General features: G+C 33.8%; 53 protein-coding genes and 1 pseudogene (1 of these 54 running past the window's edge). 51 read left to right on the top strand and 3 right to left on the bottom strand.

The window, feature by feature from the left end; genetic code table 11:
• Positions 1-509: the 5' portion of an NUDIX hydrolase gene (locus tag ACFCYN_RS10515; protein ID WP_172445272.1), read on the bottom strand. Its footprint begins 121 nt before the window's first position; the window shows 509 of its 630 coding nt (coding positions 1-509); it begins with the start codon at positions 507-509; its stop codon lies off the left edge, out of view.
• 317 nt (positions 510-826) lie between these two features.
• On the opposite strand from ACFCYN_RS10515, the gene murI reads away from it, so the two are divergent.
• The 3 genes and pseudogenes from murI to ACFCYN_RS10500 all read left to right on the top strand — a co-directional run bounded on the left by murI (position 827) and on the right by ACFCYN_RS10500 (position 2677).
• On the top strand, positions 827-1600 hold the full coding sequence (murI, locus tag ACFCYN_RS10510) for a glutamate racemase (protein WP_375949175.1): 774 nt from the start codon (positions 827-829) through the stop codon (positions 1598-1600).
• 122 nt (positions 1601-1722) lie between these two features.
• Positions 1723-1917 (top strand): hypothetical protein, encoded by a 195-nt coding sequence (locus ACFCYN_RS10505; protein WP_098117554.1) that lies wholly within the window; start codon positions 1723-1725, stop codon positions 1915-1917.
• 391 nt (positions 1918-2308) lie between these two features.
• A pseudogene (locus tag ACFCYN_RS10500) lies at positions 2309-2677 on the top strand (hypothetical protein).
• Between the two features lie 828 nt (positions 2678-3505).
• On the opposite strand, the gene ACFCYN_RS10495 reads toward ACFCYN_RS10500, so the two are convergent.
• Positions 3506-5206 carry an Rqc2 family fibronectin-binding protein gene (locus tag ACFCYN_RS10495; protein ID WP_375949172.1) on the bottom strand — a complete coding sequence of 567 codons (1701 nt, stop codon included), beginning with the start codon at positions 5204-5206 and terminating at the stop codon, positions 3506-3508.
• 438 nt (positions 5207-5644) lie between these two features.
• Between ACFCYN_RS10495 and ACFCYN_RS10490 the strand changes: the two genes are divergently transcribed.
• The 16 genes from ACFCYN_RS10490 (at position 5645) to spoVM (ending at position 23473) form a co-directional block, all read left to right on the top strand.
• Positions 5645-8314 carry a calcium-translocating P-type ATPase, SERCA-type gene (locus ACFCYN_RS10490; RefSeq protein ID WP_172445269.1) on the top strand — a complete coding sequence of 890 codons (2670 nt, stop codon included), beginning with the start codon at positions 5645-5647 and terminating at the stop codon, positions 8312-8314.
• A gap of 147 nt (positions 8315-8461) precedes the next feature.
• A complete protein-coding gene (locus tag ACFCYN_RS10485) occupies positions 8462-9331 on the top strand; it encodes a YicC/YloC family endoribonuclease (protein WP_375949171.1) in 870 nt (289 codons plus the stop codon).
• A 151-nt stretch (positions 9332-9482) separates the two neighbouring features.
• Positions 9483-10100 (top strand): guanylate kinase, encoded by a 618-nt coding sequence (gmk, locus tag ACFCYN_RS10480; protein ID WP_098117545.1) that lies wholly within the window; start codon positions 9483-9485, stop codon positions 10098-10100.
• A 3-nt stretch (positions 10101-10103) separates the two neighbouring features.
• A complete protein-coding gene (gene rpoZ / locus ACFCYN_RS10475) occupies positions 10104-10316 on the top strand; it encodes a DNA-directed RNA polymerase subunit omega (RefSeq protein WP_172445267.1) in 213 nt (70 codons plus the stop codon).
• 374 nt (positions 10317-10690) lie between these two features.
• On the top strand, positions 10691-11896 hold the full coding sequence (gene coaBC, locus ACFCYN_RS10470; protein WP_375949168.1) for a bifunctional phosphopantothenoylcysteine decarboxylase/phosphopantothenate--cysteine ligase CoaBC: 1206 nt from the start codon (positions 10691-10693) through the stop codon (positions 11894-11896).
• On the top strand, positions 11893-14292 hold the full coding sequence (gene priA, locus ACFCYN_RS10465) for a primosomal protein N' (RefSeq protein WP_375949167.1): 2400 nt from the start codon (positions 11893-11895) through the stop codon (positions 14290-14292). The genes coaBC and priA overlap by 4 nt, the downstream gene beginning before the upstream one ends.
• A 127-nt stretch (positions 14293-14419) precedes the next feature.
• On the top strand, positions 14420-14893 hold the full coding sequence (def, locus tag ACFCYN_RS10460) for a peptide deformylase (RefSeq protein ID WP_098117537.1): 474 nt from the start codon (positions 14420-14422) through the stop codon (positions 14891-14893).
• Positions 14894-14901: 8 nt separating this feature from the next.
• A complete protein-coding gene (fmt, locus tag ACFCYN_RS10455) occupies positions 14902-15846 on the top strand; it encodes a methionyl-tRNA formyltransferase (protein ID WP_375949165.1) in 945 nt (314 codons plus the stop codon).
• A gap of 1 nt (position 15847) precedes the next feature.
• Positions 15848-17194 carry a 16S rRNA (cytosine(967)-C(5))-methyltransferase RsmB gene (rsmB, locus tag ACFCYN_RS10450; RefSeq protein WP_172445263.1) on the top strand — a complete coding sequence of 449 codons (1347 nt, stop codon included), beginning with the start codon at positions 15848-15850 and terminating at the stop codon, positions 17192-17194.
• A 2-nt stretch (positions 17195-17196) separates the two neighbouring features.
• Positions 17197-18288, top strand: coding sequence for a dual-specificity RNA methyltransferase RlmN (gene rlmN / locus ACFCYN_RS10445; protein WP_172445262.1), 1092 nt, complete (start codon positions 17197-17199; stop codon positions 18286-18288).
• A gap of 4 nt (positions 18289-18292) precedes the next feature.
• Positions 18293-19045: a Stp1/IreP family PP2C-type Ser/Thr phosphatase gene (locus ACFCYN_RS10440; protein ID WP_172445261.1), complete on the top strand. Its 753-nt coding sequence runs from the start codon at positions 18293-18295 to the stop codon at positions 19043-19045.
• A gap of 8 nt (positions 19046-19053) precedes the next feature.
• On the top strand, positions 19054-21030 hold the full coding sequence (gene pknB / locus ACFCYN_RS10435) for a Stk1 family PASTA domain-containing Ser/Thr kinase (RefSeq protein WP_375949232.1): 1977 nt from the start codon (positions 19054-19056) through the stop codon (positions 21028-21030).
• 20 nt (positions 21031-21050) lie between these two features.
• Positions 21051-21932 (top strand): ribosome small subunit-dependent GTPase A, encoded by an 882-nt coding sequence (rsgA, locus tag ACFCYN_RS10430; protein WP_172445260.1) that lies wholly within the window; start codon positions 21051-21053, stop codon positions 21930-21932.
• Between the two features lie 2 nt (positions 21933-21934).
• Complete coding sequence (rpe, locus tag ACFCYN_RS10425; protein WP_375949162.1) at positions 21935-22579, top strand: ribulose-phosphate 3-epimerase; 645 nt, start codon at positions 21935-21937, stop codon at positions 22577-22579.
• Positions 22580-22652: 73 nt separating this feature from the next.
• Entirely contained in the window at positions 22653-23294 is a 642-nt protein-coding gene (locus ACFCYN_RS10420; protein WP_375949160.1) for a thiamine diphosphokinase, read from the top strand.
• 95 nt (positions 23295-23389) lie between these two features.
• Positions 23390-23473, top strand: a complete 84-nt coding sequence (gene spoVM / locus ACFCYN_RS10415) for a stage V sporulation protein SpoVM (protein WP_098117521.1) — start codon at positions 23390-23392, stop codon at positions 23471-23473.
• 91 nt (positions 23474-23564) lie between these two features.
• Here the strand turns inward: spoVM and rpmB are convergent, their stop codons facing one another.
• A complete protein-coding gene (gene rpmB, locus ACFCYN_RS10410; RefSeq protein ID WP_025568947.1) occupies positions 23565-23753 on the bottom strand; it encodes a 50S ribosomal protein L28 in 189 nt (62 codons plus the stop codon).
• A gap of 338 nt (positions 23754-24091) precedes the next feature.
• On the opposite strand from rpmB, the gene ACFCYN_RS10405 reads away from it, so the two are divergent.
• The 32 genes from ACFCYN_RS10405 (at position 24092) to codY (ending at position 57343) form a co-directional block, all read left to right on the top strand.
• The gene (locus ACFCYN_RS10405; RefSeq protein ID WP_088069388.1) at positions 24092-24454 is read left to right on the top strand and encodes an Asp23/Gls24 family envelope stress response protein; all 363 of its coding nucleotides are present in this window, start codon (positions 24092-24094) and stop codon (positions 24452-24454) included.
• Positions 24455-24476: 22 nt separating this feature from the next.
• Positions 24477-26165: a DAK2 domain-containing protein gene (locus ACFCYN_RS10400; RefSeq protein ID WP_375949157.1), complete on the top strand. Its 1689-nt coding sequence runs from the start codon at positions 24477-24479 to the stop codon at positions 26163-26165.
• A 298-nt stretch (positions 26166-26463) separates the two neighbouring features.
• Positions 26464-27126 carry an L-serine ammonia-lyase, iron-sulfur-dependent subunit beta gene (gene sdaAB / locus ACFCYN_RS10395; protein WP_375949155.1) on the top strand — a complete coding sequence of 221 codons (663 nt, stop codon included), beginning with the start codon at positions 26464-26466 and terminating at the stop codon, positions 27124-27126.
• A 16-nt stretch (positions 27127-27142) separates the two neighbouring features.
• On the top strand, positions 27143-28024 hold the full coding sequence (gene sdaAA, locus ACFCYN_RS10390) for an L-serine ammonia-lyase, iron-sulfur-dependent, subunit alpha (protein WP_172445255.1): 882 nt from the start codon (positions 27143-27145) through the stop codon (positions 28022-28024).
• Positions 28024-30072 (top strand): ATP-dependent DNA helicase RecG, encoded by a 2049-nt coding sequence (gene recG / locus ACFCYN_RS10385; RefSeq protein WP_172445254.1) that lies wholly within the window; start codon positions 28024-28026, stop codon positions 30070-30072. Before sdaAA ends, recG begins: the two co-directional genes overlap by 1 nt.
• 103 nt (positions 30073-30175) lie before the next feature.
• Entirely contained in the window at positions 30176-30742 is a 567-nt protein-coding gene (gene fapR / locus ACFCYN_RS10380) for a transcription factor FapR (RefSeq protein ID WP_172445253.1), read from the top strand.
• Between the two features lie 13 nt (positions 30743-30755).
• Positions 30756-31751, top strand: a complete 996-nt coding sequence (gene plsX, locus ACFCYN_RS10375; protein ID WP_375949152.1) for a phosphate acyltransferase PlsX — start codon at positions 30756-30758, stop codon at positions 31749-31751.
• Positions 31752-31764: 13 nt separating this feature from the next.
• A complete protein-coding gene (gene fabD, locus ACFCYN_RS10370) occupies positions 31765-32715 on the top strand; it encodes an ACP S-malonyltransferase (protein WP_172445251.1) in 951 nt (316 codons plus the stop codon).
• Positions 32709-33452 (top strand): 3-oxoacyl-[acyl-carrier-protein] reductase, encoded by a 744-nt coding sequence (fabG, locus tag ACFCYN_RS10365; protein ID WP_098117506.1) that lies wholly within the window; start codon positions 32709-32711, stop codon positions 33450-33452. The genes fabD and fabG overlap by 7 nt, the downstream gene beginning before the upstream one ends.
• Positions 33453-33519: 67 nt before the next feature.
• Positions 33520-33753, top strand: a complete 234-nt coding sequence (gene acpP, locus ACFCYN_RS10360) for an acyl carrier protein (RefSeq protein WP_025568936.1) — start codon at positions 33520-33522, stop codon at positions 33751-33753.
• Between the two features lie 95 nt (positions 33754-33848).
• Positions 33849-34592 (top strand): ribonuclease III, encoded by a 744-nt coding sequence (gene rnc, locus ACFCYN_RS10355; RefSeq protein WP_098171312.1) that lies wholly within the window; start codon positions 33849-33851, stop codon positions 34590-34592.
• Positions 34593-34829: 237 nt separating this feature from the next.
• Complete coding sequence (gene smc / locus ACFCYN_RS10350; RefSeq protein ID WP_375949148.1) at positions 34830-38402, top strand: chromosome segregation protein SMC; 3573 nt, start codon at positions 34830-34832, stop codon at positions 38400-38402.
• A gap of 14 nt (positions 38403-38416) precedes the next feature.
• Positions 38417-39412, top strand: a complete 996-nt coding sequence (gene ftsY / locus ACFCYN_RS10345) for a signal recognition particle-docking protein FtsY (protein ID WP_172445248.1) — start codon at positions 38417-38419, stop codon at positions 39410-39412.
• 183 nt (positions 39413-39595) lie between these two features.
• Complete coding sequence (locus tag ACFCYN_RS10340) at positions 39596-39928, top strand: putative DNA-binding protein (RefSeq protein WP_098117769.1); 333 nt, start codon at positions 39596-39598, stop codon at positions 39926-39928.
• 16 nt (positions 39929-39944) lie between these two features.
• Positions 39945-41288 (top strand): signal recognition particle protein, encoded by a 1344-nt coding sequence (ffh, locus tag ACFCYN_RS10335; RefSeq protein ID WP_098117500.1) that lies wholly within the window; start codon positions 39945-39947, stop codon positions 41286-41288.
• Between the two features lie 135 nt (positions 41289-41423).
• Complete coding sequence (gene rpsP, locus ACFCYN_RS10330; protein WP_025569022.1) at positions 41424-41696, top strand: 30S ribosomal protein S16; 273 nt, start codon at positions 41424-41426, stop codon at positions 41694-41696.
• 14 nt (positions 41697-41710) lie between these two features.
• The gene (locus ACFCYN_RS10325; protein WP_025569023.1) at positions 41711-41938 is read left to right on the top strand and encodes a KH domain-containing protein; all 228 of its coding nucleotides are present in this window, start codon (positions 41711-41713) and stop codon (positions 41936-41938) included.
• Between the two features lie 117 nt (positions 41939-42055).
• A complete protein-coding gene (gene rimM / locus ACFCYN_RS10320) occupies positions 42056-42571 on the top strand; it encodes a ribosome maturation factor RimM (protein ID WP_098117499.1) in 516 nt (171 codons plus the stop codon).
• Entirely contained in the window at positions 42571-43317 is a 747-nt protein-coding gene (gene trmD / locus ACFCYN_RS10315) for a tRNA (guanosine(37)-N1)-methyltransferase TrmD (protein ID WP_172447650.1), read from the top strand. Before rimM ends, trmD begins: the two co-directional genes overlap by 1 nt.
• A gap of 129 nt (positions 43318-43446) precedes the next feature.
• Positions 43447-43791, top strand: coding sequence for a 50S ribosomal protein L19 (rplS, locus tag ACFCYN_RS10310; RefSeq protein ID WP_025569026.1), 345 nt, complete (start codon positions 43447-43449; stop codon positions 43789-43791).
• 156 nt (positions 43792-43947) lie between these two features.
• Entirely contained in the window at positions 43948-44502 is a 555-nt protein-coding gene (gene lepB / locus ACFCYN_RS10305) for a signal peptidase I (RefSeq protein ID WP_098117498.1), read from the top strand.
• A 46-nt stretch (positions 44503-44548) separates the two neighbouring features.
• Complete coding sequence (gene ylqF, locus ACFCYN_RS10300) at positions 44549-45448, top strand: ribosome biogenesis GTPase YlqF (protein ID WP_098171315.1); 900 nt, start codon at positions 44549-44551, stop codon at positions 45446-45448.
• Between the two features lie 57 nt (positions 45449-45505).
• Positions 45506-46282: a ribonuclease HII gene (locus ACFCYN_RS10295; protein WP_375949143.1), complete on the top strand. Its 777-nt coding sequence runs from the start codon at positions 45506-45508 to the stop codon at positions 46280-46282.
• A gap of 509 nt (positions 46283-46791) precedes the next feature.
• Positions 46792-47952: an ADP-forming succinate--CoA ligase subunit beta gene (sucC, locus tag ACFCYN_RS10290; RefSeq protein WP_098117495.1), complete on the top strand. Its 1161-nt coding sequence runs from the start codon at positions 46792-46794 to the stop codon at positions 47950-47952.
• Between the two features lie 16 nt (positions 47953-47968).
• Positions 47969-48883, top strand: coding sequence for a succinate--CoA ligase subunit alpha (gene sucD / locus ACFCYN_RS10285; RefSeq protein ID WP_098117494.1), 915 nt, complete (start codon positions 47969-47971; stop codon positions 48881-48883).
• Positions 48884-48941: 58 nt separating this feature from the next.
• Complete coding sequence (gene dprA, locus ACFCYN_RS10280; RefSeq protein WP_375949140.1) at positions 48942-49826, top strand: DNA-processing protein DprA; 885 nt, start codon at positions 48942-48944, stop codon at positions 49824-49826.
• Positions 49827-50065: 239 nt separating this feature from the next.
• The gene (gene topA / locus ACFCYN_RS10275) at positions 50066-52141 is read left to right on the top strand and encodes a type I DNA topoisomerase (RefSeq protein WP_375949138.1); all 2076 of its coding nucleotides are present in this window, start codon (positions 50066-50068) and stop codon (positions 52139-52141) included.
• A gap of 123 nt (positions 52142-52264) precedes the next feature.
• A complete protein-coding gene (gene trmFO / locus ACFCYN_RS10270; RefSeq protein WP_172445244.1) occupies positions 52265-53569 on the top strand; it encodes an FADH(2)-oxidizing methylenetetrahydrofolate--tRNA-(uracil(54)-C(5))-methyltransferase TrmFO in 1305 nt (434 codons plus the stop codon).
• 64 nt (positions 53570-53633) lie between these two features.
• Positions 53634-54533, top strand: a complete 900-nt coding sequence (xerC, locus tag ACFCYN_RS10265) for a tyrosine recombinase XerC (RefSeq protein WP_098117490.1) — start codon at positions 53634-53636, stop codon at positions 54531-54533.
• Between the two features lie 47 nt (positions 54534-54580).
• Entirely contained in the window at positions 54581-55126 is a 546-nt protein-coding gene (gene hslV / locus ACFCYN_RS10260) for an ATP-dependent protease subunit HslV (protein ID WP_098117489.1), read from the top strand.
• 11 nt (positions 55127-55137) lie between these two features.
• A complete protein-coding gene (hslU, locus tag ACFCYN_RS10255; RefSeq protein ID WP_172445243.1) occupies positions 55138-56529 on the top strand; it encodes an ATP-dependent protease ATPase subunit HslU in 1392 nt (463 codons plus the stop codon).
• Between the two features lie 34 nt (positions 56530-56563).
• Positions 56564-57343: a GTP-sensing pleiotropic transcriptional regulator CodY gene (codY, locus tag ACFCYN_RS10250; RefSeq protein ID WP_098117487.1), complete on the top strand. Its 780-nt coding sequence runs from the start codon at positions 56564-56566 to the stop codon at positions 57341-57343.
• Positions 57344-57671: the final 328 nt, after the last annotated feature.

Raw genomic sequence — 57671 nt, 5'->3', positions numbered from 1 at the left:
GTTATTTGAAATCCTTCAACTAGAATTGTATCTCTTAAACCATGAGCGAACTGATAAAAATGATTAAAATCAGCTTTCACGATCCCAGAGACCTCTTCTTTTTGAAGATTGAAATTAGTAAAAGGTTTATCGCTTTTTAGTAAAAATACATGACTTAATTCATGATCAATAATTGTTTCTAAAATGATTGAATTTTTTATAATGCCAAGAGAGATCACATCATCCATTTTTACTTCTATTCCAAGTTCCTCTTTAACTTCTCTTAAACCATCTTCAACAGTTTCAGTAAATAATAAGTGACCAGCTGCCGTAATATCAAATAAGTTCGGATAATCTTTTTTGTGGTGACTACGAATTTGAAAATAGATTGAAGCTTGTTTATTTTCTACACTAAGTAACCAACAATGAAAAGTTTCGTGCCATAATCCCTTTTTATGTACTTCACTTCGAGGTGCTACTCCTATATGTTTACCAGATTCATCAAAAATTTTAAGTAATTCATCTTGCATTTAATTTACCACCTTGTATTTGATCTATGAACCATGTACTTTATTATAAAGATAATTTTAATAGGATTGAAATAGTTTTATTAAAAATAGATTGAAGGGAGAAATTTATTTGCTTACGATTAGAACAGAAAATCAACCAGTACGAATAAACGTGCTATTGAGTCGAGTTAATTATTTTCTGAAAAGTTTACATTCTACCATAATTAGGTTAATTTAGTATTATATATTTGTGAATTTTGTCCTTATAAGGGAATGTTATAATTTGTAGACATATTCACAAAAGACTTCATTAAATTAAAATTATTAGGTGAATTAAAATGAGAATAGCTTTTTTTGACTCAGGAATTGGTGGGTTAACTGTCTTAAATGAGGCATTAAAAAAATTACCAAATGAAGAATTTTTATATTTTGCAGATACGCTTCACGTTCCATATGGGACTAAGTCTAAGGAAGAGGTAAGTGCATTTGTAAAAAAATCAGTTGAAATGATTATTAAAGAAGATGTGAAAGCACTAGTGATTGCTTGTAATACGGCGACAAGTATTGCAGTAAATGAATTAAGAGAATTGTATGACTTTCCAATTATCGGTATGGAGCCGGCTGTAAAACCAGCCGTTGAAATGAACAGAACAACTGGAAAGCGAGTATTAGTTTTTGCTACGCCATTAACGTTAAAGCAAACAAAATATAATGAGCTTATTTCAAGAGTGGACGACCTTAGTATTGTAGACTCACTTCCATTACCAGAGCTTGTTCATTATTGTGAGGAGTTAAACTTTGATGAAGATTTAATGATTGATTATTTTAAAAGTAAACTTTCATTATTTAAGATTGAGCAGTATGGAACAATCGTTCTGGGCTGTACCCATTATCCATTTTATAAAAACATATTAAAAAAGATTTTACCTGAAGATATTCAAATCGTTGATGGAAGTAATGGTACAGTAAAAAGATTAATTCAATTACTTGGTGAGAAAGACCAGTTATCTGAATATGGTCAAAAAAATATAAAATTTATGTGTTCAAACAATGATCAAGACTATATTGAAAAGACGCAAAAGGCGTTAAACTATTTACAAAATGAAAGATAAGCTTTAGTTAGCTTATCTTTTTTTTTGAATGACTATTTTTTAATATAGGACTACTGTTGATACTTAACGAATAATTGTTATTGTCTATCTTTTTACTAATTGGAAAGGAGTGACTGTAAAAAATGGTTAAAGTAAAGGATGTATTAATGTATTTCGGTGTCATTACGATGTTGTTTTTTGCTGTATATTTAATCATTAAATATATAAGAGAAGATGAAATTTTTACAAATTTAATTGTTGGTTTTTGTGTTGGACTTGTCCTATTTTTAGGATCATTACTCTTTAGAAAAAATGATAAAATGCAAATAAATAAGTAAATATTGTTTAAATTTCGTTAGATTATGAAAGCAATATATGAATTAAAAAGAGAAACATAATAAAAATAATATATTTATAAATTGATTGAACAGAATTTTTTTCTATGAAAATTAATGCTACTAATGTATAAATGCAAATCAAAGCGAAGAACATATTTTCCGAGAGTTGCAAGAAATATTGTAAAATCGTGAATCCAATTACTACTATTAAATGGATTTGATCTTTATTATATTTCATAATGTAGACTCCAAAAGTAATTTTATTTTTACTTTATTAAAAGCTTAAAAGAAATATTACAATGTCACTTTGGTTTATTGACTTAATAAACAGTAAAAAGTTGGCTTATAATAGTAAAGGATTCTACTTACTTCATCTTCGGAGGGAAACAATTTGTTAAATAAAGAATTAGTGGTAATTCTAAATAAGATTGAAGAATTGGAAAGTCTAGAAATAGAGTTGAAAGTTGATGACCCTGAAATTGAGTTTATATCGATTCACTTATTTTCAAAAAATGAATTTGAAGAAGGTCAATTAGGATACAGTGTAGACAATCAAGGTAATTCTTTAGTAGGTAACTCTGAAGGAGATTGGAAATAAACTTGGTATGTTATCGGTTATGACGAGGATTTAGGAGATCCAATTTTTGTAGATATAGCAAATAAAAATTACCCAGTAATGACGGCGATGCATGGTGAAGGAGATTGGGACCCTGAAGTAATGTTTTCGTCTTTAAATGAATTCTTAGAACGTATTTCATAAAAAAGGGAGGAATATCCGTCCCTATTTCAAAGTGTTTAAATATAAGGCTCTGTTAAATTGGAGATTTTTGCACTAAAAAATGTTGTCAAATTAAGTCAACGTTTAGGACTCTTATACAACTAAAGCACGGTGTTAGTTAAACAATCACCGTACAGCTAATTGCTTTCTTTGCCCTTATTGTCATATCTAAATTTTATAATATAAAGTATAGAGGCAATCGTTAAAGTTATTATTGATGTAATTGTTTCAATTTTTTTATTGTCTAAAGTTATATAAATTATATTTACAATTATGATCAGTAAAAAGAAAATTGTTCTATACTTTCGAATAATAACTTCCATTAAGACAGCTCCTTTCATCCTTTAAATTAACTCCTATTTATAAATTATATTTACTGTGCAATATTCCTTTCGTTATTTAACTTACATGCTAACTAGTTTAGTAAGAAAATCAACAATCTTCTTTAATAGAGCCAAATATACAATGGTTAAAATTTTACTAAGCGATCTATTTGATGGGAAATTTCTTTGTTTTGATGAGGTTATTTTATTAAAAATAGATAATTTGTTTGTGGAATACCAACTAACTTTATTAATTGCTCTTTTTTAAGTATATAAATTATTGAGATGCTAATTGTTTGAGCACATCTATTGCACGCTTTTTTATTTTGAAGAAGTTGATTGGAGCGGTTAGGCTAAAGACTCCGCAGGCTCAGTTGAGGAAAAATCTTTGATTAATTGACAAGCTTTTTTTCAACAACGTGAAAAAAGGAACGGAATATCCGTCCCTTTTTTGCTATATTTGTTGCTGATATGGTGTTACCATTTTTTATTTCTTCAATTTTAAAACGAGTTCTTCATCAGGTGTTACATACACTGTATTGTTTTGTTCGTATATAACAAAACCTGGTTTTGAGCCACTTGGTTTTTTTACGTGGCGAATTTCAGTGTAGTCAACAGGTACAGAGCTTGATTGGCGAGCTTTGCTAAAATATGCAGCGATAATAGCAGCTTCCTTTATGGCATTTTCACTTGGATCCTTAGCACGAATGACTACATGAGAGCCTGGGATATCTTTCGTGTGAAACCAAAGTTCGTCTCTACTTGCAAGTTTATTCGTTAAATATTCATTTTGTTTATTGTTTTTCCCTACTAATAGTTGTTCACCAGTAGAAGAGATGTATTCATCTAACGTAACTTTCTGTTTATTCGACTTTTGTGCTTTTTTCGATTTTTTCTTTCTTATATAACCTGTCTCCACTAGTTCTTCTCGGATTTCTTCCAAATCACGTGGGGAGGCAGATTCGATTTGTTGAATAACTGTTTCTAAATAGTCATTTTCTTCTGTTGTTAGTTTAATTTGTTCTTCGATATGTGTTACTGAATTTTTAAGCTTAGTGTATTTTGTGAAATAAGCTTGTGCATTTTCAGATGGTGTTTTTAATGGTGATAAAGGTATGACCATTGTGCCACCGTTTTCGTCATAGTAATTAACCACTTCGATTTCTTTCATGCCTTTTTGCATTGCAAACATATTTGCTGTGAGTAATTCGCCTTGTAATTGAATTTTATCTGCTTTATCAGTATCCTCAAGACTATTACGTAGTTTTTTGATTTTTTTCTTGTTTTTTGTTAGTTCATTTTGTAACAATTTTTCTAAATCTCCGCTTTGCTGTTTCACTCGGTCACGTTCAGCCTTACCGAAGTAATAAACATCTAAGAGCTCACTTAAAGATGGGAAAACAGTTTGTTCAGCTTTTAAGTGAGATAAATTTATAAAATAAAAAAGTTCTTTTGATTCTAAGCGGAAAAGTGAAGGCGTAAACTTTTCCAATTGGATTTCATTTATGATTGTTTTAAATGAATCATAGACATTTGTAGATCCTAAAAAGACAATTTCATTTGCAAGTAATGGTGAGATTCCAGAGAAATTTTGTACTATTGCTTGTACGGGTGTCTCATCATTTTGAGTGATTAGTTTATTAAATTCCTCTTCAGATATAACTTGAAATGGATCTAGTTTTTCTTGTTGAGGTGGAGAAACATAAGTTGCTCCTGGTTGTACAATTCGATGACGGTTAACAGCCATCGGTACATGCTTAATACTATCCAAAATCATTTGTCTTTCTTCATCAATTAAAATGATATTACTATGTCTACCCATTAATTCAATGATTAAAGTTCTGTATTGTTCATCACCAATTTCATTTCTACTACGAACTTTTATGTTAACAATTCGCTCGCGCTCTAATTGCGTAATACTTTCAATGAACCCACCATTTAAATGCTTTCTTAAAAGCATTGTAAACATTGATGGTTCTGAAGGTGTATCGTAGTTATGATTTGTAAAATGGAATCTTGCGTAGCTAGGATGAGCACTTAATAATAGTTTGTAATTTGCCCCGTTTGCTCTCACGGTTAGAAGTACTTCATAGTTACTTGGTTGTACTATTTTTGAAATTCTACCAGTTGTTAGTTTAGAAGCTACTTCATTGGTCATAGCTCCTGTAAAAAGTCCGTCAAAAGACATATGTATCACGTCCTACTCTTATAAACACTAATTTTATTTTTATTGATTAAATAATGCGACTAAATATCAATGAAAGAAGAACGTTGATTCCTATTTTTGAAAGTGCATACTACTTAAGATTAGGATATAGCAAGAGACTTATTTCATTTTTCCTATCGTTACCACCCTAAAAGTACTCCTCAGAATATTAGCAACATTCATTTCAGTTCACACTTCGACTTTATTCATTAACAGAGTCATAACCCAAAACTATGTAATCATAAAATTTATCAAGAAATTAATCATACAATATTTTATTTAGTATTGTCACAGTTTTAAAAGGTTAAAAGATAGATTTATTTTCATCATTATATCATTTATTAGGACGAGTCTGAATATGCTTTTATGAGAGGTAAGGGGGACAACTTACCTAATGTTTAATTAGGGGTGAACTATAGTATGAATTTTTATCGGATGAGAGCGGAAGAAGTCGTAGAAGTAACAAATACAAATGTTTCCTCCGGTTTAACTGATGAGGAGGTAAGGCAAAGGCGAGCAACTTTTGGTGCAAATGAATTAAAGGAATCGGAGAAAACTTCCAAACTCGTTTTATTTTTAAATCAGTTTAATGATTTTATGGTATTTGTACTATTAGGCGCAACGATTATATCAATCTTTTTGAAAGAAGTTGTAGATGCAGTCGCAATTTTAGCGATTGTGTTAATTAATGGTATTTTAGGTTATTTTCAGGAAGCTAAAGCAGAGAGATCATTAGAAGCGCTAAAGGAATTGGCTGCTCCACAAGTAAATGTCTTGAGAAATGGGCAATTTGTCAAGCTACCTTCAAGAGATTTAGTTGTAGGGGATATTATTAAGTTTTCAAGTGGCGATCGGATTGGTGCTGATATTCGCATAATCGAAGCATCAAGTTTATACATAGAAGAATCAGCGCTTACAGGAGAGTCGGTTCCAGTTCAGAAAAGATTTGAGTCAATTCAGTTAGATGATATTGGTATTGGTGATCAAGATAATATGGGCTTTATGGGAACGCTTGTTACACGTGGAAATGGTAAAGGTGTTGTTGTTTCAACTGGAATGAAAACAGCAATGGGTCAAATTGCAAATTTACTTCAAAATACAGAAACGATCGTGACACCGTTACAAAGACGACTAGAACAATTAGGGAAAATATTAATTGTACTTGCATTGTTTTTAACAGCTTTAGTCGTATTTATAGGAGTTTATCAAGGTAATGAATTATATCATATGTTTTTAGCTGGTGTGTCTTTAGCGGTTGCTGCAATTCCAGAAGGCTTACCGGCGATTGTAACAGTTGCGTTATCACTCGGTGTGCAACGGATGATTAAAAAGAAAGCGATAGTTCGAAAGCTTCAAGCTGTTGAAACATTAGGTTGTGCTTCTGTCATTTGTTCAGATAAAACGGGGACTATGACAGAAAATAAAATGACTGTTACAAATATTTGGTCGGGTGGATCGAGTTATGAAGTATCTGGAAACGGATATGCAATTAATGGAGAATTTACTAGTAAAGAAAGAACTATCAATCCGACATTAAATAAACAATTATTTCAAACACTTGTATTCGGATCAATTTGTAGTGATGCTGAGTTAATTCAAAAGAAAAAAGAAATCGTATTAGATGGGGACCCAACTGAAGGTGCGCTTGTTGTTGCTGGTTATAAAGCAGGGATCGACCGAGAATATGTAAGCTCGAATTTCACTAGAGTACATGAGGTCCCATTTGATAGTACACGGAAAATGATGACGGTTGTTGTAAAAAATCGTTCAGGTGAACAGTTTGTAATTACGAAGGGTGCTCCTGACGTGTTACTTTCTAAATGTAAGACAATTTTATGGCATGAAAGAGAAGAGCAATTAAATACGTTTAGACAAAACGCTGTTGAAAGTACAATTGAATCCTATGCAAATAATGCTCTCCGTACGATTGCGATTGCTTTTAAACCATTAAAAGCAACGATTATTGATGAAAGGGAGCTTGAAAATAATTTAACTTTTATTGGTTTGCAAGGGATGATTGACCCTCCAAGAGCAGAAGTTGCACAAGCTGTTCAAGAATGTAAAGAAGCAGGGATTAAAACGATTATGATTACTGGTGATCATAAATTAACTGCTTCAAGTATCGCTAGAAAACTAGGGATATTAAGAGATAATGGTAGAGTAGTAGAAGGAAAAGAATTAGATGCACTATCGATCGAGCAAATTCAGGAATTCGTTGAAGATGCTTCAGTGTTTGCCCGAGTTTCTCCTGAGCATAAATTAAAAATTGTTAAAGCGCTTCAAGCAAATGGACATATCGTAGCTATGACTGGTGATGGTGTAAATGATGCACCAGCAATCAAGGCAGCAGATATCGGAATCTCGATGGGGATTACAGGCACAGATGTAGCGAAAGAAGCTTCGTCTTTAGTCTTACTCGATGATAATTTTGCGACAATCAAATCGGCTATTACAGAAGGACGCAATATTTATAGTAATATTCGAAAATTCATACGTTACTTATTAGCTTCGAATGTCGGGGAAATTTTGGTTATGTTGTTTGCGATGTTGTTAGCCTTACCATTACCACTAGTACCAGTACAAATTTTATGGGTAAATTTAGTAACGGATGGCTTACCAGCAATGGCATTAGGTGTAGATTCTGCTGAAGACGATGTGATGAAAAGAAGTCCTCGCTCATTATCAGAAGGGATTTTTGCAAGAGGGTTAGGATGGAAAATCATTTCGAGAGGATTTTTAATTGGATTTGTCACACTATTGGCATTCATAATCTCCTATAATCAGCATCCGAATCAATTAGAATACGCTCAAACAGTAGCATTTTCAACTTTAGTTTTAGCACAATTAATTCATGTATTTGATTGTAGAAGTGAGCGTTCCATTTTCCATCGAAACGTATTTGGAAATTTATATTTAATTGGTGCTGTTATTATTTCAATGTTATTAATGTTAGTCGTAATCTATTATCCACCATTACAACCTATTTTCAAAACGATTCCAATTGTGGGTAGAGATTGGTTCCTAATAGGCGGACTTTCGTCGATCCCAACTTTTATGCTTGCTGGAGCTTTATTTACAAAGAAAAAATAATTTACGAACAAAATGGATAACCAATTTAAAATATGTTATAATTCCTAAAGGTAGTAGAGGTACGCTCTATTACCTTTTCTCTTTTACATATTGAATAAAAATTGGTAATTAAATTAGAGAGAAAATTAGTGTATTGGAAGTGGAACAATGGTTGTAAGTATGACAGGGTATGGTAAAGCCATTTTGTCAAATGAACAGTACAAAATACATATTGAAATGAAGGCAGTAAATCATCGATATTTAGAGACAATCGTTCGAATGCCTAGACAATTATTAGCATATGAAGATGCAATTAAGAAAATTGTAGCCGAATATACTAGTCGAGGTCGAGTAGAAGTTTTTGTTACAATTGAAGGTTTGTTACAACGTACATTACAAATAGATGAAGGCTTAATTCAACAATATAAAAAAGCGATTGAAAATCTTTCAGGTGAAAAACAAAATGAATCTACTTATAATCCAATTGATTTATTAAAGTTACCTGAAGTAACTACAGTTAGTGAAGTAGAACAAATTAATGATAATTTTGAAGAATTATTATTTACGACTACCGAAAACGCATGTAAACAATTTTTTGATGTTAAGTGTAAAGAAGGTAGGCAACTAGAAAAAGATTTGATAGAAAGATTATCAGCGATTGAAGAATGTAAAAAACAGATTGCTGAGTATGCTCCTCAAGTAGTGAAATCATATCGAGAAAAACTTCAATCTAAATTGGCAGAAGTTGAATTAACTACTGTAGATGAGCAAAGATTATTAACAGAAATCATGCTATTTGCAGATCGCTGCGATATTTCTGAAGAATTAGTTCGACTAACTAGTCATTTAGACTTATTTAAAGAAACGTTGCAATTAAATGAATCAATTGGACGTAAACTAGATTTCATCGTACAAGAAATGAATCGCGAAGTTAATACGATTGGTTCAAAAGCAAATTCATTGGATATTTCAAAACAAGTAGTTGAAATTAAAAATAATCTTGAAAAAATTAGAGAGCAAGTTCAAAATATTGAATAATGTAAAAGATTTGTTTATAGTTGCAAAGGTCCGGTAACAATGTGAATTAGAAGACTAATTAATTTTATTAATTGACTCTAACACAAGATAAAGAAATAGATTGACCTTTAATTATTTAAACTGTTTAAGAATTAGAAGGGTAGGGTCATAAATGAGGCATGAAAGAGGTTTATTAATCGTACTTTCTGGTCCGTCTGGAGTAGGTAAAGGTACGGTGCGTAAAGCTATTTTTGAAAATAAGGATTTAGATCTACAATATAGTATTTCAATGACAACGAGAAATCCTCGTGAAGGCGAAGTAAATGGAGTAGATTATTTCTTTACAACAAAAGAAGATTTTAAACAAAAAATTAATGATAATAAATTCCTTGAGTGGGCAGAATTTGTAGGGAATTATTACGGAACTCCAATCGATTATGTTGAAAAAACATTAACTGAAGGAAAAGACATTTTCCTAGAAATTGAAGTTCAAGGTGCACTGCAAGTTAAAAAAGCTTTTCCAGAAGGAATCTTTATTTTCTTAGCCCCTCCAAGTATGAGCGAATTACAAAATAGAATTGTAACAAGAGGTACTGAAACTGAAGAAATCATCATGAATCGTATGAATGCAGCAAAAGAAGAAATTGAAATGATGGATGCATACGATTATGTAGTTGAAAATGACCAAGTTGAATTAGCTTGTGAGCGTATTAAAGCAATTATTTTAAGTGAACATTTAAAACGTGAACGAGTTGCAAATTATTATAAAAGAATGATGGAGGCCGAATAAACTATGTTATATCCTTCGATTGACCGTTTATTAACAAAATTAGACTCAAAATACACACTAGTAACAGTTGCATCAAAGCGTGCTCGTGAAATGCAAGTAACTAAAGATACTCGTGTTGAAAAACCTGTATCTGACAAATTTGTAGGAAAAGCATTAGAAGAAATTAATGCTGGACTATTATCTTATAGAAAACTTGAAGAAGTTAAAGAAGACTAATATTTAACGTGTGATGAGGCTGTCCCAAAACATTTGCTAATATCCATATGACTAAAAAGGACAACGTGGTGTTTTAACACTTCCTGAAAAAGTTTCGTGGTGACTAGTCAGATGGGGACAGTCTTATTTTTACGTTTTAAAGTATAAAGTGGCAGCAAGGATCATACTCGACGAAGGTTCCTGTTTCTAGAAATTAAGATAAAGGCAAATTGCCTTTGATTTCGACGATAAGGCTCGCCAGTTGGCGGGTTTTCTTTATATAAGTCTTTAATATTTATTTAAAACATATTTGTGGTATCTTAGACATAGAACATCAAAAAGAACTATTTTTTGACATTACATAGAAAGTATAAGATTTGAAAGGGTGAAGGTGAGTGGTACAGAAAAAGATTCTCCTATGTGTTACAGGTGGGATTGCAGTCTATAAGGCAGCGGCACTTACAAGTAAACTAGTACAAGCAGGATATGACGTTAAAGTAATGATGAGCCCTTCTGCAACTAAATTTGTTACACCTTTAACGTTTCAAGCTTTATCAAGAAATGATGTATATATAGATACGTTTGATGAACTGGATAGTTCTAAAATTGCGCATATCGATTTAGGGGATTGGCCTGATTTAATTATTGTTGCACCAGCAACTGCTAATACAATTGGAAAGCTTGCAAACGGTCTTGGTGATGAAATGATTCAAGCAACTTTACTTGCTGCAACAAAGCCAGTTTGGGTCGCGCCAGCTATGAATGTTAATATGTATAATCATCCAATTGTTCAAAAAAATATGAGTACTTTGAAAGAAATCGGACATCGATTTATCGAACCTAATGAAGGATATTTAGCATGTGGTTATGTGGGGAAAGGTAGATTAGCTGAGCCTGAGGAAATTGTTCAATTTGTAAATGAATATTTCCAAAGAGAAGTTGGCCTATTAAAAGGAAAAAAAATAATTATCTCCGCAGGACCGACAGTAGAAAAAATTGACCCAGTTCGATTTGTTTCAAATCACTCAACAGGCAAAATGGGTTATAGTATTGCAGAAGTTGCAGTCTCATTAGGTGCAGAAGTAACTTTAGTATCAGGTCCATCTAATTTAACTCCACCTGATGGTTGTACATTTATCCAAATTGAGTCTGCTGAACAGATGTTTGAAGCAATCTGGTCACAGTATGATGAGGCTGATGTTGTTATAAAAACTGCAGCAGTAGCTGATTACACCCCTTCAATTTCGTATGACCAAAAAGTAAAAAAGGTTGAAGGTGATCTTTCAATTTCGTTTAAACGTACAAAAGATATACTTTTAACTTTAGGTCAAAATAAAACACATCAAATTTTAGTTGGTTTTGCTGCAGAAACAAGCCAAATAGATGAGTATGCAAAAAGTAAACTGATAAAGAAAAATGCTGATATGATTGTTGCAAATGATGTAACAAAAGCTGGGGCGGGTTTTGGGTCTGATACGAATATTGTAACGATTTTTAAGCGGAATGGTGAAAGTAAACCGTTACCTAAAATGAGTAAAAAAGAAGTAGCTAAAGAAATATTACTTGAAGTGCATCACTTACTAAATGAGGTAGAGAGATGACATACGCATCAGTTTTAGTTGATGTCTCAGTCAGACAAACTGACCGTCCTTTTGATTATAAAGTTCCAACTAGTTGGGCGGATGCAATTCAGCCGGGAATGAGAGTAATTGTTCCATTTGGTCCAAGAAAGGTTCAAGGCTTTGTTTTGTCCATAAAGGAAACAACTAGTTTAGACAAGGTGAAAGAAATTGAAGAAGTTCTTGATGTAGTGCCAGTTTTAACTGAAGAGCTTCTTCTTTTAGGTTCGTATATTTCTGAAAAAACACTTTGCTTTTTAATTTCTGCCTATCAAGCAATGCTACCTACAGCAATAAAAGCTGTATATAAAAAACATGTTCAAGTAAGTACAGAACAAGCTTATGAACAGCTAGTTCCTGAATTAGCAAATCTATTCTCTGTAGTTAAAAGAAGAGAATGGTCTGAAGTAGAAAGTCTTGTAAGTAAAATTTCTTTAGTTCAACGTGCTGTTAAAGATGGTTTGCTTGAAATTGAATATGAGGTAAAAAATAAAGCAAATAAAAAAACCGAACGAGTTGCTTCACTTTTAAAAGTGTTAGATGAGGAACTTCCAAACAAAATTTCTCCGCAGCAAATGGACATTATTGAATATTTACGTATGAATGGCGAAATAAGTGTGAAAGAGTTAAAAGAATGTCTTGGCATCACTGACTCTCCGATTAAAACTTTGGAGAAAAACAAGGTTATTTCAATTAAAACGGTTGAAGTTTATCGAGATCCTTATGTAGGAAGAGAAATTGTGAAGTCTCAGCCGTTACCACTGCTGGCAGAACAACAAGTGGCATTTGAGCAAATTGTTTCTTCCTTTAATAATAAAGAAAATAAGATCCATCTGTTAAATGGTGTAACCGGTAGTGGAAAAACAGAAGTTTATTTGCAATCGATCCAGGAAGTACTATTGCAGGGGAAGGAAGCAATTGTATTAGTACCAGAAATTTCACTTACCCCACAAATTGTAGGTCGCTTTAAAAGCAGATTTGGTAATGATGTGGCAGTATTACACAGTGGACTATCAATTGGTGAGAAATATGATGAATGGAGAAAAATTCAGAGAAAAGAAGTGAAAGTAGTAGTTGGTGCGCGTTCAGCTATTTTTGCCCCATTCGAAAATATTGGAATAATCATTATTGATGAAGAACATGAAACAACGTATAAACAGGACGAACATCCAAGATATCACGCTAGAGATATTGCTATTTGGAGAGGTGAATATCACCATTGTCCTGTAGTTTTAGGAAGTGCAACTCCTACACTTGAATCATTTGCTAGAGCAAGCAAAGGAGTTTACGAACTAAATATTATGTCAAAAAGGGTCAATCAAGGTCCTTTACCTGAAGTTGAAATCGTCGATATGAGAGAACAACTAAGAATTGGTAATCGTACGATGTTTTCTACCGCTTTACATGAAAAAATAATTGATCGATTAGAAAAAAAGGAACAAATCATCTTATTTTTAAACCGTCGAGGCTATTCTTCATTTGTAATGTGTAGAGATTGTGGTTACACAATTCAATGCCCCCATTGCGAGGTTTCCTTAACTTATCATAAACATAATCATCATTTGAAATGTCATTATTGCGGATATGAAACTTATATGCCAAAGCAATGCCCTTCTTGCCAAAGTGAGCATATACGTTTTTTTGGAACTGGAACGCAAAAAGTAGAAGAAGCCATTACAAAAGCTTATCCAGAAGCAAGAGTTATCAGGATGGATAATGATACAACTAGCCGTAAAGGTGCACACGAAAAAATGCTTAAGCAATTCGGAAATGGTGAGGCAGACATATTATTAGGAACCCAAATGATTGCTAAAGGACTTGATTTTCCAAATGTTACATTGGTGGGTGTTTTAGCAGCAGATAGTTCACTTCATTTACCAGATTTCAGAGCAAGCGAACGTACTTTTAGCTTATTAACACAAGTAAGTGGAAGAGCTGGTCGACATGAAAAACCAGGTGAAGTAGTCATACAAACATATTCTCCAGAGCATTATAGTATTGAATTAGCGCAAACTCAAAACTATGTTGAGTTTTATGAAGAAGAAATGAAAATTAGACGCTCGTTTAGATATCCACCGTTTTATTATTTAGTTTTAATCTCAATAGCACATAATGATTTAATAAAAACAGTAAAAGTAAGTGAACAAATCGCAAGCTATTTAAGAGAACATTTATCGGAAAGTTCTATTATACTTGGACCAGTCGCATCGCCAATCGCAAAAATAAAAGACCATTTTCGTTATCAATGTATGATAAAATACAAATCTGAGCCTGCACTATACGACGTACTAAACCGAATCCAACAATATTACCAAGATGAAACAGACAAAGCAAAACTACAACTGACAATCGACTTTCAACCTACTATGTTTATGTAACGAAAAGTGGAGCAAGTTTGCCCAGCTCTATAGGGAAAATCTTTAGTCAGTTATTCAAATAATAAAGATGAAAATAAGAAATTAAACATACACAAATTTACAAACAATCATGATAGGAGTTGCGAAATTGGCTTTATTAACAATTATTGAACACCCAAATGAAGTGCTTGAAACACCTTGTGAAAAAGTGACGACATTTGATAAAAATTTAGTAAAACTTTTAAATAATATGTATGAGACGATGCTTGCAGCTGATGGTGTTGGATTAGCAGCACCACAAGTTGGAATTCTGCAACAAGTAGCTGTAGTAGACGTTGAAGATGAGAATGGAAGAATTGATTTAATTAATCCAATCGTCATGGAAACAAAGGGTGAGCAAACCGATGTAGAAGGTTGTTTAAGTTTTCCAAACCTTTATGGGGATGTTACAAGACCTAGCTATGCAAAAATAAAAGCGCAAAATAAACGTGGGAAATATTTTATTATTGAGGCTCGTGGGTTTTTAGCTCGTGCACTTTTACATGAAATTGATCATTTAAATGGAGTTTTATTCACTTCTAAAGTATCAAAATACTATGAGGAAAGTGAATTAGAAGGGTAGGCAAAAGAATGACAAAAATCGTTTTTATGGGAACACCTGATTTTTCAGTTCCCGTTTTAAGAAGATTAATTGAAGATGGATATGATGTTGTAGGGGTAGTGACACAGCCGGATCGTCCTGTTGGTCGAAAAAGAGTATTAACGCCACCTCCTGTTAAAGTTGAGGCTCTAAAGCATAATATTCCAGTATTACAACCTGAAAAAATACGTCTACCAGAAGAAACAGAAAAAGTATTGGCATTAAATCCAGATTTAATCGTAACAGCAGCTTTTGGGCAAATTCTCCCAAATGATATTTTAGAGGCACCTCAATTTGGTTGTATAAATGTACATGCTTCTTTACTTCCAGAGCTAAGAGGTGGTGCACCAATTCACTATTCAATCATTCAAGGTAAAAGTGAAACTGGTGTAACAATCATGTATATGGTAGAAAAATTAGATGCTGGTGATATGTTATCTAGAATCGTTGTTCCTATTGAAGAAAGTGATCATGTTGGGACGTTACACGAAAAATTAAGTATTGCAGGTGCTAACTTGCTTTCTGAGACTATTCCGCCTTTATTAAAAGGTGAAATTACTGCTAAAAAACAAGATGAGAGTAATGTGAGCTTCGCAAGAAATATTAAGCGTGAAGAAGAGCTAATTAATTGGTCGAAAACTGGCGAGGAGATTTATAATCATATAAGAGGTTTACACCCTTGGCCAGTAGCTTATACTACATTAAACGGAGAAGTTTTAAAAGTTTGGTGGGGAGAGAAATCTACTACGAATAAAACTGTTACTCCAGGTGAAATAATTGAAGTTCTAAATGATGGCATTTTAGTATCAACTGGAAATACTACTGCCATAAAGATTACGGATTTACAGCCTGCTGGTAAAAAGCGAATGGAAGCAAAACAATATATTAACGGTGCAGGTTCTTTTATTGAACGTGGAATGAAGTTAGGAGAATAACATGAGTAAAAATGTACGAGAGATTGCCTTAGAGGCACTCCTTTCAGTTTATAAAAATCAATCGTATAGTAATTTGTTAGTAAATAACTATATTCAAAAGAATGAGTTATCTTCTGCTGATTCGGGACTATTAACAGAAATTATCTATGGAACAATCCAAAGAGATAAATTATTAGATTTTTATTTAGAACCGTTTATAAAAAATCAGAAGAAATTAGAAGAATGGGTTTATTTATTAATCAAGCTTTCTTTATATCAAATGCATTTTTTAGATCGAATACCTCCTCATGCAGTATTAAATGAAGCGGTTGAAATTGCTAAAAAACGTGGCCATAAAGGAATCGCTTCTTTAGTTAATGGCGTTTTAAGAAATATTCAAAGAAATGGCTTGAAATCTATAGATGAAATAAAGGATCCAATCGAAAAGCTTTCAATTGAAACGAATCACCCGGAGTGGTTAATTGAACAGTGGGCAGATGAATTCGGTCTAGAAGAAACTAGAAAAATATGTGAAGAGAATATACTACCACCATTTCAAACTGCAAGAGTTAATACAATGAAGGCGTCAAGAGAAGAAGTCCTTAAAATGTTAGAAGATGAGGGAGTACAGGCCAATATAGGGAAACTGTCTCCATTTGCAATTGAAATACAAAAAGGCAATGTTGCTTATACGGATGCATTTAAAGAAGGCTATTTATCAATTCAAGATGAGAGTTCGATGTTAGTCGCCCAAGCACTAGGTGTAACAAAAGGTGACGATGTATTAGATACTTGTGCAGCACCTGGAGGTAAGTCGACTCATATTGCTGAGCTGTTAGGCGGTTCTGGATCTGTGACCTCATTAGATTTACACAAGCATAAAGTGAAGCTTATTAAAGAACAAGCGAATCGTTTAGGCTTAAATAATATCGAAACAAAAGCTCTTGATGCTAGAAATGCGCCGCTTGAGTTTGAAGGAAGATTATTCGACAAAGTATTAGTTGATGCTCCTTGTTCAGGTTTAGGGGTTATTCGTCGTAAACCAGATATTTTATTGAAAAAGAATGCCACAGATGTGACAAATTTACAAAAAGTTCAAAAGTCTATTTTAGATGAAGCTTCAAAACTAGTTAAACCTGGTGGATCATTAGTATATAGTACTTGTACAGTGGGTCATGAAGAAAATATGGATGTAATCGAAGCTTTTTTAGATAATCATCAAGAATATGAGTTAGATCATTCATTGGTCGATCATCTACCAGAGAAATTAAATGAAAACAATTCGGTTCAAAATGGGTATGTACAACTTTTACCACATTATTTTGGAACGGATGGATTTTTTATTGCAAGATTAAGAAAGAAGGTGTAACGTTGAATTTAGAAAATACTACAAATTCAGTCAAAATAAAAAAGGAACATAAACCCTCAATTTACTCGTTAAAGGTGAGTGATTTAGAGGATTGGATAAAGGCTCAAAAGCAGCAGGTTTTCCGCGCGAAACAAATTTATAATTGGCTATATGTGCAACGAGTTGAAAGCTTTGAAGAAATGCAAAATATTCCAAAAGAATTACGTGTTTTACTTGAAGAGAATTTTACGATTACTACATTAAAAACGTTAGTAAAACAAACCTCTTCAGACGGTACAATGAAATTTTTATTTGAATTACATGATGGATATTCGATTGAAACTGTTTTAATGAGACATAATTATGGCAATTCTGTATGTGTAACGACACAAGTAGGTTGTCGAATTGGATGTACATTTTGTGCATCAACTCTTGGCGGTTTAAAACGAAATCTAGAAGCTGGCGAAATTGTTGCACAAGTTTTAGAAGTACAACGTGCAATCGATGAAGTCGAAGAAAGAGTAAGCTCAATTGTTGTTATGGGTATAGGCGAACCGTTTGATAACTACGATGGTTTAATGGATTTCTTAAGAATCGTAAATAGTGAAAAAGGTCTAAACATTGGTGCAAGACATATCACTGTTTCAACAAGTGGAATCATCCCAAAAATCTATAACTTTGCTGATGAAGGACTTCAAATTAATTTTGCAATCTCATTACACGCTCCTAATAGTGAGTTACGTTCTAAATTAATGCCAATTAATAGAGCATATAAATTACCGGATTTAATGGACGCTGTTCGTTACTATGTTGAAAAGACTGGTAGACGTGTTACGTTCGAATATGGTCTGTTCGGTGGAGAGAATGATCAAGTTGAGCATGCAGAAGAACTTTCAAAACTACTTAAAGGAGTTAAATGTCATGTGAATTTAATTCCAGTAAACTATGTACCAGAAAGAAATTATGTAAGAACACCTAAGGAACAAATCTTTGCATTCGAAAAAGTACTAAAAAATAATAATATCAATGTTACAATTCGTCGTGAACAAGGTCATGATATAGATGCAGCTTGTGGACAGTTGCGTGCAAAGGAGCGTAAAGAGGAGACGAGGTGAAACAATGCAAACTTTTTTTCAAACTGATACGGGGAAAGTTCGTGGGCATAATGAAGATAGCGTAGGCATATTTTCGAACGATGCAGGAATCGTATTAGCTGTAGTTGCTGATGGAATGGGTGGTCATTTAGCAGGCGAAGTTGCCAGTATGATGGCGATCAATTTCCTCGAAGCAGAATGGAAAAATACTAGTAAATTTGATACACCAATCGAAGCCGAAGCATGGCTAAAAAACATTGTAGGACAATTGAATACAAACTTATTAGTTCATTCAGAACAAAATGAAGAGTGCAATGGGATGGGTACAACTCTTGAGGCAATCATTTGTACTCCTCTGTTTTTCACGCTAGCACATGTAGGGGATAGTAGAAGTTATTTATTGAACGACGAAGGTTTTAAACAAATAACAGAAGATCATACATTTGTTGCCGAACTCGTCAAATTTGGACAAATTTCTAGAGAGGATGCAGAAATACATCCTCGTAAAAATGTAATTACACGAGCACTTGGTACAGAGGAAACAGTTGATGTTGATATTAAAACTTTAACTTGGGAAGAAGATGATTTAATCCTTTTATGTTCAGATGGTTTATCTAATAAAATTTCTAATGAACAATTAAATGAAAAATTAAATGAAAATCTTCCAATTGAAATGATCGGAAACCAGTTGATTTCACAAGCAAATGATCTCGGTGGAGAAGATAACATCACACTTGCCATTATTAAGTACGAGTCTAGAAATAATGAGAAGGGGTGATGATGAACGTGATGATTGGTAGACGCCTAAACGACCGATATAAAATTTTAAAATTAATTGGTACTGGCGGTATGGCAAACGTTTATTTAGCCCGTGATATGATACTAGATCGCGATGTAGCAGTTAAAATGCTTAAAGCTGATTTTTCAAGCGATCCTGAATTCTTAAGAAGATTTCAACGTGAAGCATATTCTGTAACATCACTTTCTCATCCTAATATCGTAAGCTCGTATGACGTTGGGGAAGAAGATGGTTTACAATATATCGTCATGGAATATGTCGAAGGTGAGACTTTAAAGGAGTATATTCAGCACCATACTCCTATTAGACCAAAAGAAGTGTTACGAATTATGGAGCAATTAGCTTCAGCGTTAGCACACGCTCATCATTTTCAAATTGTTCATAGAGATGTAAAACCGCAAAACATTTTAATAAATAAAGATGGTAACGTAAAAGTCACTGATTTTGGAATTGCAACAGCTTCGACAGCTGCTACAATTACTCAAACAAATTCAGTTCTTGGGTCTGTTCACTATCTTTCACCTGAACAAGCAAGAGGTGGAGTAGCTAATAAAAAGTCAGACATTTATTCTTTAGGTATTGTAATGTTTGAACTGTTAACTGGAAAACTACCATTTTCGGGTGAAAGTGCTGTTGCGGTTGCATTAAAACATTTACAAAGTGAAGTTCCACCACCGACAAAATATAATCCAGAAATACCGCAAAGTGTTGAAAATATAGTTTTAAAAGCAACTGCGAAAGATATTTTCTATCGATATGATTCAGCGGATGAAATGAAGCTCGATTTACAAACGGCTTTAGATACCGATCGATTGAATGAAAAACCTTTTGTTATCCCTACAAATGATGACGAAACGAAGATTATTCCAATCCTTAAAGATATTCCTGGATCGATAAATGATGATACTGTAGTAGTACCAATAAAGAACAAATCAAATCAATCAAATCAACCGAAAGACAATGTAAAAAAAGCTCCAGATAAAAATTTAAAACGAAAGAAGAAAAATTCCTTCGCAAAATTTATTATTGGGACTTTCATAGCACTTTTAATTAGTGGTTTATTAGCTATTACGTTAATACCTGCTTTGTTCTTACCAGAAGATGTAGAAATTCCCGATGTAAAGAATATGACATATGAAAGTGCTGTTACTTTGCTTGCCTCAAAAGGATTGAAAATAAGCGATCCGAAAGAAATTTATGATAATGAAATTGATGAAGGAAAAGTAGTACAAACATCACCTAATATTGGGGAAACTGTTAAAGAAAATTCATCAGTTACAATTTATAAATCTAAGGGAAAAAAAAGTAGTGAGATGGAAGATCTAAAAGGTTTTCAATACAGCACAATAAAGTCTCGATTACAAGATGATTATCGTTCGGTTACGACACATTTTATCGAAAGTGATGAAACTGAAGGTGAAGTAATTGATCAATCTCCAAATATGGGAGCAGAAGTTGTCCCTTCAGAAACAGATTTAAACGTATGGATTAGTAAAGGTACAGCTACAGTAATCATTCGTGACCTTACTGGATGGTCTAGAAATGATGTTGAAGACTATGCAGGTGACAATAACTTAGTTCTTAGTGTTACGAAAGCAGAATCAGAAACAATTGCTGAAGATCATGTTATTTCCCAAAGCCCAGCTGCTACAGCTGCTTTAAAGGAAGGTGGAAAACTTAGAGTCGTTATTTCTTCTGGGAAGCCTAAAGAAAAGACGAAAAAAGTAACAATTAATGTACAAGTACCATATACACCGACTAATCCTAGTACCCCTCAGTTAATTGAGGTATTTATTACAGATAAAAATAATAATGGTGATAAACCTGCAATATCAAAATCGATCACAGAAACAACTACAATTCCTGTAGAAGTGACAATTGATCCTGGACAAAAAGCTTCCTATAAAATTGTTAAAGATGGTCAAGTTATTGCAGAAAGAGATGTATCTTATCCATCGAATTAAATAGCTGTAGGAGTGAGTATATGCCAGAAGGCAAAATTGTAAAAGCATTGAGTGGGTTCTATTATGTCGAAACAAATGATACTATCATTCAATGTCGTGGTAGAGGTAATTTTCGCAATAAGAAAATCACACCATTAGTTGGAGATGAAGTAGAATACCATTTAGAAAAGAGTGGAGAAGGCTATCTATTAGAAATAAAAGAGAGAAAAAATGAACTTGTTCGACCTCCGATTGCAAATGTTGATCAAGCCATTTTAGTCTTTTCAGCGGTAGAGCCCGATTTTTCTCCAATATTATTAGATCGATTTCTCGTTTTAATTGAATTTAATGAAATCAAACCGTTAATTGTTATAACGAAAATCGATTTATGTTCAGAAACACAATTAAAATTAGTCTATGAATATGTTTCTTATTATCGCCAAATTGGTTATGAAGTATGTTTAACTTCTTCAAAAACTGAGGAAGGTTTAGAAAAAGTACTACCTCATATGTCAAATAAAATTTCGGTCTTTGCAGGTCAATCAGGCGTTGGTAAGTCGACTTTACTAAATGCGATTAATCCAGAATTAGATCTAAAAACAGGCATAATCTCGACGCATTTAGGACGTGGTAAACATACTACTAGACATGTTGAATTAATTAAAATCGGTGAAGGATTAGTTGCCGATACACCTGGTTTTAGTTCATTAGATTTTCTGGGAATTGAAGCTGAAGATTTATCTTATTGCTTTGTTGAAATGCGAGAAAAAAGTCAAGAATGTAAATTTAGAGGTTGTACCCACTTAAAAGAACCTAAATGTGCTGTAAAAGCTGCAGTTGAAAGTGGGGAAATTTCTTCTAAGAGATATGACCATTACGTGTCGTTCATGGAAGAAATAAGAGACAGAAAGCCGAGGTATTAGTCATGGTTAAAATTGCACCGTCAATTCTATCAGCAAATTTTGCTAAATTAGGAGAAGAAATCTTAGATGTAGAACGTGGAGGAGCAGATTTAATTCACGTCGATGTTATGGATGGTCATTTTGTACCTAATATTACGATTGGACCACTAATTGTAGAAGCGATTAGACCAATAACGAAGCTTCCACTTGATGTACACTTAATGATCGAAAAACCTGATCAATACATAGAGCAATTTGTAAAAGCAGGAGCGGATATTATTACTGTTCACGTTGAAGCATGTACTCATTTACACCGTACGATTCAAAATATTAAATCATTCGGTATAAAAGCAGGAGTTGTTCTTAATCCAGCTACGCCTGTTTCAACAATTGAACATATTATTGATGATATCGATATGGTCCTTTTAATGACGGTTAATCCTGGCTTTGGAGGACAGAAATTTATTCACTCAGTTGTTCCTAAAATCAAGCAAGTTGCTAATTTGATTAAAGAGCGTAATTTATCTGTTGATATTGAAATAGACGGTGGTGTAGATGAGCATACAGCTATTCTGTGCAAAGAAGCAGGTGCTACAGTTTTAGTTGCTGGCTCAGCCGTATATAATAAAGAAAACAGAAAAGAAGCAATAGAAAAAATTAGAGGTTAATATTAAATAATCTAAATATGAAACAAAAAATGCAATCGATTCGATTGCATTTTTTTTAAAGGTGGAAATTAAGTTGATAATACATATAGTTGGTGCAGGACCAAAAACGAATACAATTACAAATCTACCGCAAAATGACGAGAATTCAATGGTAATTGGAGTGGATAATGGAGCCCATTATATAATTGAAGAAGGGCTGATTCCAGAAGCAATATTTGGTGATTTCGATTCTTTAATTGATGAAAATTTAGAAAAGATAAAAAGACTTGTACCAAATGTATTTATTTACCCTCCTGAAAAAGATGAAACAGATCTAGAACTTGCCATTCAATGGGCAATTAAGCAAAATCCTGAAAAAATAATCATTCATTGTGTAACCGGTAAACGTTTAGATCACGAATTTGGAAGTATAACTTTATTAATAAAGTTTATGAATTCGGAGGTTCCCATTATGATTGTTGATGAATATAACGAGATATATGTGATAAATGAAGGAACGCATCTAATTAATAAACAGAAACAGTTTAAATATGTATCATTTTTTTCATTAGGTACTTCAGTAGAAAATTTAACGCTAAAAGGCTTTAAATACCCCCTTACTAATCATTTATTGGAAATTGGTTCATCGTTATGTGTGAGCAATGAGTTAGTGGAGGGTGTAGGGTCTATTTCCTTTACAAAAGGCATAGCTTTAGTAGTGAGGAGCAAAGATTAAAAATTTTCATGTCATAGTTTTTGCTAATAGCAAGTAGAATGTAATAGGATTAATCTTTTCCTTAAAAATGCTAGAAAGCTTGTAGGAGGGAAAGCATGAGATTTTATACGATTAAATTACCTAAATTTCTTGGCGGACTTGTTCGCGCCATGCTGAGTACATTTAAAAAAGAAGGATAGTTGAAGTAGGGGTTTTTGGTTAGTTGCAATAGGAATCATAAAAAAGTAAAAAAGCATAGCGGTTCGCTATGCTTTTTAGTACGTTAATAAATTAAACGCGCTCAATTTTACCTGATTTTAATGCTCTCGCTGAAACGTAAACACGCTTTGGTTTACCGTTTACTAAAATACGAACTTTTTGAAGGTTAGCACCCCAAGTACGTTTTGAAGCATTCATAGCGTGAGAGCGACTGTTACCAGAACGAGATTTTCTTCCTGTGATTACACAAACACGAGCCATCTATTTCCCTCCTTACAAAAACCGGAATAACATTTCAATGATTATTTTCATTAAGAAATACTACTATAATTTATCACACCGCTCTACTTAATGCAACAGTTATTGGTAAGTTGTTCAAGAAAAAAACCTTGACATTGAATTGTATGGTATACTAAATATTAAGAGGGACCTTAAAAGAAATTCATAAAAAATTGTATTTTCTATAATTAACCATGAATATTATTAAAAAGCTAATAATAAAAGTGAGTCAATAGAATTATTTTGGAAAAAGGTATACAATAATAAGTAAGTAGTATAACTAACTATACATGGATTATCCAAATGAGGGGGACCAAATTATGTCATTAGAAATGAAAACGCAATATGGAACAATCGAGATTGGTACAGATGTAATCGCTACAATTGCTGGTGGAGCTGCCATTGATTGTTACGGTATTGTTGGAATGGCTTCTAAGAAACAAATTAAGGATGGTCTTACTGAAATCCTAAAAAAAGAAAACTTTACAAAAGGTGTTATTGTTCGCCAAATTGGTGAAGACGTTAATATCGATATGTACATAATTGTAAGCTATGGTACAAAGATTTCAGAAGTTGCTAATAACGTACAAAATAAAGTGAAGTATACGCTTGATCAAACATTAGGCTTGTCTGTTGACTCAGTCAATATTTTTGTTCAAGGTGTGAAAGTAGCAAACCTGTAAGACGCATTAAGGAGGAGAATTTGTGTCGATAAAACGTATTGACGGTAAATTATTTGCAGATATGGTTATTCAAGGTGCAAATAACTTAACGAAAAATGTAAAATTTGTAGATTCATTAAATGTATTTCCTGTACCTGATGGTGACACTGGAACAAATATGAATCTTTCGATTACTTCTGGTTCAAAAGAAGTAAAAGAAAAACCGAATCATCATGTAGGAAAAGTTGGACAAAGCTTTGCAAAAGGCTTACTAATGGGAGCGCGTGGAAATTCTGGTGTTATCCTGTCTCAATTATTTAGAGGTTTTTCTAAATCAATCGAAGCTAAGGATACAATTTCAACAGCTGATTTTGCGCAAGCTTTAGAAGCGGGTGTAGAGACTGCTTATAAGGCTGTTATGAAGCCTATTGAAGGTACAATCTTAACAGTTGCAAGAGAAACGGCTAAAAAAGCGGTTGTAATTGCTAAAACACATGAAGAGTTTATTCCATTTCTTGAGGAAACAATTGTTGAAGCAAAAGCATCATTAAATCGTACTCCAGATTTATTACCTGTATTAAAACAAGTTGGTGTAGTTGATAGTGGTGGTCAAGGTTTAGTCCTTGTATATGAAGGATTCTTAGCATCTTTAAAAGGTGAAGAAATTTCTTTAGAAGGTGCTGAAGCGACACTTTCACTAGAGGAACTTGTGGAAGCAGAACATCGTAATGTACAAAGTATGTTAAATACTGAGGACATTGTCTATGGCTACTGTACTGAATTTATGGTGCGTTTTGAAAAAGATAAATTAAAAAAACAACCGTTTGACATTGATACTTTCCGTAAAGAGTTAAGTGCATGGGGGGATTCGCTATTAGTAGTTGCGGATGATGAAATTGTAAAAGTTCATATTCACGCTGAATACCCTGGTGAAGTTTTTAATTTAGGTCAACGATTTGGAAGCTTTTTGAAATTAAAAGCAGAGAATATGCGCGAACAACATACTAGCTTACTACATGAAGAGGTTTCAAATGAGTCTCCTTCTAAAAATGAGTCTATCCAAACTACTGAGCAACAAGAATTTGGGGTTGTAACTGTAGCAATGGGTTCAGGCATTAAAGCATTATTTGAAAGCATTGGAGCAACTGTTGTGATCGAGGGCGGTCAAACAATGAACCCAAGTACAGAAGATATTGTAAAAGCGATCGAACAGTGTAATGCCAAAAACGTCATTGTCCTTCCTAATAACGGGAATATAGTGATGGCTGCTGAACAAGCTGCGTCAGTCGCAGAATGTAATGTAGCTGTTGTGACGAGTAAATCAGTGCCTCAAGGAATGACTGCGTTATTATCATTTAATCCAACAGCATCATTAGATGAAAATAAAGTTGGGATGCAAGAAGCATTAAAAACAGTTAAAACAGGTCAAATAACATATGCTGTTAGAGATACTGAAATTGATGGTGTGGAAATAACGAAGGATCATTTCATGGGGATTCTTGAAAGTAAGATTGTAACAACTGACGCGAATCAATTTGAGGCTGCAAAGAAATTATTGCAAGATATGATTGATGAAGAGTCTGAAATATTAACGATTTTATACGGTCAAGATGTTTCTGAAGAAGAAATTTCAAAATTAGTTGAATTTGCTGAAGAAAGCTTTGATCATTTAGAAATCGAAGTTCATAATGGAAATCAACCATTGTATTCATATATTTTTTCAATCGAATAAAATAAATTAAAAAAAGGGTAGAGAAATCTGTGAAATTTCTCTACACTTTTTTTGTAAGTGAAGTATAAAATGGCAAATTATATAATAACCCAAGGAAGAAATGAAGAGACACTTCTTTTTTTTTGCACATTATTTAACGACTAATGTAAAATAACGTAGAACTCTGTAGAAATTCGTATTACACTATAAGGTGGACATTGTTTTGTCTTTAATACCAATTTTTTATATAAATGAATTGTTAATACGTAAGAAAAACTAAATTAAACACGCTTTTAATTAACGTAATGGGGGAAACGTGATGAAATATAAAAGTGTTTTTGACATTATTGGTCCAATTATGATTGGTCCATCAAGTTCACATACAGCTGGAGCGGCTAAAATTGGTCGTGTAGCGAGAAATCTTTACGGAAAAGAACCAAAGAAGGTTTTAATTTCATTATATGGTTCTTTTGCTAAAACTTATCGAGGACATGGGACAGATGTTGCACTAGTCGGTGGATTATTAGACTTTGATACATTTGATGAGCGTATTCCAGAGTCATTAAAAATTGCTAATGGAAATGGAATGTCTGTGGATTTCGTTGAGGAAGATGCAGTTACTGAACATCCAAATACAGTAAAAATTACAATACTAGATGACGAACAACCATTTGAATTAGTAGGAATTTCAATTGGTGGTGGAAAAATTGAAATTATTGAGTTGAATGGATTTGAACTTAAGCTTTCGGGGAATTACCCTGCCATACTTGTTGTTCATAATGATCGCTTCGGTTCAATTGCAGGTGTAACAAATGTACTGATGAAGTATTCTGTGAATATTGGGCATATGGAAGTTTCACGTAAAGAAGTAGGACAAATAGCATTAATGGCAATCGAAGTTGACCAAGACTTAGATGAAAAAGTAATTCAAGAAATAGAATCTTTACCACATATCATTCGCGTTACGAAAATGGTTGATTAAGGAGAGGGGGATAATAATGTTTAAAAATGTTGCAGAATTAGTAGAATTAGCTGAATCAAAAAATGTAAAAGTTTCAGAAATAATGATCCAACAAGAGATGCTTTTTACTGGGAGAAGTCGTGAAGAAATTATCGCGAAAATGGATCAAAACCTTGTAGTTATGGAAAAGGCAGTTGAAAGAGGGTTAGCAGGTGTTCATTCGCCAACAGGATTAACTGGTGGAGATGCTGTATTACTTCAAAATTATATTGCCAAAGGAAATTCCCTTTCGGGTACTCTACTTTTAGATGCCGTAAGTAAAGCAGTTGCGACAAATGAAGTAAATGCTGCAATGGGTACAATTTGTGCGACTCCTACAGCAGGGTCTGCTGGGGTAGTGCCAGGTACACTTTTTGCAGTAAAAAATAAATTAAACCCTACTCGAATGCAAATGATCGAATTCTTATTTGCCTCTGGAGCATTCGGTTTTGTTGTAGCTAATAATGCGTCTATTTCAGGTGCTGCAGGTGGTTGTCAAGCCGAAGTAGGATCTGCTAGTGGTATGGCTGCAGCAGCGATTGTAGAAATGGCTGGAGGCTCTCCAAGTCAAAGTGCTCAAGCATTTGCTATTACATTAAAGAATATGCTTGGTTTAGTTTGTGACCCAGTTGCAGGGTTAGTAGAGGTTCCTTGCGTTAAGCGAAATGCAATGGGTGCTGCAAATGCAATGGTAGCTGCAGATATGGCTTTAGCTGGTATTACAAGTCGTATTCCATGCGATGAAGTAATTGATGCTATGTATCGAATTGGACAAACAATGCCATCTGCTCTAAGAGAAACTGCAGAAGGAGGACTAGCGGCAACGCCAACAGGACGAGAATTAGAAGCAAAGATATTTGGTGTTTCGCTAAAAAAATAGTGAGTATTGAATTAGAACAAAAAGTATCTATATTAAGTGGTGTTGGTGAGGAAACGGAAATACAGCTAAACGATATGGGTATTTTTACAATAAATGACTTAATCGAGTATTTACCATATCGATATGAGGATTATCGAAATAAAGAGTTATCAGAAGTAAAACATGAAGAGCGCGTGACAGTTGAAGGGATTGTTCATAGCGCTCCTCTTCTTCAATATTTTGGTAAGAACAAATCACGTTTAACATTTCGAGTTTTAGTAGATCGTTACTTAATTACTGTTATTTGTTTTAATCGACCTTATTTTAAAACGAAATTAAATTTAAATGAACATGTAACGATTACTGGTAAATGGGATCAACATAAACAATCTATTACTTTATCTGAGCTTGTTTTTGGTGCTCGTACGAATAGCCATGAAATTGAACCTGTCTATTCAATTAAAGGGAAAATGTCTGTCAAAACAATGAGGAAATTTGTTGACCAGTCATTTAAAAAGTTTGGACATTTAATAAATGATTTAATACCAACGGAATTAATTCATAATTATAAACTATTGAATCGTTCAGAAACGATGAGATTGCTTCACCATCCGATCGATGCAAATAGTTTAAAACAAGCTAGAAGAAGTTTTGTTTATGAAGAGTTTTTTCTATTTCAGTTGAAAATGCAAGCCCTTCGAAAAATTCAGCGCAATCAGTCTAAAGGCATTCCAAAAGTATTAAAAAATGACAAAATTCAACAACTAATCCAATCCCTACCATTTCCTCTGACATCAGCTCAAAATAGAGTTGTACAAGAAATATTCAACGATTTAGAAAGTCCGTATCGCATGAATCGCTTATTACAAGGTGATGTTGGTTCCGGAAAAACTGTTGTCGCTACCATTGCTTTATATGCATGTACACTTGATGGCTATCAAGGGGCATTAATGGTACCTACAGAAATTTTAGCTGAACAACATTTTGAATCGTTATCAAAAATGCTACAGCATACAGATATGAAAGTTGAACTTCTTACTAGTTCAGTAAAAGGAAAAAAGCGTCGTGAGATTCTTGAAAGATTAAAAAACGGAGACGTTCATATATTAGTCGGTACGCATGCTTTAATTCAAGATGAAGTTCAATTTAATAAATTAGGGATTGTCATAACAGATGAGCAACATCGATTTGGTGTTGGTCAACGAAGAGTGTTAAGAGAAAAAGGTTATTTCCCTGATGTTTTATTTATGACAGCGACTCCGATCCCTAGAACTTTAGCGATCACTGCTTTTGGAGAAATGGATGTTTCGATTATTGACGAATATCCGGCTGGACGTAAGAAAATAGAAACGTATTGGGTTAAACAGGAAATGTTTGATCGTGTTTTAGATTTTATAGGCAAAGAGATCAAAAACGGGAGACAAGCATACTTGATTTGTCCACTTATTGAAGAATCTGAAAAACTAGATCTTCAAAATGCATTAGATTTGCATAGTGTACTATCATTCCATTATAAAAATATGGCAAAGGTAGGATTAATGCATGGGAAGCTCTCCTCTTCTGAAAAAGATGAAGTAATGAAGGATTTTGCAGCAAATGAAGTTCAAATTTTAGTATCAACTACGGTTGTAGAAGTAGGGGTAAATGTTCCTAATGCAACTGTAATGGTTATTTATGATGCTGATCGATTTGGACTTTCACAATTACATCAGTTAAGAGGGCGAGTTGGACGTGGTTCTGAGCAGTCGTATTGTGTTTTAGTGGGAGATCCAAAAAGTGAAGTAGGGAAAGAAAGACTAACAATCATGACGGAAACAAATGATGGGTTTGAGCTAAGCGAAAAGGATTTAGAGCTTAGAGGACCAGGAGATTTCTTTGGAAAACAACAAAGTGGAGTACCTGAATTTAAAATGGCTGATATGGTACATGATTATCGTGCTCTAGAGGTTGCAAGAAATGATGCTACATTATTAGTTAATTCAGATGTTTTTTGGGAAGCTAATAAATATCAAGCGTTAAGAACGTACTTAGAACGAACGGGAATATTTGATTCAGAAAAATTAGATTAGTACTAGGTATTAAAAGTTTGTCAAAAAACTATTGTAATACATGGATTTTTAATATAAAATGTATTTAATACCTGGTCACAAATTAGTAGTAGAGGTATGTAATATGAGAAGAAATAAAAAAGATCGTCATGAATTGTTAAAAAAAATTATAAAAGAAAATCCGTTTATTACAGATGAAGATTTAGCTAGTCAATTATCTGTGAGCATACAAACTATTCGTCTTGATCGTCTTGAATTATCGATTCCTGAGCTAAGAGAACGTATCAAAAATGTTGCCACTCAGCAATTGGAAGATGTAAAATCACTACCTGTAGATGAAATAATCGGTGAAGTGATTGATATCCATTTAAACGAAAGTGCGATTTCGATATTTGATGTGAAGGAAGAGCATACTTTTAGTAGGAATGGTATTGCACGTGGTCATCACCTATTTGCACAAGCTAATTCTTTAGCTGTTGCAGTTATTCATGATGATTTAGCACTAACTGCTAAGTCAAATTTTGTTTTTATTAAACCAGTAAAGACAAATGATCGAGTAATTGCTAAGGCGAAGGTTTTACCGCAAACAGGAGATCCGAGGCGTACAACAGTTGATATCAATGGCTACGTTGAAAAAGAGCATGTATTCCAAGGCTTATTTGAAATGTATCACCGAAGTATTGAAGAATAGGAAGTGAATGAAGATGAAGTTAGCAATCGATGCAATGGGTGGCGATCATGCCCCAAAAGCAATCGTTGAAGGTGCGATGCTTGCAGTTGAAAAATTAAATGATATACATATAACTTTGATTGGTGATGAATCAAAAATAAAACCATTCTTAACCAATAATAAAAATATAACAATTATCCATACAGATGAAGTGATTGAAGGTACTGAGGAGCCAGTTAGAGCAGTTAGAAGAAAGAAAAATGCTTCAATGGTTTTAATGGCAAATCAAGTAAAAGAAAGCAATGCTGATGCATGTATTTCCGCGGGAAATACTGGAGCTTTAATGACTGCAGGACTTTTAGTTGTTGGTCGAATGGAAGGTGTAGAAAGACCTGCCCTTTCACCTACAATGCCTACTTTAGACGGCAAAGGCTTTGTTTTCCTTGATGTTGGAGCAAATGTCGATGCAAAAGCAAATCACTTACTTCAATATGCGATAATGGGATCTATCTATGCCCAAAAAGTAAGAGGGATTAATAATCCAACTGTTGGCTTATTAAATGTCGGTACTGAAGATAAAAAAGGAAATGAACTGACTAAACAAACATTTCAGTTACTAAAAGAATCTAATCTGAATTTTATTGGAAATGTTGAAGCAAGGGACTTAATGAACTCAGTTGCAGATGTTGTTGTTACTGATGGATATACTGGAAATGTAGCCTTAAAAGCGATTGAAGGTACCGCGCTTGCAATGTTTTCGTTAATAAAAGATGCGATGCTTACTAACTTCACATCAAAGCTTGCAGCAGCTATATTAAAACCAAACTTAAAAGGCGTAAAAAAGAAAATGGATTACGCTGAATATGGTGGAGCAGCATTATTTGGCTTAAAATCACCTGTTATTAAAGCGCATGGTAGTTCTGATGCTTTAGGTATTTTTAGTGCAATTAAGCAAACTAAAACGATGGTTGAACATGATGTGATAAAACAAGTAAGTGATCACATGGAGAAAATCGAATCAAAAGCATAAGGGGGTCACTCCATTGGGTAAAGTGGCGTTTATTTTTCCTGGACAAGGATCACAAAAAGTAGGAATGGGTAAAGATCTAGCTGAAAGCTATAATGAGTGTGGGGCAATATTTGAATCTGCTAATGAACAATTAGGGTTCAGCCTTTCTAATATTATTTTCAATGGGACAGATGAAGAGTTAACTGCTACATATCATGCACAACCTGCAATTTTAACTACTTCAATTGCAATGCTTGAGAAAATAAAAGAAGCTGGCATTAAACCAGACTTCGTTGCTGGACATAGTTTAGGTGAATTTACTGCACTTGTAGCGGCAGACGCGATCTCTTTTGAAGATGGTGTTAAATTAGTTCATAAGCGTGGTCAATTAATGGAGAAAGCTGTACCAGTAGGTCAAGGTGCTATGGCAGCGGTATTATTTTTAGCTCCAGAAAAGATTGAAGAAGTTGTTTCTGAAGTAAATAAAAATGGTCACTCTGTAGGAATTGCGAATTATAACTCTCCAACACAAGTTGTTATTACTGGAGATGCAGAAGGCGTTCAAATCGCTTCTGGCTTACTTAAAGAAGCTGGAGCAAAACGTGTACTACCATTAAAGGTAAGTGGACCTTTCCATTCATCATTAATGAAACCTGCAAGTGAAGATTTCCAAAATGAACTTGGTAAAATAAATGTTAATGACTGTGTAACTCCATTAATTTCAAATGTTACTGCGAACGTTGTGACAGATGCAAATGAAATTAAAGAATTATTAGTTAATCAATTATACTCACCAGTTAAATGGAATCAATCAATTCAAGAATTAGTTAACCAAGGTGTTGATACATTTGTTGAGATTGGTCCTGGTAAGGTTTTAACTGGATTAGTAAAAGCAATCTCTCCATCATCTAAATTAGTAAATGTTTATGATGTTGAAACATTAAACCAGTTTTTAAATGAGTGGGAGGAAATAAAATCATGCTAAATGGTAAAGTTGCTTTAGTAACTGGTGGATCTAGAGGTATTGGACGAGCAATCGCCTTATCTTTAGCAAAAAATGGTGCAAATGTAGTTGTTAACTATTCTGGTAATGAGGCTGCTGCTCTTAAAGTTGTAGAGGAAATTACAGCTCTTGGAGTAAAAGCGATTGCATATAAAGCAAATGTATCAAATAGTGAAGAAGTTGCAGCATTAGTAAAAAATACTGTTGATGAATTCGGAAGTATTGATATACTAGTAAACAATGCAGGTATTACTAGAGACGGTCTTTTATTACGTATGAAAGATGCTGATTGGGACGATGTAATTGACACGAACCTAAAAGGTGTATTCAACTGTATTAAAGCAGCAGCGAAGTTTATGACTCGTCAACGTAATGGCCGTATCATTAATATTAGTTCAGTTGTAGGCCAAATTGGTAATCCTGGACAAATGAACTATGTAGCAGCTAAAGCTGGTGTATTAGGCTTAACAAAAACGGCTGCAAAAGAATTAGCTTCAAGAAATATTACAGTTAATGCAATCGCACCTGGTTTTATTGAAACTGATATGACAAATGAATTAAATGAGCAAGTTAGAACACAAATGTTATCTAATATTCCATTGCAATCATTTGGACAACCAGAAGATATCGCACATGCAGTAGTATTCTTAGCAATGGATGCTAGTAGATACATTACAGGACAAACAATTAATGTTGATGGCGGACTTGTAATGATTTAGTTTGGCGTTTGCCTAAATTTTATGTATAATGCTTAAGTAGACAATCTTTGGGGGGAGGTGAATAATAATGCAAGACGTATTAGAGCGTGTATCAAAGATTATTGTTGACCGTTTAGGTGTAGAAGAATCTGAGATCCAAATTACAAGTCGTTTCAAAGAAGACTTAGACGCAGACTCATTAGATGTTGTTGAATTAGTAATGCAATTAGAAGATGAGTTTGAATTAGAAATTTCAGACGAAGATGCTGAAAAAATCGTCACAGTTGGTGATGTTGTGAACTACATAGAGAGCAACATGTAATGAGAAAAGTCCCGTATTTTATGCGGGACTTCTCATCATTTTCTTAACTAGTAGGTTTAGCAGCATATCAAACTGTTTTTTAGTTGGAGGTAAATATGCCGCATTCAAGAAGAGTAAGAGAATTTAAACTATCTGATCATGAAAAAGAGAATTTTGTAAAATTCCAAAAGCAAATTAACATTATGTTTAATAATGAAGGCTTGCTTATTCAAGCGTTTACACATTCATCCTATGTGAATGAGCATCGTAAAAAACCATATGAAGATAATGAGAGATTAGAATATTTAGGGGATGCTGTTTTAGAACTTACAGTTTCACAATATTTATTCCAAAAATATGACACAATGAGTGAAGGCGAGTTAACAAAGTTACGCGCCGCAATCGTTTGTGAACCATCGTTAGTAAAATTTGCGAACGAATTAGATTTTGGTCGATTTATTTTACTTGGTCGCGGTGAAGAAATGACAGGTGGTCGGACACGTCCGGCACTTCTAGCAGATGTTTTTGAAGCATTCATTGGATCATTATATTTAGATCAAGGACTACAAACAGTTATTAACTTCTTATCACTTCATATATTCCCAAAAATAAACGATGGTGCTTTTTCGCATGTGATGGATTTTAAAAGTCAATTACAAGAGTTTGTTCAAAGAGATTCTACAGGTTCAATCGAGTATAAAATACTACAAGAAAAAGGACCTGCTCATAACCGCGAATTTGTTTCTAAAGTATTATTAAATGGAGAAACATTAGGAATTGGTAGTGGAAGATCTAAAAAAGAAGCTGAGCAACAGGCAGCTAAAGAAGCATTAATAAAACTAAAAGAGTCAAGTAAATAGATTTCTTAAAATCTAGTAGAAGCATGCCAAATAAACGATAAAACTTGGTTTTTAGATTGATTGCAAGCGCTTGACATATAAATGCATGAAGTCTTTCGAGGAGCGAAAGTTATCTTTAATGGTAATCGCGCACCGTAAAAGACGGCGAAGCATTGATGAGCGTTTGGCGGGCAATCTGCTCCCCCTTTTATGGGGGAGTTTTTGTGTATATAATTAAATCAAAAAGGGGGAATTCAGTTGTTCCTCAAACGACTAGATATAATTGGATTTAAATCATTCGCTCAGCGAGTTACGATAGATTTTGTAAAAGGTGTTACTGCAGTAGTAGGACCAAACGGAAGTGGTAAAAGTAATATTACAGATGCAATCAGATGGGTTCTAGGTGAGCAGTCTGTTAAATCATTGCGCGGAGCAAAAATGGAAGATATCATTTTTGCTGGCAGCGAAGGAAGAAAGCCTTTAAATTATGCAGAGGTTACGCTCACATTAGATAATGAAGATCAGCAATTACCACTTGAATATAGTGAAGTAAGTGTAACAAGACGAGTTTACCGTTCGGGTGATAGTGATTTTTATATTAATAAACAATCATGTCGATTAAAAGATATTGTTGATTTATTTATGGATTCTGGACTAGGGAGAGAAGCGTTCTCTATTATCTCTCAAGGAAAGGTCGAAGAAATTTTAAGTAGTAAGCCGGAAGATCGAAGAGGGATTTTTGAAGAAGCGGCTGGCGTTTTAAAGTATAAAACTCGAAAGAAAAAAGCTGAAGCGAAATTATTTGAAACACAAGAAAATTTAAATCGTGTGGATGATATTTTATTTGAATTAGGTTCTCAAATAGAACCACTACGTATGCAGGCTTCAATTGCAAAAGAATACATAGAACATAGAGATGAGTTAGAGAAGGTTGAAGCTGCTCTATTAGTATACGAAATAGAATTGCTCCATCAAAAATGGGAAGAGTTAAAAAAAGAAATTGCACAAAATTCTGATATCGAAATCTCATTATCGACGGAGATTTCAATAGATGAATCAAAGCAACATGAATTACAAGACAAATTAACTGCATTAGATGAGTCGATTGATCAATTGCAACAAGTCTTATTAACCGTAACGAAAAACTTGGAAAAATATGAAGGTCAGAAAGAGTTAATGAAGGAACGAAAAAGAAATACTTCGACTCAATCTGAACAATTAAGAAAACAAGTAGATGAAGTTACTGAACAAATTAACGTGACTAAAATATTAATCGAAACTGAAAAAGCACAAGAAAAATTATCTCGTCAAAATGTAAATAAAACTAAAACGAGTATTGTTGACATTCAAAATGAAATTATTTCCTATGAGGGAGATATTGAAGAACAAATCGAACTGATTAAATCAGATTATATCGAACTCTTAAATAATCAAGCATCGATTAAAAATGAAAAAACAATGCTCGAAAAACAAAGTCAACAATTCTCTGTAAAATCGAGTCGATTAGATGTAGAAAATGAAAAATACATTCGTCAAAGAGAAGAATTACAACATAGAAAAACAGAATTGCTTAATGAGAAACAACAAGTTGATCTTAATTTTCAAGCATTAAATGAAAAATTTGAAGCTTCAACTATTCAACTTCAGGAAACTACTGGATTATTAAAGGAAAAAGAAGAATTATTATCTAAAGCTTATCAATTTATTCAACAAACTAAATCACGTAAAGAAACTCTAGAAGAACTTCAAGAAGACTTTGCTGGGTTTAATCAAGGCGTTAAAGAAATTTTAAAAGCAAGAGGCACGAGACTAGAGGGTATTAAAGGTGCAATTGCTGAACTTATTTCAACGAATAAACAATATGAAACCGCGATTGAAATTGCGCTAGGTGCCGCTACACAACAAATTGTTGTACAAAATGATGAGCATGCTAGAAGAGCAATTCAATTTTTAAAGCAGCAACGACTTGGTCGAGCTACGTTCCTACCAATGAATATTGTGAAAGCTCGTTCTGTGCCATCAAATCTAATTGATAGCTTAAAAAGAAATCCTTCTTTCATCGGCGTTGCTTCATCGCTAGTTAGTTATTCAAATGAATATGAACAAGTAGTTCAAAATTTACTTGGGACTGTTTTAATAGCTCAAGATTTAAAGAGTGCCAATGAACTTGCTAAGCTCGTTGGTCATCGTTATCGCTTTGTCACGCTTGAAGGTGATGTTGTCAATCCTGGTGGTGCTATGACCGGTGGTGCAGTACGAACAACAAATGCCTCACTTATTGGAAGACAAAGAGAGTTAGAGGAAATAACGATTAAGCTTGATGATATGCAGGAAAAGACTACTTCAGTAGAACGTGAAGTCCAAACACTTAAAGCGTTGTATCAAGAAAAAACTACTGAAGCGCAAAGTTTAAATGGTGAAATGCATTCAGTTAAGCAAGTAATTGATTCGATTATGGAACAATTAAAAAGCATCGAATTTCAAGAAAAAAATATTAATGATGCATTAGCAATCTATGATTTAGAAATGGGTAGCTCAGCAAGTGATTTAATAAAGGTAAAAGATCGTCTCGGGGAATTAGCAACATTAGAAGCTAATATAAAACAAGAGATTATTACCAAAGAACAGAAGATTAATGAATTAACTGAACGAAAACTAAATCAAAAAGAAATAAAAGATGAATTACAATCAAAGTTAACAAGTTTTAAAATTTCTCTCGCACAGGAAGAACAAAAATTAAGTTATAGTATCGAACGAATTCGTCAATTTGAAGAAAATGCGTTAAAACAAAAGCAGGTTCTTGAAGAAACAAGGGACAAAATTATTTTCTTATCAAGCGAACTTATGACAAATGAAAATGGTAAGGAAGAATTAGAGAAAATAATTTCTGAAACTCGAAATGAATTTTCAAAAACAACTGAAATCATTTCGAAACGTCGAGAGCAACGAATTGCTTATCAAACAGAGTTAGAAGACTATGTTCAGTCTTTACGCGAAAAGCAACGTCAATATAAATCACTTTCTGATTTGTTAAAACAACAAGAAGTAAATAGTAATCGACTTGACGTTGAATTAGAAAACCGCCTGCAACAACTGAATGTTACGTATATGACGACATATGAAGCGGCAAAAGTAAAATATACATTAGAAATGACAGTTGATGAGGCAAGTAAGCGAGTAAAACTTTTAAAACGTTCAATCGAAGAACTAGGTTCTGTCAATATCGGTGCAATTGATGAGTATGAACGTGTTTCTGAGCGTCATGATTTTCTACAAGAACAAAGAACTGACCTAAACGAAGCTAAAACTACACTTTACAATGTAATCAGTGAAATGGATGAAGAAATGACGAAGCGCTTTGAATCAAGTTTTTCCGCAATTCGTGAAAAATTCCAAGTCGTCTTTACACAGCTATTTGGTGGAGGTCGAGCGGATTTAATACTGACGGATGCAGAAAACTTATTAATAACAGGTGTTGATATAGTCGCACAGCCACCAGGTAAAAAGCTTCAAAATTTAAGTCTTTTATCTGGCGGTGAGAGGGCACTTACGGCAATCGCATTATTGTTTGCCATTTTACAAGTTCGTCCAGTACCTTTCTGTGTACTAGATGAGGTTGAAGCTGCACTAGACGAAGCCAATGTAGCTCGATTTGCAAAATTCCTAAAATACTTTAGTGAACAAACGCAGTTTATTGTCATAACACATCGTAAAGGAACAATGGAAGAGTGTGATGTGCTATACGGAGTAACAATGCAAGAATACGGTGTTTCAACACTTGTATCTGTCCGTTTAGATGAAGGAGAAGCATTACTATCGAATGGTAATTAGAAAGGATTGAAATTATGAGCTTTTTTAAGAAATTAAAAGAAACAATCTCAAAGCAAACTGAGTCAGTGACTCAAAAATTTAAATCTGGATTAGAGAAGTCTAGAAATAATCTGACAGATGGTCTAAATGATTTATTTGCTAGATACCGTAAAGTAGATGAAGATTTTTTTGAAGAGCTTGAAGAAATTCTAATTATGGCTGATGTTGGCGTAAACACAGTAATGGAATTAGTCGAAGAATTAAAATATGAAGTAAAGCGAAAAAATATTCAAGATCCAAAAGCTGTTCAAGAAGTAATTTCTGAAAAATTAGTTGAATTGTATAAAGGTGACGATTTAACTGAGGATTCATTTGAAATCAACATGAATCCAAATGGTTTAACAGTTGTTTTATTCGTCGGTGTTAACGGTGTAGGTAAAACAACTTCGATTGGAAAAATCGCACATAAACTTAAATCTGATGGCAAAAAAGTATTGCTTGCAGCAGGTGACACATTTAGAGCTGGTGCAATTGATCAATTAGAAGTTTGGGGAAATCGTGTCGGTGTTGAAACAATTAAACAAGGTGAAGGTTCAGACCCTGCAGCAGTAATGTTTGACGCGGTACAAGCTGCAAAAGCTCGTAAAGTAGATGTGTTACTTTGCGATACAGCTGGGCGCTTGCAAAACAAAGTAAACTTAATGAAAGAACTAGAAAAAGTACGTAACGTTATTGCTAGGGAAGTACCAGGAGCACCTCATGAAGTTTTACTTGTCATTGATGCTACAACTGGTCAAAACGGCCTTGTTCAAGCAAAAACATTCTCCGAAGCAACAAATGTAACGGGAATTGTCTTAACGAAACTAGACGGAACTGCAAAAGGCGGTATTGTATTAGCAATCCGAAACGAACTAAAAGTACCAGTAAAATTCGTTGGGCTAGGAGAACAAATGGACGATCTACAACCATTCCAAGCAGAACAATTCGTATATGGACTATTTGGTGATTTAATTAGTAAGGAACAAGCATAATGCTAAATTAGGTACAAATTGGAAGGGTGGTAAAACGAGGTTTATCTTTCCTTGATCCCGCGCTTCCTAAATCTTGAAGTAACGTCAAGTAAAAAACTTGACAGAAGTTTAGCTTTTAGGTAAACTAGCATATGTAAAGGCAAATCACTTAACAAAGGAGTGATAGTTTTGGCAGATCATACCATGTTAGATAAGACGATGAGAATAAATTATCTATATGATTTTTATCAATCTCTTTTAACTCCAAAACAACAAAACTATATGTCACTATATTATTTAGATGACTATTCTTTAGGTGAGATTGCAGAAGAGTTTAGCATTAGTAGACAGGCGGTTTATGATAATATAAAGCGAACTGAAGCAATGCTAGAAGAGTATGAAGAGAAATTATTACTTCTAAAAAAATTTCAACAACGAAATGAAATATTAAATCAATTGAAAACTTACGCTGAAAAGAGTAAAGTTGTAGATAACGATTTTCTTCGATTAATCGATGCGTTAGAGAAATTAGAATAATAAGGAGGACGGTTTTATGGCATTTGAAGGATTAGCCGACCGACTTCAAAAGACATTACAAAAGGTTCGAGGCAAAGGTAAAGTATCTGAATCTGATGTCAAGGAAATGATGAGAGAAGTTCGTCTTGCGTTACTTGAGGCGGATGTTAACTTTAAAGTTGTTAAAGATTTTGTGAAACGTGTTTCTGAACGAGCTGTTGGACAAGAGGTATTACAAAGCTTAACGCCTGGTCAACATGTTGTTAAAGTAGTTCAAGAAGAACTAACTGCATTAATGGGTGGAGAACAAAGCAAAATTGCTGTTGCAAATCGCCCGCCGACTGTTATTATGATGGTTGGTTTACAAGGTGCTGGTAAAACAACTACGACTGGTAAATTAGCTAATTTACTTCGCAAAAAGTATAATCGTAATCCGCTTTTAGTTGCAGCAGATATTTATCGTCCTGCAGCGATTAAACAGCTACAAACTTTAGGTAAACAGTTAGATATGCCAGTGTTTTCATTAGGCGATCAAGTAAGTCCAGTTGAGATTGCAAAACAAGCAATTCAACATGCAAAGGATGAACATCTTGATTATGTTCTAATTGATACTGCCGGTCGTTTACATATTGACGAAGGTTTAATGGAAGAACTTGCACAAATTAAAGAACTTTCTAAACCTGAAGAAATCTTCCTAGTTGTTGATGCAATGACAGGACAAGATGCAGTCAATGTGGCACAAAGTTTTAATGAACAATTAGGTTTAACTGGAGTTGTTCTAACGAAGCTAGACGGCGACACTCGTGGTGGTGCTGCTCTATCAATTCGTGCAGTTACAAATACTCCAATTAAATTTGTTGGACTTGGTGAGAAACTAGATGCAATTGAGCCGTTCCATCCAGAACGAATGGCATCACGTATTCTAGGTATGGGTGATGTGCTTACTCTTATTGAAAAAGCACAAGAAAACGTAGACCAAGAAAAAGCAAAAGAAATGGAACAAAAATTAAGAAATGCATCTTTTACTTTGGATGATTTCTTAGACCAACTTTCCCAAGTTAAAAAAATGGGTCCACTTGGCGATATTTTAAAAATGATGCCAGGTGCAAACAAAATAAAAGGGTTGAATGATCTGCAAATTGACGATAAACAAATCGCTCATGTAGAGGCAATTATTCAATCGATGACAAAACAGGAAAAGCTTACTCCAGATATTATTAACTCTAGTCGCAGAAAGCGAATAGCTAAAGGCTCTGGGCGTCCTGTTCAAGAAATAAACCGTTTATTAAAACAGTTTGAAGAGATGAAAAAAATGATGAAAATGATGGGCGGTATGCAAAAAGGGAAGAAGAAGGGTTTCAAATTTCCGGGCTTATTCTAATCTTTTTGTATAATTTTCCAACATTTAAACATCATTTAATAAAAAATTATGCTGTTAAGAAATTTTACTTTACAAACAGTATTGGTTTTTGATAATATATAAAACGTTGTAAATATTTTCGGAGGTGCTTTAAAAATGGCAGTTAAAATTCGTTTAAAACGTATGGGAGCAAAAAAATCTCCTTTTTATCGTGTAGTAGTAGCAGATGCTCGTTCTCCTCGTGACGGACGTTTCATCGAGGAAATTGGAACTTACAATCCAGTTGCTCAACCAGCTGAAATCAAAATCAATGAAGAAGCAGCATTAAAATGGTTAGGAACAGGTGCTAAACCATCTGATACAGTTCGTAACTTATTCTCTAAAGCTGGTATCTTAGAGAAATTCCACAACGCTCGCAACGGCAAGTAATTATGGAAAAAAAGATGAATACACTCATCAATGCAATTGTTTCAAGTCTTGTAGATCATCCAGAGGATATTTCACTTCAAGTAAAAGAAGATGAGAACAATCTATTCTTTCATTTACAGGTAAACCCTGAAGATGCTGGTAGAGTGATTGGCAAACATGGTAAAATTGCTAAAGCGATTCGTACGGTTGTTTACGCAGCAAGTAATGAACACGCAAAACGTATTCACTTAGATATTCAGTAATGTAAGACGGTCCTTGGCTATAGCTAAGGGCCGTTTTCAACATTAGTAGACATATATGCAACCTGAATGGTAAAACTAACTATAAACTTAAGAAATTTTATATATAGAGGTAATCGAATGGAAAAATATTTAAATGTCGGAAAAATTGTAAATACTCATGGAATTCGTGGAGAGGTCCGCGTTATTTCAAGAACTGATTTTCCTGAGAAACGTTACAAAAAAGGAAATTCACTTTATTTATTTAAAGAAAATGAAACTACACCAATTAAATTAATCGTAACGAGTCACCGTGTACATAAAAATTTTGATTTACTTACATTTGAAGGGTATGAGTCATTAAACTCAGTAGAGCCACTGAAAAATGGAATATTAAAGATAACTGAAGACCAACTACATGATTTAGATAAAAATGAATACTATTACCACGAGATTATCGGTTGTGTAGTTGAAACAATTGATGGAGAAGAAATAGGTAAGATAAAAGAAATATTATCTCCAGGAGCGAATGATGTTTGGGTTATTCAAAGAAAAGGTCAAAAGGATGCGCTCATTCCATATATTGAACAAATTGTCAAAGAAGTAGATGTAACGAATAAAAAAGTTAAAATCGAATTAATGGAAGGTCTATTATGATGAAATTAGACTTTTTAACACTTTTTCCGGAAATGTTTGAGGGAGTATTAAACTCCTCAATTTTAAAAAAAGCGCAAGAAAAAGAAGCAGTCCAATTCCGTTGCGTTAATTTTAGAGATTTTTCGACTAATAAACATTCAAATGTTGATGATTATCCTTATGGCGGAGGCGCAGGTATGGTACTTGCTCCTCAGCCGATTTTTGACGCTGTGGATGAATTAGTATCTAAAAGTGAAAATAAGCCTAGAGTCGTCCTTTTATGCCCTCAAGGAGAGAGATTTAATCAACGCAAAGCTGAAGAGCTTTCGAAAGAAGAACATTTAATCTTTATTTGTGGTCATTATGAAGGCTATGATGAGCGAATTCGTGAGCATGTCGTAACAGATGAAATCTCAATCGGTGATTATGTATTAACTGGTGGAGAGCTTGGTGCTATGGTAATTGCTGATAGTGTTGTTCGTTTATTGCCTGGTGTACTCGGAAATACAACTTCAAAAATAGAAGATTCATTTAGTACAGGATTATTAGAACATCCCCATTATACAAGACCTGCCGATTTTAGAGGACATAAAGTGCCAGAGGTATTATTATCTGGAAATCATGCTCTTATTGAGGAATGGCGTACAAAACAATCTTTTAAACGAACTTTAACACGTCGTCCAGATCTACTTAAGGACTACACTTTATCTGAAAAAGAGTCTAAATGGATTGAGCAAGTTAAAGAAGAATTAAAACAAGAAAACTAGTTGCACGCACTAAAAGAATATGTTAATATAACTTGTGGCTTAAGTTAATACTTAAGCCTTTATTCTCGGTGTTCCGCTGCGAGCAATGTATCTTGTAAGAGCATCGGTTGGAAAAGGAGCGCATAAAATATGCAAAATTTAATCAACGAAATTACAAAAGAACAACTAAGAACTGACTTACCAGCATTCCGTCCTGGTGATACTGTACGAGTTCACGTTAAAGTTGTTGAGGGTACTCGTGAGCGTATCCAATTATTCGAAGGTGTAGTTATTAAACGTCGTGGTGGCGGAATTAGCGAAACTTTCACAGTTCGTAAAATTTCTTACGGAGTTGGTGTTGAACGTACGTTCCCAATTCACACTCCAAAAATTGCTAAATTAGACGTTGTTCGTCGCGGTAAAGTACGTCGTGCTAAACTTTACTACCTACGTGCACTTACTGGTAAAAAAGCAAGAATTAAAGAACTTCGATAGTCTTTTGAAAGGAGCTTGTATAAAACAAGCTCCTTTTTTTCCAATAAATGTAGATTATGGATATAATAAAAAGTAAAATAGAATACATAAATAAAGGTTTTAACTTTTGTAAGGTTAATACTTCAAAACGTATGGTTATAATTGGAGGGATTTAGGTTGAAAGAAAGCAATAGTGGTGGAATTTGGGAATTAGTTAAAACAATCTTTATTGCGCTTGTACTTGCACTTGGTATTCGAACATTCCTTTTTACACCGGTTTTAGTTGACGGTATCTCAATGATGCCAACATTACAAGATCAAAGTAGAATGATTGTAAATAAAATTGTTTACAAGATTCATGAACCAAAACGTTTTGATATTGTAGTCTTCCATGCTACTAAGGAAAAAGATTATATTAAACGTGTAATCGGCTTACCAGGTGACACAGTTGAATATAGAAATGATGTTCTATATGTTAACGGTAAACCGTATAAAGAACCATATTTGAATGAATATAAAAAAGAAACAAAGGATGGTCCTCTTACGGAAGACTTTACGCTAGAAGAGATTACTGGCAAAAAGACTGTACCAAAAGGACAAGTATTCGTTTTAGGGGATAATCGTCGATTAAGTAAAGATAGTCGTATTATCGGAACGGTTAGTCAAAAAGAAATTTTAGGTCGAGCGAGCATTGTATTCTGGCCGATCTCTGAGGTTAAAATGGCAAAATAAGTGCCATATTAAACTTGAATATTTATTGCATAAAGAAGGTGGCAACATGACGATTCAATGGTTTCCAGGTCATATGGCAAAAGCTAGAAGGCAGGTTACTGAAAAGCTTTCATTAATTGATGTCGTAATTGAATTAGCGGATGCTAGAGTACCAGCAGCTTCAAGAAATCCAATGATCGATGAAATTATTTCAAATAAGCCTAGATTGCTTTTATTAAATAAAGCAGATTTAGCAGACCCAAGAAATACGCAGCAATGGTTAGCATATTATGAAAAGCAAGGAGTAATGGCTATTGCTATTGATGCAGCTTCTGGACAAGGATTAAAAGCAATTATTAGTTCGTGTGAAATTCTAGTTAAAGAGAAATTCGATAAAATGAGATCGAGAGGGATTAAACCTCGCGCAATTCGAGCTTTAATCGTAGGGATTCCTAACGTAGGTAAATCGACTTTAATTAATAAGCTAGCACGCAAAAATATTGCTAAAACTGGTGACCGTCCCGGCGTAACACAAGCACAACAATGGATAAAAGTAGGGAAAGAAATTGAATTGCTTGATACACCTGGGATATTATGGCCAAAGTTTGAAGACCAAATTGTTGGTCTACGCTTAGCAACAACAGGGGCAATAAAAGACAGTATTATTAATTTACAAGAAGTAATGATCTATGCTATTAAATTCTTAAGAGAATATTATCCAAATGTATTAAAAGATCGATACGACATGAATGATGAAATTTTATTTTCTGAAAATGTAGTAGATGTTTTTGATCATATTGGGAAGAAACGTGGATTTTTAATGTCAGGCGGAATTATAGATTATGATAAAACATCTGATTTATTTTTACGTGAGCTAAGAGCTGGGAAATTAGGCAGATTAACATTTGAGAATCCTTCGATGCTTGAAGTGACTGATGAAATACTAGAAGAAAGTACGCATGAGTAAGCGTACTTTCTTCTTTTTTAATGAAATAGATAAAGTTAAAAAAGGAGTACAAAATTTATGTCGCTGAAAATAGACGAAATAAAAAATAAATTAAATGAACTAACTGACCCAAGTAGTGAACTCTTAAAAGAATTTGAAAGTGATCAGCGAATTGGTGTGCAAAAGCTAGTTGCAAAGTGGTATAGAGAACATGAAAAAAAAGAGCAAGCTCGCTTAAAATTTTTAAAGATGATGGAATATGAAAAGAATCTATATATGCAAAATGTAAAATTAATTGCAGGAGTAGATGAGGTTGGAAGAGGGCCATTAGCTGGACCAGTAGTAGCAGCGGCAGTAATTTTAGCAGAAGATACTGAACTGATCGGCCTTGATGACTCAAAAAAATTATCAAAAGAGAAAAGACAGTATTTCGTTAAACGAATTAAGGAAGAAGCAATTTCATATGGAATTGGTATGGCTAGCTCAAGCGAAATAGATGAAATCAATATTTATGAAGCAACAAAATTAGCAATGAAACGTGCAATAGAGCAACTTAAACATTCGCCTGAACATTTATTAATTGATGCAATGAAACTACCAATGGAAATTTCTCAAACATCAATCATTAAAGGTGATGCAACAAGCATAAGTATTGCAGCAGCATCTGTCCTTGCAAAAGAAACAAGGGATTCTTTAATGTGCGAACTAAGTTTAAAGCATCCAAACTACGGCTTTGAAAAGCATATGGGATATGGAACGAAAGAACATCTCCAAGCAATTGAAAAGCATGGAATAATAAATGAACATAGGAGATCATTTGCGCCTATAAAAGAACAAGTTAATTCTAATACATAAGAGTATAGAATAAGTAAAATTACAATTACAAATCCTTCGTTAATTGAAGTAATTTGCTTTTTTAAATTATACAAGTAACAACGAAGAATTTTTTTAAAAAGATAACAAAGTATAAATTTTGAGGTGTACCACAGTTCTAAAAACTGTGGTATTTTTGCTGCTGTACTCTAAGCAAAAAAAGACCGGGCGTTTTTTGCCCGGTTTTTCTTACATAATAACACATATAAATTGGCATCTATAAGTATTAGGGTAGCTACTCAAATGATTTCGAAAATGGACGTATTTTTTTTTATTTGAAGCAAGAATTTTCTTAATATTTACAAAAAACAAATTAAAAATTAATATTGTAATATGATAAACTGACATCATCTATTGTTTCTGAAAAGGTTTTCTATATAAAAACATAGAATATTTAATTCTTTTCTACTAAAGTATTTACAGTATATTCTGTAAGAGATACAATAGGGATGTGTTTTAATTTGTCTTGTTCTAAAAGGGGAGGATGGATCATGAATATCCATGAGTATCAAGGGAAAGAAATCCTACGAAGCTATGGCGTAAAAGTACCAAATGGTAAAGTTGCATTCACAGTTGAAGAAGCAGTAGAAGCAGCAAAAGAATTAGGTACAGCTGTATGCGTAGTAAAAGCTCAAATTCACGCTGGTGGTCGCGGTAAAGCGGGCGGCGTAAAAGTAGCAAAAAATTTAGATGAAGTAAATACATATGCTAGTGAGATTCTAGGTAAAGTATTAGTTACTCATCAAACTGGACCAGAAGGTAAGGAAGTTAAGCGCTTACTTATCGAAGAAGGCTGCGATATTAAAAAAGAATATTATGTTGGTTTAGTTTTAGACCGCGCTACTTCACAAGTTGTATTAATGGCTTCTGAAGAAGGTGGAACTGAAATTGAAGAAGTAGCTGAAAAAACACCTGAAAAAATCTTTAAAGAGTATATTGATCCTGCAGTAGGTCTACAAGGCTTCCAAGCTCGTCGTATTGCGTTCAATATCAACATCCCTAGCAACTTAGTTAACAAAGCTGTAAAGTTCATGATGGGCTTATACAGTGCGTTTGTTGAAAAAGATTGCTCTATCGCTGAAATTAACCCTCTAGTAGTAACGGGTGATGGCGAAGTAATGGCATTAGATGCAAAGTTAAACTTTGACTCAAATGCTTTATATCGTCATGCTGATATTTTAGCTTACCGTGACTTAGAAGAAGAAGATCCAAAAGAAATCGAAGCTTCTAAGTACGACTTAAACTATATTTCTTTATACGGAAATATTGGTTGTATGGTTAATGGTGCAGGTCTTGCAATGGCTACTATGGACATCATTAAACATTACGGCGGAGACCCGGCTAACTTCCTTGATGTGGGGGGCGGTGCTACTGCAGAGAAAGTTACAGAAGCGTTTAAAATCATCCTTTCAGACCAAAATGTTAAAGGTATTTTCGTTAACATCTTCGGCGGCATCATGAAATGTGATGTTATTGCAGAAGGTGTAATCGAAGCTACTAAACAAGTTGGTTTACACTTACCATTAGTTGTTCGTTTAGAAGGAACGAATGTTGAATTAGGTAAGAAGATTCTTAATGAATCTGGCTTAAACATTGTTGCAGCAGATTCAATGGCTGATGGCGCTGAAAAAATCGTTGCACTTGTAGGCTAAGAAAGGGAGGATAAAAATGAGCGTATTTATTAATAAAGATACAAAAGTCATTGTACAAGGTATTACTGGTTCTCAAGGCTTATTCCATACTACACAAATGCTTGAGTATGGTACTAAAATTGTTGGCGGTGTAACTCCTGGTAAAGGTGGAACTGATATCGCTGGCGTACCTGTATTTAATACTGTTTCAGAAGCAGTAGCTACAACTGGTGCTAACGCATCTGTTATCTATGTACCACCTGCATTTGCTGCAGATGCGATCATGGAAGCTGTTGATGCTGAATTAGATATCGCTATTTGTATTACTGAAGGAATTCCTGTACTTGACATGGTAAAAGTTAAAAAGTATATGGAAGGCAAAAAAACTAGACTAGTTGGTCCAAACTGCCCAGGTGTTATTACTCCTGATGAGTGCAAAATCGGAATTATGCCTGGTTACATCCATAACAAAGGTCACGTAGGTATCGTATCTCGTTCTGGTACGTTAACTTATGAGGCTGTTCATCAATTATCTCAAGCAGGTGTAGGTCAATCTACAGCTGTAGGTATTGGTGGAGACCCAGTTAACGGAACAAACTTCATCGATGTTTTAAAAGCATTCAATGAAGATCCAGAAACTTATGCAGTTATTATGATTGGTGAAATCGGTGGAACTGCAGAAGAAGAAGCTGCTGAGTGGGTACAAGCTAATATGGCGAAACCAGTAGTAGGATTCATTGGCGGTCAAACTGCTCCAGAAGGTAAACGTATGGGCCATGCTGGTGCAATCATCGCAGGCGGTAAAGGTACTGCTAAAGAAAAAATGGCTACAATGGAAAGCTGTGGCATTAAAGTAGCTCTTACTCCAGCAGTAATGGGCGAAACTTTAATTAGTGTATTAAAAGAGCGTGGCTTATATGAACAATGTAAGACACACGAAGCTTTAGTATAAAATGTTAAATAAGTAGCCTCCATTTGGAGGCTACTTTTCTTAAAAGGAAGGAGAGTTTATGGGAAAGAAAATTCGACTGATTCATTTGCATCACTTTTTATTTGAAAATTATCAAGCGATCAAGAAAATTCTTCACTATGATCCAAACTTGGAAAACCTCTATCATTATTCACCTTCAATATTTCAAACTACTTTTCAAATGTCTTCAAAAGCTGCGGAAAAATTATATAATCAACTTCATTCATCTTCCATTCTTGATATTTTAAAAGAAAACTATAAAAAAAATATTAAAATTATTACAATTTATGATGATTTGTATCCCGATTTACTAACAGAAATTTGTGACCCTCCATTTGTTTTATATTTAATAGGTAATCAAAATATCTTACATAAAAAATTTATGATCAGTATAATAGGTGCTAGAAAACCATCATTATTTGCAAATATAATTTGTCATTCATTAATAAAAGACTTAATGAAAGAAAATTGTGTAATTGTAAGTGGAATGGCAGCTGGATGCGATTCTATTGCGCATAAATCAACTATTTTCCATAATGGAACGACGGTTGCAGTTGTAGGATGTGGGTTAGACTATATTTATCCGAAAGAAAATCGTAACTTATTTGATGAAATAGCTAGTAAGCATTTAATTATTAGTGAATATCCCTATTATATTAAACCAGAAAAAAGGTATTTTCCTAGAAGAAATAGAATTATTGCAGGATTATCAAAAGGTTTAATCGTATTAGAGGCAAATGAGAAAAGTGGCACGATGATCACAGCAAATTTTGCAATTCAATATAATCGAGAGGTATTTGCTGTGCCAGGTCCGATTATAATGGAAGAATATAAAGGAAATCATCGTTTAATTCAGGATGGAGCGAAGTTAATTACTTGTACAAATGATATTTTAGAGGAATTTAAGGAATATACTAAAAAATAAAAAAATATGTTTATATTACAAAAATTTGACAATACTATTGCGACTTGTGTTATTTTATATCTAAATAAAATTTGACTAATGTATAGAATAAACTATACAATTTGAAATTGTATGAAGGAAAATTAAAAATATAATTGAACTCTTCTTATTATGAATCTATTTGAGAATAAATAAGAATTAATGAATGAAACAAGGAATACAGAGAGTAATGAATAGTAAACTCTCAGGAGGCTTAAAAGATGGCAGAAAATTTAGTGATAGTGGAGTCCCCTTCAAAGGCTAAAACAATTGAAAAGTACTTAGGTAAAAAATTTAAAGTAATTGCATCGATGGGACATGTTCGAGATTTACCTAAGAGCCAGATGGGGATTGAAATAGAAAACGATTACAACCCAAAATACATAACAATTCGCGGAAAAGGGCCAGTTTTAAAGGATTTAAGATCAGCTGCCAAAAAAGCAAAGAAAATATATCTAGCGGCCGATCCAGATCGTGAAGGAGAAGCAATTGCCTGGCACATTGCTAATACACTTAATATCGATACAAGTTCAGATTGTCGTGTAGTGTTTAATGAAATTACAAAAGATGCTATTAAAGAATCTTTTAAAAAACCTAGACCAATTAATATGAATTTAGTAGACGCACAACAAGCTCGACGCGTATTAGATCGTTTAGTAGGATATAACATTAGTCCATTACTATGGAAGAAAGTAAAAAAAGGTTTAAGTGCAGGTCGAGTTCAATCTGTCGCATTAAGACTGATTATTGAACGAGAAAAAGAAATTGAAATTTTCCAACCTGAAGAATATTGGACAATTAAGAGTAAGGGGATTACAAAGAAAGAAGCATTTGATACATTTTTTTACGGTGTTAATGGAAAAAAATTAGAATTAGGCTCAGAAGCTGAAGTAGAAAAAGTTTTATCACAAATAAAAGGTGATAGCTTCGAAGTTCAAAGTGTCACTAGAAAAGAACGTAAGCGTAACCCAGCTACTGCATTTACTACTTCTTTACTTCAACAAGAAGCGGCTAGGAAATTGAATATGCGCGCTAAGAAAACGATGATGATTGCCCAACAATTATATGAAGGAATCTCTTTAGGTAGTGGAGGGCAAGTCGGACTAATCACTTACATGAGAACTGACTCGACACGTATTTCAGATGTTGCAACTGAAGAAGCAAAATCTTATATTGTTGAAACATACGGCGCTGATTTTGTTGCTACAAATAAAAAAAATGAAAAAAAATCAGATAAAGTACAAGATGCACACGAAGCAATTAGGCCAACATCTACATTGCGTTCACCAGATACGATTAAAGCACATGTAAGCCGGGATCAATATCGACTATATAAATTAATATGGGAACGATTTGTTGCTAGTCAGATGTCATCAGCAGTGCTTGATACGGTTAAAGTTGATCTAACTAATAATAATGTAATATTTAGAGCAAATGGTTCTGTCGTTAAATTTCCCGGCTTCATGAAGGTTTATATTGAAAGTAATGATGATGGTACTGAGGAAAAAGATCGCTTACTTCCACCACTAGCTGAAGGTGAAAAGGTTAAAATGGAAGATATTTTACCTGAACAACATTTTACACAGCCACCTCCACGTTATACAGAGGCAAGGCTAGTAAAAACGCTTGAAGAGGTCGGAATTGGTCGACCATCAACTTACGTACCAACATTAGAAACTATTCAAAAGCGTGGATATGTTTCTTTAGATAATAAACGATTTGTACCAACTGAACTTGGTCAAATAGTGTTTGATTTAGTCGTTGAATTTTTCCCAGAAGTCATTAATATTGAATTTACAGTTCAAATGGAAGGTGACCTTGATAAAATTGAAGACGGCAATGTGAATTGGATTCAAATCATTGATCAATTTTATAAAGGTTTTGAAAAACACTTAGAAATAGCAGAAAAAGAAATGCAAAAAGTTGAAATCAGAGATGAACCTGCTGGTGAAGATTGCGAACAATGTGGAAGCCCTATGGTATTTAAAATGGGTCGATACGGTAAGTTTATGGCATGTTCAAACTTCCCAGATTGTCGTAATACAAAAGCAATCGTAAAAGATATTGGCGTTAAATGCCCTACATGTAAAGACGGCAATATTATTGAACGTAAATCGAAAAAGAATCGAATTTTCTTTGGATGCACGAATTATCCTGAATGTGAATTCTTATCATGGGATAAGCCAATCGGAAGACCTTGTCCGAAATGTGACAACTTATTAGTTGAAAAGAAAATGAAAAAAGGAATTCAAGTTCAATGTGTATCTTGTGATTACAAAGAGGATCAACAAGTGTGATGTGAGCAATTAATTTGCTCACTTTTACTTTTCATATCAACTATTGATTAAGAAAACTTTAAGAAAAAAAATATAAAATAATATTACGTAATTTTTATTTAAACAGCGTAGAAGGAGTTATCAATGAAGGAACAATTTATTAATGTAATCGGAGCAGGTTTAGCAGGAAGTGAGGCTGCTTATCAAATTGCAAAAAGAGGAATAAAAGTACACTTATACGAAATGAGACCAGTAAGACAAACTCCTGCACATCATACAGATAAGTTTGCTGAGTTAGTTTGTAGTAATTCACTAAGAGCAAATACATTAACAAACGCTGTAGGTGTTTTGAAAGAAGAAATGAGAAGACTTGATTCGGTTATTATTCGATCTGCTGATGAATGTGCTGTTCCTGCAGGTGGTGCACTTGCTGTCGACCGTCATGAATTTGCAAGTCGTGTTACGGAATATGTAAAAAATCATCCTAATGTAACCGTGCATAACGAAGAAATGACAAAAATACCTGAAGGACCAACTGTTATCGCAACAGGACCTTTAACTTCACCAGAACTTTCACAGCAATTAAAAGAATTGACTGGAGAGGATTATTTTTATTTCTATGATGCAGCTGCTCCAATTGTAGAAAAGGAAAGTATTGATTTAAATAAAGTATATTTAAAATCGAGATACGATAAAGGCGAAGCGGCTTATTTAAACTGTCCAATGAATGAAGAAGAATTCGATCGCTTTTATGAAGCATTAACAACTTCAGAAACAGTACCTTTAAAAGAGTTTGAAAAGGAAATATTCTTTGAAGGATGTATGCCAGTTGAAGTAATGGCTAAACGTGGAAAACAGACGTTACTGTTTGGTCCAATGAAACCAGTAGGGTTAGAAGACCCAAAAACAGGAAAGATACCACACGCAGTCGTACAGCTACGTCAAGATGACAGTGCTGGAACTTTATATAATATTGTTGGGTTCCAAACACATTTAAAATGGGGTCCTCAAAAAGAGGTACTACAGTTAATTCCAGGTCTTGAAAATGCTGAAATTGTACGTTATGGAGTAATGCATCGAAATACGTTTATTAATTCACCTAAACTATTAGAACCAACTTATAAATTTAAAGGACGTAATGATTTATTTTTCGCTGGCCAAATGACTGGAGTAGAAGGTTATGTAGAATCAGCAGCATCTGGTTTAGTAGCTGGAATTAACGCAGCTAGACATGTAATGGAAAAAGAATTAGTAGTATTCCCAGCAGAAACTGCAATCGGAAGTATGGCAAATTATATTACGACTACTAGTGAGAAACATTTCCAGCCAATGAATGCAAATTTCGGACTATTCCCAAGACTTGAAATGAAAATTAAGCGAAAACAAGAACGCTACGAAGCTTATGCAAATAGAGCATTAGAATCAATTATGAATTTTGTAGAATGTTAAGAAAATAAATTGCAAATAGCTACTTAATATGTTAGTATGTAGTGGCTTGTGAGGAGAAAATACCTTGAATATTAAAATATTGTGTCAATTGTTCATTCAGTATTTACAATTAGAGAAAAACTCTTCACAATACACATTAAATAGTTATAAAAAAATTGTTGAACAATTTCTAGTTTTTATGGAACAACAATCCATTATTTCATTTTCTTCAGTTACTTATTCTGATGTTCGTCTCTATTTAACAACTTTGCATGACAAACAGCTATCAAGACGTACAGTCTCAAAACATATTTCTTGTTTAAGAAGTTTCTATCGTTTTCTAATGAGAGAAAATGAGGCAAAAGAGAATCCTTTTGTGCTAGCGTCACTTCCTAAAAAAGAAACTATGATACCAAGATTTTTATACAAGGAAGAACTTGAAAAACTATTTAAGGTTAGCGATCTAGATACGGAACTTGGACAAAGAAATCAAGCCATTTTAGAATTGCTATATGCTACAGGTATGCGAGTAAGTGAATGCTGTAGTTTGAAATTAAAAGACATAGATTTTCAAATTGGGACTATTTTGGTAACAGGCAAAGGGAATAAGCAGCGGTATATTCCCTTTGGTAGTTATGCAGAAAAAGCTCTTCATACATATATAGAAGATGGCCGAAATAGACTGATAGTAGCTAACAAGCAAATAAATGATGATCTTTTTTTGAATCACCGTGGTACAAGGCTTACAGCAAGGGGCGTCCGTGGTATTTTAGAAAAAATGATCAATGATACTTCGTTGACTAATAAAATCTATCCACATATGTTAAGGCATACCTTTGCTACGCATATGCTTGATAACGGTGCTGATATTCGTAGTGTACAAGAATTACTTGGACATGAGAACTTATCATCTACTCAAATCTATACACATGTAACGAAGGAAAGATTACAAAAAGTATACAATTTACATCATCCTAGAGCATAGACGAGCTCAATTTTAGAAATTAATCGACATTTCTAAGGAGGATTCAAATGTCCAATTTTCATGCTACAACGATTTTCGCAATTAGCCACAATGGAAAAAGTGCCATGGCAGGTGATGGTCAAGTAACTTTTGGTAATGCAGTAGTAATGAAGCACACTGCAAGAAAGGTTAGAAAGCTTTTTAATGGAAAAGTTTTAGCTGGATTTGCAGGGTCAGTTGCAGATGCATTTACTTTATTCGAACTTTTTGAGGGCAAGTTAGTTGAATATAATGGGAATATTCAACGAGCTGCTGTTGAATTAGCAAAAAAATGGAGAACAGATCGAGTATTACATAAACTTGAAGCCTTACTGATTGTAATGGATCATAATTCATTATTATTAATTTCTGGTACTGGTGAAGTAATTGAACCTGATGATGGAATTCTTGCAATTGGTTCTGGAGGGAATTACGCCCTTGCAGCAGGCCGTGCATTAAAGGAAAACGCAGGTGACAATCTTTCAGCAAAACAAATTGCTTATGCAAGTTTAAAGACTGCTAGTGATATTTGTGTTTATACGAACGGAAATATAATATTAGAAGAATTAGAATAGGAGAGTGTATTATGAGTACTTCTTTCACGCCTCGTCAAATTGTTGAAAAACTAGATCAATATATTGTTGGACAGCAACAAGCGAAAAAAGCAGTAGCAATTGCACTCAGAAATCGATATCGTAGAAGTTTACTTGAAGAGTCATTCCGAGAAGAGATTTCACCAAAAAATATATTAATGATTGGCCCAACTGGTGTAGGTAAAACTGAAATTGCTAGAAGGATGGCAAAATTAGTTGGAGCTCCTTTCATTAAAGTTGAAGCTACTAAATTTACTGAGGTTGGTTATGTTGGTAGAGATGTTGAATCAATGATTCGTGATTTAACCCAAACTGCCATTCGAATAGTAAAAGAAGAGCGTATGAATAAGGTGAAAGAACAAGCTGAAAAAAATGCTAATACAAGATTAGTAAAACTTCTTGTACCGAGTATGAAAAAACAAGCTTCATTTAAAAACCCACTTGAGATGCTTTTTAATCAAGATGCACAAAACTCGAATGCTGAGCAAGAAGAGAATGATACAGAATTAACGTCTAAAAGAAGAAATATAGAATTTCAACTTTTATCTGGAAAACTAGAAGAAGAACTTGTTTCTGTTGAAGTAGAACAACAGCAAGCTCCAATGCTAGATTTCATGCAAGGAACTGGAATGGAACAAATGGGGATGAACTTTCAAGAGTCATTGGGTAGTTTATTTCCAAAGAAAACTAAAAAAAGAAAGCTTTCCGTTAAAGAAGCTCGTAAAATTTTAACAAATGAAGAAGCTCAGAAATTAATTGATATGGATGAAGTAACCCAGGAAGCAGTTTATAGGGCTGAACAATTAGGTATTATTTTCATAGATGAAATTGATAAGATTGCAAGTAAACAAAACTCTACTCAAGATGTTTCTAGAGAAGGAGTGCAAAGAGATATCTTACCAATTGTTGAAGGTAGTACAGTTGTAACAAAGTATGGACCAATCAAAACGGATCATATTCTATTTATTGCAGCGGGAGCATTTCATATTTCAAAACCTTCTGATCTAATACCTGAATTACAAGGGCGCTTCCCAATTCGTGTAGAATTAGGAAAGCTATCTGTTGATGACTTTGTTCGGATTTTAGTTGAACCAGATTTTTCAATTATTAAACAATATAAAGCATTATTGTCTACAGAAGGTATACAAATCGAATTTTCTGACGATGCTATACGTAGAATAGCAGAAATAGCATTTGATGTTAATCAGACTACTGACAATATTGGTGCGAGAAGATTGCATACGATTATGGAAAGACTTCTTGAGGATTTATCGTTTGAAGCTTCTGAGATTCAAATGGGTACAATCATGATTACACCACAATACGTAAATGAAAAACTCGCAAATATTGCAAAAGATAAAGACATAAGTCAATTCATTTTATAGGAAACGTACAATTAAATAGGAGGCATTTAGAAAGATGCAATTATTAGAAAAAACAAGAAAGATTAATAAGTTATTACAACAATCTGCAGGTAAACCAGTAAACTTTAAAGAAATGGCTGATACATTAGAAGAAGTAATTGAATCAAACGTATTTATTTTAAGCCGTAAAGGGAAGTTATTAGGTTATGGTCTTCACCAAAAAATCGAAAATGAGCGTATGCAAAAAATGTTCAGTGATCGCCAATTCCCTGAAGAGTACACTCAAACCCTATTTAATATTAATGAAACTTCTTCAAATATAGATATTAACAGTGAATACACTGCATTCCCAGTTGAAAATAAAGATTTATTTTCTGGTGGTTTAACAACGATTGTTCCAATTATCGGTGGTGGTGAGCGTTTAGGTACTCTAGTACTAGCGCGAATTAATCAAGATTTTGAAAATGACGATTTAATCTTAGCTGAATATGGCGCAACAGTAGTAGGTATGGAAATTCTACGTGAAAAAGCTGAAGAAATTGAAGAAGAAGCAAGAAGTAAAGCTGTTGTACAAATGGCTATTTCATCTCTTTCTTATAGCGAATTAGAAGCAATTGAGCATATTTTTGAAGAATTAAATGGTTACGAAGGTTTATTAGTAGCAAGTAAAATTGCTGACCGTGTTGGAATTACAAGATCTGTGATCGTAAACGCACTACGTAAATTAGAAAGTGCTGGTGTTATCGAATCTAGATCACTAGGAATGAAAGGTACTTATATTAAAGTACTAAATGATAAATTCTTATTAGAATTAGAAAAATTAAAGTCTAACTAATTAATAATAAATAAAAACCTTTTCTCTTATGGAACATTAGAGGAAAGGTTTTTTATTTTTTACTCAACTATTGTTAGATGAATACTTTGAAGGTCTCTAATCTAGGAAATACGATAATTTTTTTCTAATTATTAATATTGGAAGCTAACTAGGTTCTTCATAAAAATGGATAATGTAGAATTATCTTTTTAATATTGTGTAAAAATTATATACAAAACTGTGAAGGTTTATTTTATTATGAAAAAACATTGCTCGAATATAACGTTGTAATGAAAGAATATTTAGCCTTTTGAACGTATACTATTTTTAGAATGATACACTCTAGAAT

The sequence above is a fragment of the Gottfriedia sp. NPDC056225 genome, assembly GCF_042267765.1.
In the GTDB taxonomy this organism is placed as follows: Bacteria; Bacillota; Bacilli; order Bacillales; family Bacillaceae_G; genus Gottfriedia.
This window is presented reverse-complemented; position numbering and strand designations above follow the sequence as displayed.

Coding starts and splice junctions, on each gene's coding strand:
- gmk (WP_098117545.1), top strand. CDS start 9,483: ATGAGGCATGAAAGAGGTTTATTAATCGTACTTTCTGGTCCGTCTGGA.
- priA (WP_375949167.1), top strand. CDS start 11,893: ATGACATACGCATCAGTTTTAGTTGATGTCTCAGTCAGACAAACTGAC.
- ylqF (WP_098171315.1), top strand. CDS start 44,549: ATGACGATTCAATGGTTTCCAGGTCATATGGCAAAAGCTAGAAGGCAG.
- acpP (WP_025568936.1), top strand. CDS start 33,520: ATGCAAGACGTATTAGAGCGTGTATCAAAGATTATTGTTGACCGTTTA.
- ACFCYN_RS10405 (WP_088069388.1), top strand. CDS start 24,092: ATGTCATTAGAAATGAAAACGCAATATGGAACAATCGAGATTGGTACA.
- rplS (WP_025569026.1), top strand. CDS start 43,447: ATGCAAAATTTAATCAACGAAATTACAAAAGAACAACTAAGAACTGAC.
- rsgA (WP_172445260.1), top strand. CDS start 21,051: ATGCCAGAAGGCAAAATTGTAAAAGCATTGAGTGGGTTCTATTATGTC.
- dprA (WP_375949140.1), top strand. CDS start 48,942: ATGGGAAAGAAAATTCGACTGATTCATTTGCATCACTTTTTATTTGAA.
- rpe (WP_375949162.1), top strand. CDS start 21,935: ATGGTTAAAATTGCACCGTCAATTCTATCAGCAAATTTTGCTAAATTA.
- ACFCYN_RS10340 (WP_098117769.1), top strand. CDS start 39,596: ATGTTAGATAAGACGATGAGAATAAATTATCTATATGATTTTTATCAA.
- hslU (WP_172445243.1), top strand. CDS start 55,138: ATGAGTACTTCTTTCACGCCTCGTCAAATTGTTGAAAAACTAGATCAA.
- rimM (WP_098117499.1), top strand. CDS start 42,056: ATGGAAAAATATTTAAATGTCGGAAAAATTGTAAATACTCATGGAATT.
- spoVM (WP_098117521.1), top strand. CDS start 23,390: ATGAGATTTTATACGATTAAATTACCTAAATTTCTTGGCGGACTTGTT.
- ACFCYN_RS10295 (WP_375949143.1), top strand. CDS start 45,506: ATGTCGCTGAAAATAGACGAAATAAAAAATAAATTAAATGAACTAACT.
- sdaAA (WP_172445255.1), top strand. CDS start 27,143: ATGTTTAAAAATGTTGCAGAATTAGTAGAATTAGCTGAATCAAAAAAT.
- rpsP (WP_025569022.1), top strand. CDS start 41,424: ATGGCAGTTAAAATTCGTTTAAAACGTATGGGAGCAAAAAAATCTCCT.
- ACFCYN_RS10505 (WP_098117554.1), top strand. CDS start 1,723: ATGGTTAAAGTAAAGGATGTATTAATGTATTTCGGTGTCATTACGATG.
- plsX (WP_375949152.1), top strand. CDS start 30,756: ATGAAGTTAGCAATCGATGCAATGGGTGGCGATCATGCCCCAAAAGCA.
- rpmB (WP_025568947.1), bottom strand. CDS start 23,753: ATGGCTCGTGTTTGTGTAATCACAGGAAGAAAATCTCGTTCTGGTAAC.
- ACFCYN_RS10490 (WP_172445269.1), top strand. CDS start 5,645: ATGAATTTTTATCGGATGAGAGCGGAAGAAGTCGTAGAAGTAACAAAT.
- sucC (WP_098117495.1), top strand. CDS start 46,792: ATGAATATCCATGAGTATCAAGGGAAAGAAATCCTACGAAGCTATGGC.
- sucD (WP_098117494.1), top strand. CDS start 47,969: ATGAGCGTATTTATTAATAAAGATACAAAAGTCATTGTACAAGGTATT.
- trmD (WP_172447650.1), top strand. CDS start 42,571: ATGAAATTAGACTTTTTAACACTTTTTCCGGAAATGTTTGAGGGAGTA.
- rpoZ (WP_172445267.1), top strand. CDS start 10,104: ATGTTATATCCTTCGATTGACCGTTTATTAACAAAATTAGACTCAAAA.
- ACFCYN_RS10485 (WP_375949171.1), top strand. CDS start 8,462: ATGGTTGTAAGTATGACAGGGTATGGTAAAGCCATTTTGTCAAATGAA.
- sdaAB (WP_375949155.1), top strand. CDS start 26,464: ATGAAATATAAAAGTGTTTTTGACATTATTGGTCCAATTATGATTGGT.
- ACFCYN_RS10325 (WP_025569023.1), top strand. CDS start 41,711: ATGAATACACTCATCAATGCAATTGTTTCAAGTCTTGTAGATCATCCA.
- codY (WP_098117487.1), top strand. CDS start 56,564: ATGCAATTATTAGAAAAAACAAGAAAGATTAATAAGTTATTACAACAA.
- ACFCYN_RS10495 (WP_375949172.1), bottom strand. CDS start 5,206: ATGTCTTTTGACGGACTTTTTACAGGAGCTATGACCAATGAAGTAGCT.
- fabG (WP_098117506.1), top strand. CDS start 32,709: ATGCTAAATGGTAAAGTTGCTTTAGTAACTGGTGGATCTAGAGGTATT.
- trmFO (WP_172445244.1), top strand. CDS start 52,265: ATGAAGGAACAATTTATTAATGTAATCGGAGCAGGTTTAGCAGGAAGT.
- topA (WP_375949138.1), top strand. CDS start 50,066: ATGGCAGAAAATTTAGTGATAGTGGAGTCCCCTTCAAAGGCTAAAACA.
- murI (WP_375949175.1), top strand. CDS start 827: ATGAGAATAGCTTTTTTTGACTCAGGAATTGGTGGGTTAACTGTCTTA.
- ACFCYN_RS10440 (WP_172445261.1), top strand. CDS start 18,293: ATGCAAACTTTTTTTCAAACTGATACGGGGAAAGTTCGTGGGCATAAT.
- fmt (WP_375949165.1), top strand. CDS start 14,902: ATGACAAAAATCGTTTTTATGGGAACACCTGATTTTTCAGTTCCCGTT.
- rnc (WP_098171312.1), top strand. CDS start 33,849: ATGCCGCATTCAAGAAGAGTAAGAGAATTTAAACTATCTGATCATGAA.
- fapR (WP_172445253.1), top strand. CDS start 30,176: ATGAGAAGAAATAAAAAAGATCGTCATGAATTGTTAAAAAAAATTATA.
- ffh (WP_098117500.1), top strand. CDS start 39,945: ATGGCATTTGAAGGATTAGCCGACCGACTTCAAAAGACATTACAAAAG.
- rsmB (WP_172445263.1), top strand. CDS start 15,848: ATGAGTAAAAATGTACGAGAGATTGCCTTAGAGGCACTCCTTTCAGTT.
- hslV (WP_098117489.1), top strand. CDS start 54,581: ATGTCCAATTTTCATGCTACAACGATTTTCGCAATTAGCCACAATGGA.
- ftsY (WP_172445248.1), top strand. CDS start 38,417: ATGAGCTTTTTTAAGAAATTAAAAGAAACAATCTCAAAGCAAACTGAG.